52 protein-coding genes and 3 pseudogenes (1 of these 55 running past the window's edge) are annotated in these 56,861 nt (G+C 63.8%); 19 read left to right on the forward strand and 36 right to left on the reverse strand.

Annotated elements, in window-relative coordinates:
- Positions 1-368 precede the first annotated feature (368 nt).
- The 10 genes from XI08_RS24745 to XI08_RS24790 all read right to left on the reverse strand — a co-directional run bounded on the left by XI08_RS24745 (position 369) and on the right by XI08_RS24790 (position 10,642).
- Positions 369-1,346, reverse strand: coding sequence for a peptide ABC transporter ATP-binding protein (locus XI08_RS24745; RefSeq protein WP_271576355.1), 978 nt, complete (start codon positions 1,344-1,346; stop codon positions 369-371).
- The gene (locus XI08_RS24750) at positions 1,343-2,371 is read right to left on the reverse strand and encodes an ABC transporter ATP-binding protein (RefSeq protein WP_271576356.1); all 1,029 of its coding nucleotides are present in this window, start codon (positions 2,369-2,371) and stop codon (positions 1,343-1,345) included. The genes XI08_RS24745 and XI08_RS24750 overlap by 4 nt, the downstream gene beginning before the upstream one ends.
- Positions 2,372-2,386: 15 nt before the next feature.
- Complete coding sequence (locus tag XI08_RS24755) at positions 2,387-3,295, reverse strand: ABC transporter permease subunit (protein ID WP_271576357.1); 909 nt, start codon at positions 3,293-3,295, stop codon at positions 2,387-2,389.
- The gene (locus XI08_RS24760; RefSeq protein ID WP_271576358.1) at positions 3,292-4,302 is read right to left on the reverse strand and encodes an ABC transporter permease subunit; all 1,011 of its coding nucleotides are present in this window, start codon (positions 4,300-4,302) and stop codon (positions 3,292-3,294) included. The genes XI08_RS24755 and XI08_RS24760 overlap by 4 nt, the downstream gene beginning before the upstream one ends.
- 84 nt (positions 4,303-4,386) lie before the next feature.
- The gene (locus XI08_RS24765; RefSeq protein ID WP_271576359.1) at positions 4,387-5,988 is read right to left on the reverse strand and encodes an ABC transporter substrate-binding protein; all 1,602 of its coding nucleotides are present in this window, start codon (positions 5,986-5,988) and stop codon (positions 4,387-4,389) included.
- 619 nt (positions 5,989-6,607) lie between these two features.
- Complete coding sequence (locus XI08_RS24770) at positions 6,608-7,414, reverse strand: SDR family NAD(P)-dependent oxidoreductase (protein WP_271576360.1); 807 nt, start codon at positions 7,412-7,414, stop codon at positions 6,608-6,610.
- Positions 7,415-7,492: 78 nt separating this feature from the next.
- Positions 7,493-8,785, reverse strand: a complete 1,293-nt coding sequence (locus XI08_RS24775) for a TRAP transporter large permease (protein WP_271576361.1) — start codon at positions 8,783-8,785, stop codon at positions 7,493-7,495.
- Positions 8,776-9,324 carry a TRAP transporter small permease gene (locus tag XI08_RS24780; RefSeq protein ID WP_271576362.1) on the reverse strand — a complete coding sequence of 183 codons (549 nt, stop codon included), beginning with the start codon at positions 9,322-9,324 and terminating at the stop codon, positions 8,776-8,778. The genes XI08_RS24775 and XI08_RS24780 overlap by 10 nt, the downstream gene beginning before the upstream one ends.
- 64 nt (positions 9,325-9,388) lie before the next feature.
- Positions 9,389-10,360: a TRAP transporter substrate-binding protein gene (locus XI08_RS24785; RefSeq protein WP_271576363.1), complete on the reverse strand. Its 972-nt coding sequence runs from the start codon at positions 10,358-10,360 to the stop codon at positions 9,389-9,391.
- A gap of 21 nt (positions 10,361-10,381) precedes the next feature.
- The gene (locus XI08_RS24790; protein ID WP_271576364.1) at positions 10,382-10,642 is read right to left on the reverse strand and encodes a hypothetical protein; all 261 of its coding nucleotides are present in this window, start codon (positions 10,640-10,642) and stop codon (positions 10,382-10,384) included.
- Positions 10,643-10,897: 255 nt separating this feature from the next.
- On the opposite strand from XI08_RS24790, the pseudogene XI08_RS24795 reads away from it, so the two are divergent.
- Positions 10,898-11,482 (forward strand): annotated as a pseudogene (locus XI08_RS24795) (cyclase family protein); the annotation flags it as partial.
- Positions 11,483-11,492: 10 nt separating this feature from the next.
- Here XI08_RS24795 and XI08_RS24800 read toward each other — a convergent pair.
- Together XI08_RS24800 and XI08_RS24805 are read right to left on the reverse strand one after the other, a co-directional pair.
- Complete coding sequence (locus tag XI08_RS24800) at positions 11,493-12,221, reverse strand: Crp/Fnr family transcriptional regulator (RefSeq protein ID WP_027545945.1); 729 nt, start codon at positions 12,219-12,221, stop codon at positions 11,493-11,495.
- Between the two features lie 505 nt (positions 12,222-12,726).
- Positions 12,727-13,440 (reverse strand): helix-turn-helix domain-containing protein, encoded by a 714-nt coding sequence (locus tag XI08_RS24805; RefSeq protein ID WP_271576365.1) that lies wholly within the window; start codon positions 13,438-13,440, stop codon positions 12,727-12,729.
- 158 nt (positions 13,441-13,598) lie between these two features.
- Between XI08_RS24805 and XI08_RS24810 the strand changes: the two genes are divergently transcribed.
- Positions 13,599-13,916 (forward strand): c-type cytochrome, encoded by a 318-nt coding sequence (locus XI08_RS24810; RefSeq protein WP_027545943.1) that lies wholly within the window; start codon positions 13,599-13,601, stop codon positions 13,914-13,916.
- 6 nt (positions 13,917-13,922) lie between these two features.
- Here the strand turns inward: XI08_RS24810 and XI08_RS24815 are convergent, their stop codons facing one another.
- From XI08_RS24815 to XI08_RS24825, 3 genes are read right to left on the reverse strand one after another with little or no spacing between them, the layout of a single operon-like run.
- Positions 13,923-15,026, reverse strand: a complete 1,104-nt coding sequence (locus XI08_RS24815) for an ABC-type transport auxiliary lipoprotein family protein (protein ID WP_271576366.1) — start codon at positions 15,024-15,026, stop codon at positions 13,923-13,925.
- A 3-nt stretch (positions 15,027-15,029) separates the two neighbouring features.
- A complete protein-coding gene (locus tag XI08_RS24820; RefSeq protein ID WP_271576367.1) occupies positions 15,030-15,809 on the reverse strand; it encodes an ABC transporter ATP-binding protein in 780 nt (259 codons plus the stop codon).
- Positions 15,810-15,811: 2 nt separating this feature from the next.
- Positions 15,812-16,948 carry an ABC transporter permease gene (locus tag XI08_RS24825; protein WP_271576368.1) on the reverse strand — a complete coding sequence of 379 codons (1,137 nt, stop codon included), beginning with the start codon at positions 16,946-16,948 and terminating at the stop codon, positions 15,812-15,814.
- A 173-nt stretch (positions 16,949-17,121) separates the two neighbouring features.
- Between XI08_RS24825 and XI08_RS24830 the strand changes: the two genes are divergently transcribed.
- Together XI08_RS24830 and XI08_RS24835 are read left to right on the forward strand one after the other, a co-directional pair.
- On the forward strand, positions 17,122-17,397 hold the full coding sequence (locus XI08_RS24830) for a hypothetical protein (RefSeq protein WP_271576369.1): 276 nt from the start codon (positions 17,122-17,124) through the stop codon (positions 17,395-17,397).
- Positions 17,398-17,886, forward strand: a complete 489-nt coding sequence (locus tag XI08_RS24835; protein ID WP_271576370.1) for a phage holin family protein — start codon at positions 17,398-17,400, stop codon at positions 17,884-17,886.
- Positions 17,887-17,895: 9 nt separating this feature from the next.
- On the opposite strand, the gene XI08_RS24840 is transcribed toward XI08_RS24835, so the two are convergent.
- Positions 17,896-20,589, reverse strand: a complete 2,694-nt coding sequence (locus tag XI08_RS24840; protein ID WP_271576371.1) for a bifunctional acetate--CoA ligase family protein/GNAT family N-acetyltransferase — start codon at positions 20,587-20,589, stop codon at positions 17,896-17,898.
- A gap of 70 nt (positions 20,590-20,659) precedes the next feature.
- Positions 20,660-21,499 (reverse strand): universal stress protein, encoded by an 840-nt coding sequence (locus XI08_RS24845; protein WP_271576372.1) that lies wholly within the window; start codon positions 21,497-21,499, stop codon positions 20,660-20,662.
- 174 nt (positions 21,500-21,673) lie between these two features.
- On the opposite strand from XI08_RS24845, the gene XI08_RS24850 reads away from it, so the two are divergent.
- From XI08_RS24850 to XI08_RS24860, 3 genes are read left to right on the forward strand one after another with little or no spacing between them, the layout of a single operon-like run.
- Complete coding sequence (locus XI08_RS24850; protein ID WP_271576373.1) at positions 21,674-22,657, forward strand: zinc-dependent alcohol dehydrogenase family protein; 984 nt, start codon at positions 21,674-21,676, stop codon at positions 22,655-22,657.
- A 25-nt stretch (positions 22,658-22,682) separates the two neighbouring features.
- On the forward strand, positions 22,683-24,218 hold the full coding sequence (locus XI08_RS24855) for a bifunctional aminoglycoside phosphotransferase/ATP-binding protein (protein WP_271576374.1): 1,536 nt from the start codon (positions 22,683-22,685) through the stop codon (positions 24,216-24,218).
- 11 nt (positions 24,219-24,229) lie between these two features.
- On the forward strand, positions 24,230-25,204 hold the full coding sequence (locus XI08_RS24860) for a CHAD domain-containing protein (RefSeq protein ID WP_271576375.1): 975 nt from the start codon (positions 24,230-24,232) through the stop codon (positions 25,202-25,204).
- Here XI08_RS24860 and XI08_RS24865 read toward each other — a convergent pair.
- Positions 25,201-27,042, reverse strand: a complete 1,842-nt coding sequence (locus XI08_RS24865) for a PHA/PHB synthase family protein (protein WP_271576376.1) — start codon at positions 27,040-27,042, stop codon at positions 25,201-25,203. The genes XI08_RS24860 and XI08_RS24865 overlap by 4 nt on opposite strands.
- Before the next feature lie 211 nt (positions 27,043-27,253).
- On the opposite strand from XI08_RS24865, the gene XI08_RS24870 reads away from it, so the two are divergent.
- Positions 27,254-27,982 (forward strand): CBS domain-containing protein, encoded by a 729-nt coding sequence (locus XI08_RS24870; RefSeq protein WP_271576377.1) that lies wholly within the window; start codon positions 27,254-27,256, stop codon positions 27,980-27,982.
- A 28-nt stretch (positions 27,983-28,010) separates the two neighbouring features.
- Here the strand turns inward: XI08_RS24870 and XI08_RS24875 are convergent, their stop codons facing one another.
- The 3 genes from XI08_RS24875 to XI08_RS24885 all read right to left on the reverse strand — a co-directional run bounded on the left by XI08_RS24875 (position 28,011) and on the right by XI08_RS24885 (position 30,824).
- Positions 28,011-28,469: a RidA family protein gene (locus XI08_RS24875; protein ID WP_442869859.1), complete on the reverse strand. Its 459-nt coding sequence runs from the start codon at positions 28,467-28,469 to the stop codon at positions 28,011-28,013.
- Between the two features lie 22 nt (positions 28,470-28,491).
- Complete coding sequence (locus tag XI08_RS24880) at positions 28,492-30,183, reverse strand: benzoate-CoA ligase family protein (protein WP_271576379.1); 1,692 nt, start codon at positions 30,181-30,183, stop codon at positions 28,492-28,494.
- 149 nt (positions 30,184-30,332) lie between these two features.
- A complete protein-coding gene (locus tag XI08_RS24885) occupies positions 30,333-30,824 on the reverse strand; it encodes a MarR family winged helix-turn-helix transcriptional regulator (protein ID WP_027545928.1) in 492 nt (163 codons plus the stop codon).
- Between the two features lie 278 nt (positions 30,825-31,102).
- Between XI08_RS24885 and XI08_RS24890 the strand changes: the two genes are divergently transcribed.
- Positions 31,103-32,278, forward strand: coding sequence for an ABC transporter substrate-binding protein (locus XI08_RS24890; protein WP_271576380.1), 1,176 nt, complete (start codon positions 31,103-31,105; stop codon positions 32,276-32,278).
- 27 nt (positions 32,279-32,305) lie between these two features.
- Entirely contained in the window at positions 32,306-32,761 is a 456-nt protein-coding gene (locus XI08_RS24895) for a cupin domain-containing protein (protein WP_247422132.1), read from the forward strand.
- A gap of 95 nt (positions 32,762-32,856) precedes the next feature.
- Here the strand turns inward: XI08_RS24895 and XI08_RS24900 are convergent, their stop codons facing one another.
- The 3 genes from XI08_RS24900 to XI08_RS24910 form a co-directional block, all read right to left on the reverse strand.
- Complete coding sequence (locus XI08_RS24900; RefSeq protein WP_271576381.1) at positions 32,857-34,107, reverse strand: flavin-dependent oxidoreductase; 1,251 nt, start codon at positions 34,105-34,107, stop codon at positions 32,857-32,859.
- A gap of 187 nt (positions 34,108-34,294) precedes the next feature.
- Positions 34,295-35,131: an enoyl-CoA hydratase family protein gene (locus tag XI08_RS24905; RefSeq protein ID WP_092191002.1), complete on the reverse strand. Its 837-nt coding sequence runs from the start codon at positions 35,129-35,131 to the stop codon at positions 34,295-34,297.
- A gap of 43 nt (positions 35,132-35,174) precedes the next feature.
- Complete coding sequence (locus tag XI08_RS24910) at positions 35,175-35,936, reverse strand: SDR family NAD(P)-dependent oxidoreductase (RefSeq protein WP_027545923.1); 762 nt, start codon at positions 35,934-35,936, stop codon at positions 35,175-35,177.
- Positions 35,937-36,132: 196 nt separating this feature from the next.
- On the opposite strand from XI08_RS24910, the gene XI08_RS24915 reads away from it, so the two are divergent.
- Genes XI08_RS24915 through XI08_RS24935 form a run of 5 tightly spaced genes read left to right on the forward strand, consistent with a single transcriptional unit; the run spans position 36,133 to position 41,867 of the window.
- Positions 36,133-36,951, forward strand: coding sequence for an alpha/beta fold hydrolase (locus tag XI08_RS24915; protein ID WP_271576382.1), 819 nt, complete (start codon positions 36,133-36,135; stop codon positions 36,949-36,951).
- A 7-nt stretch (positions 36,952-36,958) separates the two neighbouring features.
- Positions 36,959-38,248, forward strand: coding sequence for an acyl-CoA dehydrogenase family protein (locus tag XI08_RS24920; RefSeq protein WP_271576383.1), 1,290 nt, complete (start codon positions 36,959-36,961; stop codon positions 38,246-38,248).
- Between the two features lie 2 nt (positions 38,249-38,250).
- Entirely contained in the window at positions 38,251-39,786 is a 1,536-nt protein-coding gene (locus tag XI08_RS24925; protein ID WP_271576384.1) for a class I adenylate-forming enzyme family protein, read from the forward strand.
- Positions 39,783-40,871: an NAD/NADP-dependent octopine/nopaline dehydrogenase family protein gene (locus tag XI08_RS24930; protein ID WP_271576385.1), complete on the forward strand. Its 1,089-nt coding sequence runs from the start codon at positions 39,783-39,785 to the stop codon at positions 40,869-40,871. Before XI08_RS24925 ends, XI08_RS24930 begins: the two co-directional genes overlap by 4 nt.
- Positions 40,872-40,874: 3 nt before the next feature.
- Complete coding sequence (locus XI08_RS24935) at positions 40,875-41,867, forward strand: 3-hydroxybutyryl-CoA dehydrogenase (RefSeq protein ID WP_271576386.1); 993 nt, start codon at positions 40,875-40,877, stop codon at positions 41,865-41,867.
- Here the strand turns inward: XI08_RS24935 and XI08_RS24940 are convergent.
- From XI08_RS24940 to XI08_RS24965, 6 genes are all read right to left on the reverse strand, one after another.
- Positions 41,864-42,910 carry a peptidase M29 gene (locus tag XI08_RS24940; RefSeq protein WP_271576387.1) on the reverse strand — a complete coding sequence of 349 codons (1,047 nt, stop codon included), beginning with the start codon at positions 42,908-42,910 and terminating at the stop codon, positions 41,864-41,866. The two genes, XI08_RS24935 and XI08_RS24940, sit on opposite strands and share 4 nt — an antisense overlap.
- Positions 42,911-42,947: 37 nt before the next feature.
- Positions 42,948-43,715: an ABC transporter permease gene (locus XI08_RS24945; RefSeq protein ID WP_271576388.1), complete on the reverse strand. Its 768-nt coding sequence runs from the start codon at positions 43,713-43,715 to the stop codon at positions 42,948-42,950.
- Complete coding sequence (locus XI08_RS24950) at positions 43,712-44,497, reverse strand: ABC transporter permease (RefSeq protein WP_027545915.1); 786 nt, start codon at positions 44,495-44,497, stop codon at positions 43,712-43,714. The genes XI08_RS24945 and XI08_RS24950 overlap by 4 nt, the downstream gene beginning before the upstream one ends.
- Positions 44,494-45,339, reverse strand: a complete 846-nt coding sequence (locus XI08_RS24955) for an ABC transporter ATP-binding protein (RefSeq protein WP_135174806.1) — start codon at positions 45,337-45,339, stop codon at positions 44,494-44,496. The genes XI08_RS24950 and XI08_RS24955 overlap by 4 nt, the downstream gene beginning before the upstream one ends.
- A 122-nt stretch (positions 45,340-45,461) precedes the next feature.
- Complete coding sequence (gene ilvD / locus XI08_RS24960) at positions 45,462-47,156, reverse strand: dihydroxy-acid dehydratase (RefSeq protein WP_271576389.1); 1,695 nt, start codon at positions 47,154-47,156, stop codon at positions 45,462-45,464.
- 79 nt (positions 47,157-47,235) lie between these two features.
- Complete coding sequence (locus XI08_RS24965; RefSeq protein ID WP_271576452.1) at positions 47,236-48,219, reverse strand: ABC transporter substrate-binding protein; 984 nt, start codon at positions 48,217-48,219, stop codon at positions 47,236-47,238.
- A 177-nt stretch (positions 48,220-48,396) separates the two neighbouring features.
- Between XI08_RS24965 and XI08_RS24970 the strand changes: the two genes are divergently transcribed.
- Positions 48,397-49,305 carry an NAD(P)-dependent oxidoreductase gene (locus XI08_RS24970; protein WP_271576390.1) on the forward strand — a complete coding sequence of 303 codons (909 nt, stop codon included), beginning with the start codon at positions 48,397-48,399 and terminating at the stop codon, positions 49,303-49,305.
- A gap of 25 nt (positions 49,306-49,330) precedes the next feature.
- Here XI08_RS24970 and XI08_RS24975 read toward each other — a convergent pair whose 3' ends face one another.
- The 4 genes and pseudogenes from XI08_RS24975 to XI08_RS24990 all read right to left on the reverse strand — a co-directional run.
- On the reverse strand, positions 49,331-49,894 hold the full coding sequence (locus tag XI08_RS24975; RefSeq protein WP_271576391.1) for a flavin reductase family protein: 564 nt from the start codon (positions 49,892-49,894) through the stop codon (positions 49,331-49,333).
- A 9-nt stretch (positions 49,895-49,903) separates the two neighbouring features.
- A complete protein-coding gene (locus XI08_RS24980; RefSeq protein ID WP_271576392.1) occupies positions 49,904-51,133 on the reverse strand; it encodes an acyl-CoA dehydrogenase family protein in 1,230 nt (409 codons plus the stop codon).
- 187 nt (positions 51,134-51,320) lie between these two features.
- On the reverse strand, positions 51,321-52,583 hold the full coding sequence (locus tag XI08_RS24985) for a CaiB/BaiF CoA transferase family protein (protein WP_271576453.1): 1,263 nt from the start codon (positions 52,581-52,583) through the stop codon (positions 51,321-51,323).
- A gap of 167 nt (positions 52,584-52,750) precedes the next feature.
- A pseudogene (locus tag XI08_RS24990) lies at positions 52,751-52,852 on the reverse strand (GNAT family N-acetyltransferase); the annotation flags it as partial.
- A 504-nt stretch (positions 52,853-53,356) separates the two neighbouring features.
- Between XI08_RS24990 and XI08_RS24995 the strand changes: the two are divergent.
- Entirely contained in the window at positions 53,357-55,063 is a 1,707-nt protein-coding gene (locus XI08_RS24995) for an FAD-dependent monooxygenase (RefSeq protein ID WP_271576393.1), read from the forward strand.
- 17 nt (positions 55,064-55,080) lie between these two features.
- Here the strand turns inward: XI08_RS24995 and XI08_RS46435 are convergent.
- Positions 55,081-55,164, reverse strand: a pseudogene (locus tag XI08_RS46435) (hypothetical protein); the annotation flags it as partial.
- 263 nt (positions 55,165-55,427) lie between these two features.
- Between XI08_RS46435 and XI08_RS25000 the strand changes: the two are divergent.
- Entirely contained in the window at positions 55,428-56,150 is a 723-nt protein-coding gene (locus XI08_RS25000) for a class I SAM-dependent methyltransferase (RefSeq protein ID WP_271576394.1), read from the forward strand.
- A gap of 262 nt (positions 56,151-56,412) precedes the next feature.
- On the opposite strand, the gene XI08_RS25005 is transcribed toward XI08_RS25000, so the two are convergent.
- A complete protein-coding gene (locus XI08_RS25005) occupies positions 56,413-56,619 on the reverse strand; it encodes a hypothetical protein (protein ID WP_135174814.1) in 207 nt (68 codons plus the stop codon).
- A 186-nt stretch (positions 56,620-56,805) separates the two neighbouring features.
- On the opposite strand from XI08_RS25005, the gene XI08_RS25010 reads away from it, so the two are divergent.
- On the forward strand, positions 56,806-56,861 hold the start of the coding sequence (locus XI08_RS25010) for a hypothetical protein (RefSeq protein WP_271576395.1). Its footprint extends 379 nt past the window's final position; the window shows 56 of its 435 coding nt (coding positions 1-56); its start codon is at positions 56,806-56,808; its stop codon lies beyond the right edge, outside the window.

Genomic DNA, 56,861 nt, shown 5'->3' on the forward strand with positions numbered 1-56,861 from the left:
GCCTCCCTTAAGTGGTGCTCAACACCTCCACTTTGGCACATCGATGCCGTCGGCGGGGCGTCCACCCCATCATAAACTTGCGCTGCACTTCGTATGAGGTCCGCTCTGCCTCTGACAGCGGCGCGTTGGCGCACCTCACCTCAGGTCCGAGATGGGCCAAACTCGGAAGTCAGGCTGTCCAGCTCCTACGTCTGCTTTATCCTCACGAACGGACATCGCCAGACGCATTCTTTGGGCATCCTGCTCGCCACGTCATAGCGGCGCAGCGCAACCGTCTTCGTTCTCTCGCACGAAGCAGCGTAGCTTGTCCGGCGTAGCGGCTTGCGAAGCCGGACGCTCAGTTCATCGCTTGGCACGGCCAATCGGCTCTAAGCCGCCTGTACTTCCAGGAAACGCTCGGCGTAGTGGCAGGCGACGAGGCGGCCGTCGAGCGGGCGCAAGAGCGGACGCTGCGTGCGGCAGAGATCCGTCACATAGGGACAGCGGGTCGAGAACACGCAGCCTTTCGGCGGATCGAGCGGCGAAGGCAACTCGCCCTTCGGAACGATGCGCTGGCGTTTGCGACCGAGGCCCGGCGTCGCGTCAAGCAAGGCCTGTGTATAGGGATGCAACGACCGCGCAAAGATGCGCTCTTTCGGCCCATGCTCCACTGCGATCCCCAGATACATGATCATCACGTCTTCGGCAATGTGACGCACCACGGCGAGATCGTGCGAGATGAAGAGATAAGCCAGCCCCAGTTCGCGCTGCAGATCGACCAGGAGGTTGAGAACCTGCGCCTGCACCGACATGTCGAGCGCGGACACAGGCTCATCGGCAACGAGCAGCTTCGGCCGCAGCATCAAGGCGCGCGCGATTGCGATGCGCTGACGCTGGCCACCCGAGAACATGTGCGGATAGCGGCCATATTGCTCCGGTCGCAGCCCGACCTTCGCCATCATGTCGAGCGCCTGCGCGCGCCGATCCTGCTTGGAGAGCCTGGTGTTGATGATCAGCGGCTCTTCCAGTATTGCGCCGATGCGCTTGCGCGGATTGAGCGACCCATAAGGGTTCTGAAACACGATCTGCACGGTGCGGCGCAAGGTCCTGACGGCGCTAGCCGGGGGATTGATCGCATCGACGCCGTCGAGCATCAGCGTGCCGGCGCTCGGTTTCTCGATCAGCGTCACGAGCCTTGCGAGCGTCGACTTGCCGCAACCGGATTCGCCGACGACCGCCAGCGTCTTGCCGGCTTCAAGCGCGAACGATACTCCGCCCACGGCCTGCAGATGCGCCGGTGGGCGAAACCAGCCCTGCTTGATTTCATAATTGCGCTTCAGATCGGTGGCGGTGACAAGCGCCGTCATGACACGCTTTCGCGCCTGAGGATCGACGCGCCGCCCCCATCGGCCGCGATGCGCTCATCCCGTGTCGGATCGCCGAGCGGATAATGACAGCGGATCAGACCGTCCATCCAGGGGCGCAGATCGGGACGCACCTTGTCGGCCAGCGGCGTTGCATGGATGCAACGTGGACTAAACAGGCACCCCGGTGGTCGATCATGGAGCCCCGGCACCACGCCAGGAATGGTGGCGAGCCGTCCGCCATCACTCGCCTCCGGGCGTGCCGCCAGCAACGCGGCTGTATAGGGATGCTGCGGCGACGCAAACAGGCTCTGCGTCGGGCGCTGTTCCATGATCTGTCCCGCATACATCACGGCGACTCGCTCAGTTGTGTCCGAAACCACACCCATGTTATGCGTGATGAGGATCAGCGCCATGCCACGATCGCGTTGCAGAGACAGCAGCAGATCGAGGATCTGCGCCTGGATGGTGACATCGAGCGCCGTCGTCGGCTCATCCGCGATCAGGAGCTTCGGATTGCAGGCGATCGCCATCGCAATCATGACGCGCTGGTTCATGCCGCCCGAGAGCTGGTGCGGGTAGGCCGACAGCCGGCTCTCCGGGGCCGGAATGCCGACTTGCTCCAAGAGCTCGATTACGCGGCGCCGCGCGGCCTTGCGATCCATCCCTTCATGGACGTGCAACGTCTCGGCCAACTGATAGCCGATCGTGAAAGAGGGATTGAGCGATGTCGTCGGCTCCTGGAAGATCATCGCGACGTCCTTGCCGGTGAGCGCGCACCGCTCGCGGTCGGACAAAGTCTGCAGATTCCGCCCCTCGAACAGCAGCTTGTCGGCTCGGACGCGCCCCGGATAGGGCACGAGTCCCATCAGGGCCAACATGCCGACGCTCTTGCCGGAGCCGGATTCGCCGACGATTCCCAGCACCTCGCCTTTTTCGAGCGTGATGTTGACGCCATCCACGGCGCGCACCATCCCGTTCTGGGATGGAAACTCAACCGATAGATTTTCAATCTCGAGCAGCGGCATCAGATCGACTTCAGGCTATCGCTTGAGCTTGGGATCGAGCGCGTCGCGCAGTCCGTCGCCCAGAAGGTTGAAGGCCAGCACGGTCACGAGGATCGCCAGGCCCGGAAGCGTGACGACCCACCAGGCCCGCAGCACGAATTCGCGCGCGTCCGCCAGCATGGTGCCCCATTCCGGCAGCGGCGGTTGCGCACCGAGACCAAGGAAGCCGAGCGCGGCCGCGTCGAGGATCGCGGTCGATATGCCGAGCGACGCCTGCACGATCAGGGGGGCTGCACAGTTCGGCAACACCTCCTTGAACATCAGCCGAAGCCGGCCGGCACCTGCGACCTTGGCCGCGACGACGTAATCCTTCGATACTTCGCTGATCACGGCGGCGCGCGCAATCCGCACATAGTGCGGCAGCAGCACGATCGCGACCGCCAGCATCGCATTCATCAGGCCTGGTCCCAGGATCGCAACGATCACGATCGCAAGCAAAAGGCTCGGCAGCGTCAGCGTGACGTCCATCAGCCGCATGATCGTGATCTCGATCACGCCGCGGAAAAAACCCGCGACCAGACCGAGAATCGTCCCGGCGACCACCGACAACGTCACCACCGCGATGCCGATCAGAAGCGACAGCCGCGCGCCATGGATGAGACGGGATAGAATATCGCGGCCGATCGCATCGGTACCAAGCGGATAGGCCATCGATCCGCCCTGCTGCCAGAACGGGGGCTTGAGAAAGACCGCATTGTTGGTGAGGATCGGAGAATGTGGCGCGACGACATCGGCAAGGAGCGCGAGCAGAACCAGAACGGCGATCACGGCGAGGCCCGCCACGGCGCCGAAATTCGCCTTGAAGTCGGACCAGAACTGCAACAGCGGATGCGGCGGCGCGCCCGGCTGCGCCACGACGGGAGTGTTGAGGACTTCGGCGGTCATCTTGTGTACCGGATGCGGGGATTGATCAGCCCATAGGCGACGTCAACCAGCAGATTGACGATCATGACGATCGCGCCGATCAAGAGCGTGCCGCCCTGCAGGACCGGATAGTCGCGGCGGTTGATGCCCTCGATCAGCCATTTGCCCACACCCGGCCAGGAGAAGATGGTCTCGGTGAGGATTGCGCCAGTAAAGAGAACACCGACCTGCAGCCCGATCACCGTCACCACCGGGATCAGCGCGTTACGCAACGCGTGGATCGCGATCACCCGCCAACGCGGCACCCCTTTGGCGCGGGCGGTGCGGATATAATCTTCGCCCAGCACTTCCAGCATGGCGGACCGCGTCATGCGGGCGATGACGGCAAGCGGCACCGTGCCGAGCACGATCATCGGAAGCACGAGATGCGACAGGGCCGAGCGAAACGCGCCGAAATCACCGGCCAGCAGTGCATCGATCGTCAGGAAACCGGTCACCGGTTCGATGTAGTATTGCACGGCGATCCGGCCCGACACCGGCGTCCATCCGAGCTGCACGGAAAAAAGCAGGATCAGCAACAATCCCCACCAGAAGATCGGCATCGAATATCCGGTGAGTGAGATGCCCATCACGCCGTGATCGAAGATGGAGTTGCGCCGGACCGCCGCGATGATCCCGGCTGGTAACCCGAGGCCTAACGCAAACAGGATCGCGCAGACCGATAGTTCGATCGTCGCCGGGAACAACGTCCCAAATTCGGAGATCACCGGCTCATGGGTGACGATCGAGCGGCCAAGGTCGCCATGCGCCAGCCGCGCCAGATAGAGGCCGTATTGCACCAGAACCGGCTGATCGAAGCCGTACTCCTTGAGCAGTTGCGCGTGCCGGGCCGGATCGATGCCGCGTTCGCCCGCCATCGTCTCGATGGGGTCGCCGGGGATCAGGCGGATCAGCACGAACACAAGCAGCGTAATCCCGATAAAGGTCGGAACCACGAGGCTAAGTCGGGTAAAGATGAACCGGAGCATGCCGTTCCCTGCCACCCTCCCCGGAAAGGAAAGGGTAAAGAAAAATGGGTGGAGTCTGCCAAGCCACTCCGGCCCTGTCTCCTGCTATTCCTTGACGTCGACGCCGTAGAAGTTGTGGCGTCCGAACGGCGACAGCTTGAAGTCGATCACCCTCTTGCTGACGGGCTTCAGCTGCACCGCGTGCGCGATGGTGAACCACGGCGCCTGCTCCTTGAAGATCACCTGCGCCTGCTCGTACAGCTTGGTCCGCTCGGCCTGATCGCTGACCGTCTTGGCTTTCACGACCAGGTCGTCGAATGGCTTGTAGCAGAATTTGGCGATGTTCGAACCCGACGCCGTTTGCGCCGAGGCGCAGCCCAGCAATGTGTGCAGGAAGTTGTCGGGGTCGCCGTTGTCGCCGGTCCAGCCGAACATGCCCATCTGATGCTCGCCAGTCTGCAAGCGCTTGCGGTATTCGCCCCATTCAAAGGACTTGATCTCGGCCTTGATGCCGATCTTGGCGAGGTCGGCCTGCATCAGTTCGGCAATGCGCTTGGCGTTCGGATTGTAGGGCCGCTGCACCGGCATCGCCCACAGATCGGTTTCGAGGCCGTTCGGGTATCCGGCGTCGGCCAGAAGCTTCTTGGCTTGCTCCGGATCAAAGGGATCGTCCTTGATGCTGTCGTTGTACGACCACATGGTGGGCGGGATCGGGTTCTTGGCCGCGATGCCGGTCGACAGATAGACAGCATCGATGATCGCCTTCCTGTCGATCGCCATGCTGATGGCCTTGCGCACGCGCACGTCGTCGAAGGGCTTCTTCTGTGTCTGGAACGCGAGATAACCGATGTTGAGGCCGGGCTGCTCCAGGATCGTGACGTTCGGATCCTTCTTGATCGCGTCGATGTCGGCCGGGTTCGGATAGGGCATCACGTCGCATTCGCCCTTCTGAAGTTTGGCCCAGCGAACGGATGCATCCGGCGTGATCGCATAGACGAGGTCGTCGATCTTGGCCTTGCCGCCCCAGAATTCAGGGAATGCCTTGTAACGAATCACGGCGTCCTTCTGGTATTGCACCAGATAGAATGGGCCGGTGCCGATCGGATCCTGGTCGATCTTCTCAGGCGTACCGGCCTTCAGCATGGCATCCGCATACTCCTTCGACTGGATGGCTGCGTAGGGCATCGCGAGATCGGCGAGGAAAGGCGCTTCCGGCTGGTTGAGCGTTATCTTGATGGTGTAGTCGTCGAGCTTCTCGACCGACTTCAACAATTTCGGCATGCCCATGTCGCCGAAATAGGAATGGTTCGGACTCGTCACCTTGAAATACGGATTGTCGTCCTTCCATTGCCGCTCGATTGAGAATAGGACGTCGTCGGCATTGAACTCCCGCGTCGGCTTGAACGACTTCGACGTCGCATGCCACTTCACGCCCTTGCGCAGGTTGAAAGTATAGGTGACGCCGTCAGGCGAGATCGTCCATTTTTCCGCGAGGCCCGGCACCACTTTCGTGCCGCCGCGCTCGAATTCGACAATGCGGTTGTAGATCGGCTCATTGCCGTCGAACGATGTGCCGGTAGTGTTGACGCCGGGATAGAAGTTCTCCGGGCTGCCTTCCGAGCAGTAAATCAAGGTTTTGGCGGACGCGGTCGAGGCCACCGCGAGCGCCGTAGCGCAGACGCCGGCGAGCAGGGTTGATCTGTTCACTGTCGGAACTCCTGGTGAATTCTCTCGGCGCCGTTGACGCAGGCTGCGCCAAAGACGTCAGAAACGAGATTGCGATTGTGTATTGGAGCTGTCAATGCGTCCTGGGGTGACGGGATGACGTTTCGAAGAAAAGTCATCCGACTCTGAAATCGTGCGGAGGTGGGGCAGCGGCGATTTTCTGCTTTAGTCCTGAAGGCGGACAAGAACCCGACCCGGTACGAAGTCGGTCGTGGGCCCAACAGCAGACCTTCAACAGTGGGCCGGTCGGCCATACATTCAAGTTGGTGCAACTGAGATGTCAGAATGACCTACGTTCCCCCGCCGCCCGAGCCCCCAATCGCCCTTCAGCAGGCGCACTCGGATGTGCGTTCCTTTTTCTCGCGACAATGGCGGCTGTATTTTGGATTGCAAAATGGCTCGGCCCAGTTCTGACACAGAGGGGCTGGAGCTGAAGTCCGGAGGCCAGTCGTCTTGTTCGGGGTCACTTGCAGGCATCCCGCGAGCAAGCCGCGAGGTCCGCTACGGGTCACAAGCCGCCGATCACGCTCAAGGTGGCAGACTTCCGCTTTGCGTTGGTAAGCCGACTTTATGAGTACACACCTAGGTGCCGACAGTCGTCCTATTTGTGCAATTGGGTGAGCCCGGTCGGCGGACCGTCGACCGCCGTCCAGCCGCCATCGACGAACAGCGTGCTGCCGCTGACATAGCTCGCGGCGTCGGAAGCGAGATAGGCCACCGCCGTTGCGACCTCGTCGGCGCTGCTCCAGCGGTTGAACACGGTGTGGCCGGCATAGAGATTGTAGATGTCGGGACGCTGCTTGAACGGGCCGGTGAGCGCGGTCTCGGCGATGCTCGGCGCAATCGCGTTGACGCGCACGCCGGCACGACCGACCTCGGAGGCAAAGCCCTTCACCAGCAGGCCGATCGCCGCCTTGGTCGAGCCATAGACGCCAAGGCCCGGTTCGATGGTCACCGCGCGCACCGAGGAGCAGGCGATGATGCTGCCGCCCTTCTGCTCGACCATGATGCGGCCGAAAGCCTGGAAGAACCAGACCGTGCCCTTGACGTTGAGATTAAGGACACGGTCGAGATCCTCCTCGGTGTAGTCGAGGATCGTCTTGCGGATGTTGAGCCCGGGCGTCGTCACGGCGATGTCGAGCCGCGGGAACTTCTGCATCACGGTTTTGGCCAGCGCGTTGACGTCCGCAGCATTCGCGGCGTCACATGCCGCCGCCTCGGCCCAGCCGCCCTTGTCGCGAATGCCGGCGGCGGTCGCTTCCGCTGCATCAATCGCACGATCGGCACAGACGACTCGAGCGCCGAGCCCGGCCAGCGCCTCGGCCGACGATTTCCCGATGCCCGAGGCGGCGCCGAGCACCACGGCCGTCTTGCCGGTGAGATCGAAGAGCTTGCGATAGTCGGTCACGGACAGATTCTCCCTGTTACTGTGACGCAAACTACGCAAGCCCGCTGCACCGGCCAAGTGCCGACGCGCGCACGGCAGCTATCCCTTGTATCCCATCAGCAGGCGCGGCAGCCACAGCGAGAAGGCGGGGACGTAAGTAACGAACATCAGCGCTGCGATCAGCGCGGCATAGAACGGCAGAATGGTGCGCATCACCGCGCCCACCGAGATGCCGCCGATCGCGCAGCCCACGAACTGCGTCGTTCCGACCGGCGGGGTGTTCAGCCCCAGGGCGCAGTTGATCAGCATCAGCATGCCGAACTGCACGGGGTCCATACCCGCCTTCATCGCGATCGGGAGGAAGATCGGGGTGCAGATCAGGATGGTCGCCGCCATGTCCATGAAGGTGCCAAGCACGAACAGGATGACGTTGATGAGCAGGAAAATCATCCAGGGCTGCGTGGACACCTTGCTCATCAAATCGCCGGCGAAATCGGCCACCTCGTAGAGCCCCATCAGATACTGGAACATGGTGGAGACGCCGATCAGCAGCAGCACCACGCCGGTCGTCTTCACCGCCTTGGCGGCGGCCCGCAGGAAGTTCGGCAAGGTCATGGTGCGGTAGATGAAGAACGTCAGCACGATCGTGTAGGTGACCGCGACGGCTGCGGATTCAGTAGCGGTGAAAACGCCGGAGAGGATGCCTGCCAAGATGATACCGACGATCAGAAGACCAGGCAGCGCGGCCGCGAACGAACGGAAGACCTCGGTCCAGCCAGGAAACTTGCCGGCCGGATAGCCGCGCTTCACCGCGACCGCGTAAGCGGCGACCAGCATGCACACCATCAGCACCAGCGCCGGCAGGAGGCCGGCGGCGATCAGCGCGCCGATCGACACCTTGCCGCCGGCGGCCAGGGCATAGATGATCATGTTGTGGCTGGTCGGCATCAAGGCCCCGACCAGCGAGGCGTGGGTGGTGACGTTGACGGCGTAGTCGGTGTCGAAACCTTCCTTTTTCATCATCGGGATCATCACCGCGCCCATCGCCGACACGTCGGCCACGGGCGAACCGGAGACGCCGCCGAACAGCGTGCAGGCGACCACGTTCGACATGCCGAGCCCACCGCGGATGTGTCCGACGAGATTCTTGGCGAGCTGCACGATCTTGTCGGCGACGCCGCCATGCAGCATCAGCTCACCGCTGAAGACGAAGAACGGAATGGCGAGGAACGAGAAGATGTTCATCCCCGACATCATCTGCTGGAAGATGACGGCAACCGGCAGGCCTTCGTAGAGGATGGTGCAGATCGCCGACAGGCCGATCGCGAAGGCGACCGGGACGCCGAGGATCAGGAAGCCGAAGAAGGAGGCGCCGAGGATGATCAGTTCCATGAGGGGACGACCTCTTCGCCGCGCAGGAGAGCAATGATGTGCTCGATTGAAAAGAACACGATCAGGACGCCGGAAGCGATCAGCGGCACGTAGCGGATCACCTCGGGAAGGCCGAGATTGGGAATCTTCACGGTGCCGACCGACGCCCCGAGGATCCAGCCGTTGTAGGCCATCGCAACGCCGAACACGGCGACCAGAACGTGGATCACGAGCTCGATCTTCTCGCGCACATTATCCGGAAGCATGACCAGCAGACTGTCCATGCCGATGTGTCCGGCATCGCGCACGCCGACGGCGGCGCCGATCAGCGTGACGTACAGGATCAGGACCAGCGCAAGGTTCTCCGTCCAGGTCGGGCTGGAATTGAGCACGTAACGTCCGAACACCTGGTAGAACACGATGGTGACGATGACGAGCAGACCGGTCACGGACAGATACATGCCCGCGCGCGCAACGGGGGCATTGATCCGCGACAGCAGGCCGGTGGACGGGCGTCCGGCGACCTCCTGCTCGTGGCTTGCGACGTGTGGGTCTGTCATTCCCGCCTCTCCTTGCGTGGGTCCGGTGTCACCTCGCGGCGACGCCGGACCCGGCGCCATGGCCTTACTTCGTGTCCTGGATGCGCTTGACGAGGCTCTGCAGCTTCTCGTCACCGGCGAACTTGGCGTAGACCGGCTTCATCGCGTCGACGAATTCCGCCTTGTTGGCGATCGTGACGACCTGGACGCCGGCAGCCTCGACGGTCTTGCGGGACGCCTGCTCACGCTCGTCCCAGAGCTTGCGCATGACGGGCACCGATTCCTTGGCCGCCTTGCGGATCATCGCCTGATCCTCCTTGCTCAGCGTATCCCAGACCTTCTTCGACATCACGAGAACTTCGGGCGCCAGCGAGTGCTCGGTGACGTTGTAGAACTTGGCGGCCTCGAAGTGACGCGAGGACTCGTAGGACGGCCAGTTGTTCTCGGCAGCGTCCACGAGGCCGGTCTTGAGCGCGGTATAGACCTCGCCATACGGCATCGGCGTCGGGTTGGCCCCGAGGCTCTGGATCATGCCGACCCACAAGTCGGATTGCTGGACGCGGATCTTCAGGCCCTTGAGGTCGGCGAGCGACTTGACCGGGGCCTTGACGGTGTAAATGGAGCGGGCGCCGCTGTCATAGTAGGCAAGGCCGACCAGGCCCGCGGGCTCCATCGCTGCCAGGATCTCATCACCGATCGGCCCGTCAAGGACCGTGCGCATGTGCTGCGTGTCCCGGAAGATGAAGGGCAGGCACAACGCGATGGTCTCAGGCACGAAGTTGTTCAACGGCGATGCGTTGATTCGCATCATGTCGAGCGCGCCGATCTTGAGCTGCTCGATGGTATCCTTCTCGGAGCCCAGGGCTCCATTGGGAAACACCTTCACGCCGAGCTTGCCGCCGCTCGCCGTCGCGAGCTGCTTGCCCATGAACTTGACGGCCTCGACGGTCGGATAATCGGCGGGATGGATGTCGGCGGAGCGGAAATCGCGTGCGACCGCCAAGGGCGCTGAGACCGCCAGCACAGCGGCTGCGATGATACCGGTGAGTGTCTTCATCTGGGCTTCCTCCTGAGTTGATTATGTCGTTGTCGGGCAAATGCTGCGCGCCGCCTTGGGTCGCTCCACTTCAGGTGTAAAGTCAAGCGTTACAAACGCACCACCTTGGTAGGATTGCGCGGCGGAGTCGAGCGGATTCGGCTGCTTCATGATTGCCGGCGCGGAAGATGCGGCCGTCATCGCGCTCCCCCGGGCGGGGGCCTGCGCGGCAAGTGCTCCCTGCCATCGCGCCTCGCCATTGGCCGATGCCGGATGCGAGCGAACGATGCTCGTCGTGTCCATGGATGTTCCTCTCGGTTTGTGCTCGACCGCTATTGATTGCGGCTTGGAGGTTCGGACGAGACGGTCGCCCTTCCCGGTGAACGCGCGGCGTCGGCGCGATGTCGCCAATATCGTCCCTAGGGCGGGCGGCATTCTGAGTCCAAGCCAAATCCGGCATCGATCGATGCAGGACTTGCATCGATCGATGCCGTACTGCCTCGGGGAGGCAATCGGCAGGCACTCCCGATTTCCGGAATAGCTGGAGCGTCCTCCGGGTCGACGCATAACGGCACCCATCTCGATGCGCCCTGGCACTTCCACCCGACCATGAATCGCGGCGAGCGGTCATGGACGATCGACGAGGTGCCGCTGGAATGGTGTCTTCAGCCCGGCGTGAAGCTCGACTTCCGGCACCTGCCGGATGGTTACGTCGTGACCGCCGACGACGTCGAAAAGGAGCTCAAGCGCATCGGCCACACGCTCTCGCCGCTGGAGATCGTCGTCGTCAACACCAGCGCGGGCGCCAAATTCGGCCAGGCCGACTACGTCAACTCCGGTTGCGGCATGGGTTACGAGGCCACCATGTATCTGCTCGAGCGCGGCGTGCGGCTGACCGGCACCGATGGCTGGAGCTGGGACGCGCCGTTCGTCTACACCGCGAAGAAATATGCCGAAACAAGCGACGCCGGCCTGATCTGGGAAGGTCACAAGGCGGGACGGCACATCGGCTATTGCCATCTCGAGAAGCTGCACAATCTCGATCAATTGCCCCCGGCCGGGTTCACGGTCTCATGCTTCCCGGTGAAGATCGAACGCGCCTCCGCGGGCTGGACCCGCGCGGTCGCCATCATCGACGGTTAAGCGAACGCAATCACTCGCCGCCGAGGCCGCTTTCGGCGAGCTCGCGCAGCGCATCGATGTCGAGCACGACGATGGCGCCATGCTCGAGGCGGACCCAGTTGCGTCCGGCCCAGGCGCGCAATTGCTTGTTGATGCTCTCGCGTGTCATCCCCACCATCTCGCTAATCTCCTGCTGGGTGATGGCGAGCGTGCCGCTGCCGGAGTCGAACTTGCGCTCCTCGGTGAGACCGAGCAGCGCGCTTGCGAGCCGGCCCGGCAGATTCTGGAGGATGACCTGCTCGACCTGCTGGCTGGTCCAGCGCAGGCGCGCGCAGAGCAGCTCGATGAACTTCATCGCCAGCGCGGGCTGGCTCTTCACGAAGGGAAGGAAGTCCCGGCGGTCGATGATGTAGAGCTCGCAGTTGGTGTTGGCGGTCGCGTCCGCCGAACGCGGCGCGCCGTCGAGAACCGCGATCTCGCCAAAGATTTCTCCGGGGCCGATGAGATTGAGAATGGCGTTCCGCCCGTCGGGCGAGGAAGAGGATATCTTTACCGTGCCCGCGATCACCGCGAACAAATTGTTGCCGGGATCGCCCTTGGCGGCGATCGTCGCACCGCGCTTCACGGTGGTGTGCTTGGCGTAGCGGCAGAGCTGATCGAGCGCGTCCGGCTCCAGATCCGCGAAGATCGGGTGCTTGCGCAGGACCGATAATTTGTTGCCCGCCGCTTGTCGGGGGTCGCCGGTCTTGTCCTGAGGCACGCCGCTGGGCTCCTAAGACTGCGAGGCACTGGAGTTCCTGCGTAGTCAGTGTTGCCCCGCATTTCAACCGGAAAGCATGCGCGCGGTTTGAAGCAAATGCGGCGAAAATGCTGCCGCCCGGCTCGAAGCCGGCATCCGAAGGATGCGCCAATGCGTCCCGGTGGATGCAGAGTTGCAGGCACCGCACGCCGTGATTGCGTTAAGACGCTGCCGAACGGCCAGGGGCCGGCCGGGCGAGCGTCGGCGGTTAACCGCGTCAGACGAGACTTATGATCAGGAGCTTCAGCGCCTGGAATCAGGGTCAAGCCGGCCCGCGCTGGTTTGTCGGCCCGCCCACGCCAGAGCTGCGGCGAAAGTGACGAAGATCGCCACGACAACAATGGTCATCAGCAACGCGTCAGTAGGCATCATGCTCCCCCAGGGTTGTTTGAGGGGCATTATTTGCGGCCGGCGCCCGGGCGTCATTGATCGGGATCAAAAATCCGAGAGCGCTGTGGAAAGCCTGTCAGGCCGCGGCCAAGGCCTCGACGCGCGCCGGGTCGACCAGGCTGATACCGCCATGAATGATGGCGATCGCTCCGTGGCGTTCAAGCTTGGTGAAGGTGCGACTGACGGTCTCGATGGTCAGGCCGAGATAATCGGCGATGTCCTGGCGGCTCATCGGAAGTGGAACCGTGTCGGACGCCCCCCTGAGCGCGAGTAGCCGCTCACGCCAACCAAGCAGAAAAGCCGCAACCTTCTCGTCCGCCGAGCGTCGGCCGAGCAACACCATATGGTCGCGTGCCTGGCTCAACTCGCGAATGGCCAACTCGTTGATCCGCCTGAGCAGTTGCGGCCGCTCCTCGATAAAGCGCCCGAAGGGTGCCTTCGCGAACTGGCACACGGTCACCGCGCCGATTGCATCGGCAGAAAAATTGTGGCGGCCGGACAGATTCATCCCCAGGAAATCGCCGGGCAAGGCGAAGCCGACGATTTGCCGCCGGCCATCAGGGAGCAGCTTGTACAGCCGCATGACGCCTTCGAGAACGTTGTAGAACGAGGTCGTGATGTCCTCCTCAGAGAACACAGTCTCGCCTGAGGAAAAATGGACACGGCGTCCGAGATGCTCGAATTCCCTGAGCTCGGCTGCATCCAGCGACGAACAAACCGCCGATGCGCGGACGGCACAATCGCTACAGAAATGCCCGTTCGGCTCAATAGTGACCACGGAAGGCTTCATCCACCGCTCCTAGCGTCGATCCAACTCCGCCCCTCGGCCGAGTCCGCCACGCGCATTTGCATTTTACTGCGCTGTCACAAACGCGATTGACCCAGATCAATCCTGGCGGGCCTCCTCTCTCTATTCTGCCTCGAGAGTTCGACGGGATCCCGCCTTCCATGTTTCAGCACGCGCTCCGCCAGGGCCTGATTGGCCTCTTTCTGATCACGCCTGCGCTGGCGGCGCCGACCGCCGAACAGCGCGGCAAGGCCTTTGCCCGGGCCAATTGCGCGCGCTGCCACGCGATCGACCGCGTCTCCGAGAGCCCGCTCAAGGTCGCCCCGCCGCTGCGCACGCTGCACCGGAATTATCCGATCGCGACCCTTGGCGAGGCGCTCGCCGAAGGCATCTACACGGGCCACGCCGACATGCCCGCCTTCGAGCTCAGTCCGGACCAGATCCACGACCTCCTGTCCTACCTGAAGACGCTGGAATAGGCGGCCTCACACCGCCTGCACGCTCCAGCCGATCAGCTCCTTCGCGATGCGGGAAAAAGCCGCGTCGAACGCTGCGACCGCAGCGGCCGGTTCGACCTTGTCGAGCTTTTCGCTGGTCTCGACGAGGCGAGAGGCGACCACCTTGCCGTTCTTGTCGACGATCCGCGCCGATAGTCCGATCTCGACCCTTGTCTCGCCGTCCGTAGCAATCCGGAAGCGCCTGATGTCGATCAGCAGCTGGTAGTCCGCCTGCCCGAGATCGCTCGTGCGCAACGGCGCATGGGCGATGTCGTAATTCTCGAAACTGTCGATCAGCCGCGCCTGCACCAGCTTTGGAATGCTGTCGGCCCAGAGGAAATCGGCAAAGCCTGGATTATCCCCGCTAGGCGCAAACAGCATGCGCTGGGTCTGGAGCATCGCGACCGCGGTCGGCTCGGGAATGGCCAGCGACGCAGAAAGCGTCTTGCCGGCCGGTCCGAGATTCTGCGGCGTGCGCAGGTCATAGGTGACCTTTTGCGCGGGCGCGCCGCCGCCGGTCATCTTCTCGAGACCCGCCAGGATGCCGTCGAGCTTGCCGGTGTTGCGTGCGAGCCCGTCCGAGAATGTCTTGAAATTCGCGATGGTGTCCTTCAGCGGGCCGGAATTGTCTTCCAGCACCGAATCCACCCGTCGCAGCGCATCGCGCGCCGCCTGCGTCATGCTCTGGCCGGCGCCGACCTCGGCGATCAGGCTCAGGGGCTCGCCGGACTTGGCGACGATCATGCCGCCCTCCAGCGTCACCACCGGCACGCCGGTCAGCCCCTGGAAATCGAGCCCGACCTTGGTGTCGGTGCGCACCGGCGTGGCCGAAGCAACGGAGATCGTCGCATTGACGAAGCGTGGATTGTCCGGCGCGAGTCCGAGCTGGGTCACCTCGCCGACACGGATGCCGTTGAACAGAACGCCGGCGCCGACCAGAAGCCCCGGTACCGGTCCCTGGAATTGCACCTGGTAGTTCGTGCGCGGCCCAATGCCGCCGGTGTTGTTCAGCCAATAGACGAAGCCGAACACCGCGAGGATCGCGGCCAGCACGAAGGTGCCGATCAGCACGTAGGGAGCGCGGGTTTCCATGTCTCATCTCATCTCGTGTTGCAGCATCTGCGAGCGCTTGCCGTGGAAATAGGCGCGCACCCAGGGATGCTCGGATTGCAGCAGGTCGCGCATCGGGCCAATCGCAACGATCTTGCCGTCGGCGAGCGCGGCGACGCGGTCGCAGACCGTCGTGAGGCTCGCGAGGTCATGGGTGACCATGAACACGGTCAGCCCCAGGGTCTTTTGCAGCGTCCCGATCAGCGCATCGAAATCGCCGGCGGCGATCGGATCGAGGCCGGAGGTCGGCTCGTCCAGGAACAGGATCGGCGGATCGAGCGCGAGCGCGCGCGCCAGCGCCACGCGCTTGGTCATGCCGCCAGACAGCTCCGCGGGATATTTGTCGGCGTCCTGCGCCCGCAGCCCGACCATTTCGAGCTTGGCGATCGCGATCTCGTCCATCAGCTCCTGCGACAGGACGAGATTTTCGCGCAGCGGAAACTGGACGTTCTGGCGGACCGTCAGCGAGGAGAACAGCGCGCCCTGCTGGAACAGGATGCCCCATGTCGCGGCCGCGCCTTGCGTGCCGCGGTTCTGCGTGCCGCCGATCTCGTGCCCCATGACCTCGATGGCGCCGCTCCGGCGCGGGATGAGGCCAATGATGGTCCGCATCAAGACTGACTTGCCGCCGCCGGACGCCCCCACCAGACCGAGGATCTCGCCCTTGCGGACGTCGAGCGAGAGATAGTCGAGCACCGTCTGGCGGCCAAATCCGACCACGAGGTCGCGGACGCGGATCGCGAACTGTTCCTGCGCTTCGCCCATCGTCACATCCCGATCGAGGCAAAGAAGATCGCGAACAGACCGTCGAGCACGATCACCAAGAAGATCGACTTCACCACCGACGTCGTCGTCTGCCGTCCCAACGACTCGGCGCTGCCCTTGACGCGCAAGCCCTCGCTACAGGCGACGATCCCGATCACCAGCGCCATGAACGGCGCCTTCAGGATGCCCACCTCGAAATGAGTGACGGAAATGGCCTCGTGCAGCCGTGCGATGTAGATCGCCGGCCCCATGTCGCCATAGAACTGCGCGACCAGGCCGCCGCCGTAGAGCGCGGCAATCGATCCGATGAAGGCGAGGATCGGCAGCGCGATGACCAAAGCCGCAACGCGCGGCAGGATCAGGACGTCGACGGGATCGAGCCCCATGGTCGACAGCGCATCGATCTCCTCGCGCATCTTCATCGAACCGAGCTCGGCGGTGTAGGCGCTCCCCGACCGGCCGGCGACCATGATTGCGACGATCAGAACTCCGAGCTCGCGCAGCACGAGGATGCCGACCATGTCGACGGTGTAGGACTCCGCGCCGAACCGGCGGAAATGGAAGAATCCCTGCTGGGCGATGATGGCGCCGATCAGGAAGGTGATCAGCGCGACGATGGGAATCGCCTGCCACCCGATGCGGTAGAGCTGATAGACCAGCGACGTCAGCCGCAGCGACCGCGGCCGGCGCAGCACACCGATCACGGCCATGAACAATGCGCCGAGCATTTGCAGGAAGATCGTGATGTCTTCCCGCGCGCCGACCGTGGCCTTGCCGAGATCGCCGAGCCTGAGCAGAACCGGATTGGGCTTGGCCGTCGGCGCCGGCGTGTGGCGGTTGACCTCACGCACCTCGTCCATCAGGCCGCTGAAATGATCGGCGACACCGACGAATTCGGCCGACCTGCCTGCCGATGCGGCTCTGCGCGACAGCTTCTCCAGGACCCAGGCGCCGAGCGTATCCAGCGCGCTGACGCCCGACATGTCCAGGGTCACAACTCTCGACCGATCGACATCGGCTCCGACCGAATGGGAGAGAGTCTCCAGCGTCGTCACATTCGCCGCGGTCCAGGACCCTTCCGGGCGCAATTTCAGCACTTCGCCAGACGGCGTTGCCAGCAACAGCGGTTCGGAGTTCACGCTTCCACCTCATCGGGACGATCGGTCCCCATTCAGCCGCCAGTTCTAGGCCAGCATGTGGCGGGCGGGTTGACCTGTCTCAAGGGCAGGCCCCTTGCCCCCCTTGACGCAAATCAAGCGCGGTCACGCCGGCGGGTCTTAGGTTCGCTCCATTCAATGGAGACATCAAATCCATGTTCGACAGCGACAGGATCAGCGAGGAACTGCGGACGTTGAAGGTGGACGTCACCCGCCTGCTCAGCACGGCCGGCGAGGAGATGTTCGAGAGTTCGAAGGATCGTGCCGAGGCTCTGGCCGATCAGATCAAGGCCGCGCTGGCCGAGCTCGGCGAAACCGTCAGCGACGAGCAGGAGCAGCTTCAGGGCCTCATTGCGGAGCGCCCGATGACATCGCTCGCCTCCGCCTTCGCGCTCGGCGTGGTCGTCGGCTTCATGCTGAGGAGACACTAGGTGAATACCGAGAACGTCGTCAAACATCTGCGCGTCCTGTGGCGGACTGACAGGATCATTGCGGACATCCGGCTGCGGCATCTGCTGGTGGGCCTCGGCCTGCGCGCCTTTGCGGCATTGATCGCGGCGTTCGGGCTCCTCATGCTGGAGCTGTCGGCCTATTTCGCGCTGGTCCAGATCTGGAGCGCCATTGCGGCGGCGGCCATCCTCGGCGCCGTCAATTTTGCCATCGCGGCGGTTCTCTTCGTCATCGCCGGCCGTGCGCCGTCCGGCCGCGACATCGATCTCGCCAATGAGATTCACGGCGCATCCATCGAGGCCCTTCAGCTCGAGGCGCGCGCGCTCCAGGCCCAGGTGTCGGGCGCGGTGCATCATCCGCTGAGCACGATCGTGCCGGTGCTGGTGCCGCTGATCGCGATCATCGTCAAGAGCCTGCGGAAAACGGCCAAGGAGCCGGCCGCTGCAACGTCGGCCGAGGCGCGCTCCTGACCAGCACGCTCAGAGCTTCAGCCGGACGTCGCAGATATCGGGCTCGGTCGGATCAGGCTTGACCTCGAAACCGAGCTGCCGGCACATTTCGAGCATCACGGTGTTTTCCTGAAGCACGTCGCCCGATATGGCCTTCAGCCCTTCGGATCTCGCGTAGTCGATGATCAGTTGCATCAGCGCCCATCCAAGCCCCCTGCCCTTGAGATCGGACCGCAGCAGGATCGCGTATTCGCCACTCTCGTAGATCGAGTCCGAATGGAGCCGGACCACGCCGACCATCTCGCCGGTGGCCTCGTCGAATGCGATGAAGGCCATCGCGCGCGCGTAGTCGAGCTGGGTCAGGCGTGCGATGAATTCATGGGTGAACTCCTTCATCGGCGCGAAGAAGCGCAGGCGAAGGTCATGAGGCGTCACATGGCGCAGGAACCCGTGGATGGTCGGCTCGTCCTCGGGGCGCAACGGCCGCACGAAGATGCGCCAATCGTCCTTGAGCTTGAGGTGGCGCTCCCACTGTGACGGATAGGCGCGAACGGCGAAATTGGCGGGGCCTGAGCCGGCGAATTTCCGCTGCGACGGCCCCACCGCGACACGGGCGTCGACTGCCGTCACGCCGGTTTCGTCCGCGAGCAGCGGATTGATGTCGAACTCGCGAATCTCAGGGATATCGGCCGCCATCTGGGCGAGCTTGACCAGCACCATCGCGACGGCGTCCTGCTTGACGGCCGGCACGTCCCGGTAGGCGCGCAGCAGCCGCGAGACCCGCGTACGGTCGATCAAGTCGCGGGCGAGTTGCAGATCGAGCGGCGGCAGCGCCAGCGCCCTGTCATTGATGATCTCCACCGCCGTTCCGCCCCGGCCGAAGACGACGACGGTGCCGAAGGTGGGATCGTCGGCAAGACCGAGGATCAGCTCGCGCGCCTTCGCCTTGACGACCATCGCCTGGACGATGACGCCGCCGATGCGGGCCTCGGGCCGCAGCTTCCTTGCCCGGGCGAGAATGTCGGAGGCAGCCGCACGCACCGCCTCCGGCGTCGTCAGGTTGAGCACGACGCCGCCGACATCTGATTTGTGCACGATGTCGCGCGACAAGATCTTCAGCACGACGGTGGCACCTTGCGCGAACATCTCGTTCGCGTACGCCACGGCCTCTTCGACATCGGCCGCGGCATAGGTCGGCACCATCGCGATGTCGTAGGCTTCGAGCAAGCGCTTGATCTCGACAGGCTCGAGCCATTTGCGGTCATCGGCGATGGCTGCAGCCACGATCTGCCTGGCGGCCCGGGCGTCAGGCACGAACGTGTCGGGCATCGCAGGGGGAACCTGGCTCAATTCCTCGACCACTTCGCGATGCCGGACCAGATGCATGAAACCGCGCACCGCATCGTCCTCGGTCGGATAGTTCGGAATGCGCCCGCCGGAGAGCGTCTGAATGATCGGCTGATCGGCCCCGACCCAGGCGGCAAGCACCGGCTTTGCCCAACTGCGGTGCTGCTCGCGATATTTGCCGACGAGCTCCGTCACGGTCGTCGCGATGTCGGAAGCCGAGGCGATCGCTGTCTGCACATTGAGGACGAGAACGGCGTCATTGTCAGGGTCGGCGAGCAGCACCTCGAGCGCCGCCGCATAGCGCGATGCATCGGCATCGCCGATGATATCGACGGGATTTGCGCCGGACCAGGTCGGCGGCAGCACGTCATCGAGTTTCTTGCGGGCATCCGCCGAGATGGACGCGGGAATTCCGCCAAGCTCGACCAGTCGATCGACGGCGAGGACACCGATGCCGCCGCCATTGGTCAAAATGGCGAGGCGCTTTCCGGTCGGCGATTCGACGCGGCCGAGCGTCTCGGCGCAGTCGAACAGCTCGCGCAGATCGGAGACCCGCAGGACGCCCGCGCGGCGGAACGCCGCGTCATAGACGGCGTCGGCGCCCGCGAGCGCGCCCGTATGCGTAGCGGCCGCTTTCGCACCCTGCGCCATGCGGCCGGACTTCACCACGACAACCGGCTTGACGCGCGCCGCAGCGCGTGCCGCCGACATGAATTTACGCGCGTCCTTGATGGCCTCGATATAGAGCAGGATCGCACGGGTCTTGTGATCCATCGCGAAGTAATCGAGCAGGTCGGCAATATCGACGTCGATCTGGTCGCCGATCGAGACGATGCCGGAGAACCCGACGCCGCGCTGCGCGGCCCAGTCCACCATGCCGGCAGCGATCGCGCCGGATTGCGAAATCAGCGCGAGACTTCCTGCTCCCGGCATGTGCGCGGCAAAACTGGCGTTGAGGCTCACGCCGGGCATCATGATGCCGAGGCAGTTCGGTCCGATCAGCCGCATGCCGTATTTGCGGGCTGCGGCGACCGCGGCCTCGTGCAGCGATCCCGGTCCATGACCTAGTCCGGCCGAGACGATCAGCGCGCCCGCCGAACCGCGCCGCCCGGCCTGGTCGATGATGCCGGGAACCTCCCGGGCCGGCGCGGTGATGACCACGAGCTCGGGCACGAATTCCAGCCTGTCGAGGCTCGCCACTGAGGCAACGCCGCCGATCTCGGCATGGCGCGGATTGACGAGGCCAAACTGTCCCTTGAATTCAGCCTTGCGAATGTTCTCCAGAACGGCGCGCCCCACGGAAACCGGACGGGCGCTCGCTCCGACAAGCGCAACCGAACGCGGCGACAGCAGATTCTTCAGGCGATAGGTTGACATGAAAGCAAATGCGCCCCGTCGGTGGCGGTTCCGATGGTTGAAAGATCGGGCCGGAAAGCTGGCGGCGAGCCTAGTGCGAGATCATAACCCAGCACGGTGGCTGGCCAATGACGGTCTTTGTCACACCACCCCAGACGATCTCGTTCAGGCGCGAATGATGATAGGCGCCCATCACGATCGCATTGATGGCGTTGGAATTTGCCCAACTTCCGAGCACCTTTCCGATCGAGCTGCCGCCGCCCGTCGTCGTCTCGAACGAGGCACGGACACCGTGTTCCCCCAAATGATCGACGAGGGCGGTTCCGGATTGCACGATCGCGTCGGTCTTGTCGTCGGCTACGGTCACGACGCGGACCGAGGCCGCAGCCTGAAGGATCGGCAGCGCGTCGCCGACCGCCCGCGCCGCGCGCGCGGAGTGATCCCAGGCGATCATGACGTTCTCGAATTTCGGTCGCAGCGTGTCCACGTGCTGTTCCGGACACAGCAACAGCGGTCGCCCGGATTCGAACAGGAGCGTCTCGATAATGTGCTCCGTTCGGCTGTCATGCGGCTTCACGGGGATCAGGGTGAGATCGCTGAAACGCGCATGTTCAGCCAGGATCGACGCAATCTGGTCCGCCGGCACCTTGTCCGACCGGCCTTGGGCCCGAACGTTGGCGCGAGACGCCGCATCGGTAAAGGCATTCAGAAGATGCTGCATATCGCCGGCTCCAGAGGCCCCCTTTGCCTCGGCAGCATCGGGAGCATCGGGAAGCAGCACTTTCGGTCGCACGAAAGCATCTTCCTCGAGCGCAAGCGCGGTGATCCTGGCGCCGAGGTCGGCGGCGACGGCCACGCATTTCTCGATCGCAGCGAGAGCCGGTCCGCGCGGCTGGCCGACAAGCGGCAGAAAAACGTCTTTCAGGGGCATCGGGATTCTCCTTGGCCGCCAGCATAGGCCGGCTTCCGTCAAGACCATTGATCCTCGTCAAGCCAGGGGGAACCGTCCAGACGGGCAAGGGCGGGCATTGACGGAAGTCAAGGACTGGCCCCGCGGCGCCATTCTATGGATAGTTCGACCGGAGCGGTTCCCCCGGAGAGACTGATGCGTGCGATGGTGTTGGCTGCCCCGCGAGCACGGCTGCGGATGGAGGAGCGCCCCGATCCAATCCCCGGCGAAGGTCAGATCCGCGTGCGAGTCGGCGCCTGCGGTGTCTGCCGGACGGATCTTCACGTCGTCGACGCCGAACTGCCCGACATCCGCTATCCCATCGTACCCGGCCATGAAATCGTCGGCCGCATCGATCTCATCGGCTCCAATGTCGCAACGCATGCGCGGGGTGACCGGGTCGGCATTCCCTGGCTCGGGTTCACCTGCGGAAGCTGCCGGTTTTGCCGGGAGGGTATGGAGAACCTCTGCGACCGCCCGCTTTTCACCGGCTATACGCGCGACGGCGGCTATGCAACGCACGCCGTCGCCGACGCGCGCTACGCCTTTCCGCTCGGCGAAGCCGGCGACGATGGGGCCATCGCCCCCCTGCTGTGCGCGGGCCTGATCGGCTGGCGTTCGCTGGTCCTTGCCGGCCAGGCAGAGAGGCTCGGCATCTACGGCTTCGGCGCCGCCGGCCATATCATCGCGCAGGTCGCGGTCTGGCAGGGGCGATCGGTCCACGCGTTTACCCGGCGCGGCGACGTGGCCGCACAGGATCTCGCCCGCCGGCTCGGCGCCGTCTGGGCCGGCGCCTCGGACGAAATGCCCGACACACCGCTCGACGCCGCCATCATCTACGCTCCCGCCGGCGAGCTCGTGCCGGCCGCGTTGCGCGCCGTTCGCAAGGGTGGCCGCGTGGTCTGCGCCGGCATCCATATGAGCGACATTCCGAGCTTTCCGTACGACCTGCTCTGGCAGGAACGACAGCTGATCTCCGTTGCCAATCTCACCCGACAGGACGGTCTCGATTTTCTCAGGATCGCTCCGCAGGCGGGCGTGCGCACCGAGACGACCGCATTCCCGCTCGATCAGGCCAACGAAGTCCTGGACATGCTGCGGAATGGACAAATTCTCGGCGCCGCCGTGCTCAGGCCCTGACCGCATCCCGGAAATACCAGCTTCGATGACAGACGAAACGGCTGCCCAGGAACGAATATTCACAGCGCTTTGCGCGCATCCCGGCGTGACACGGATCGATACGCACGCCGCGTCGGTCTTTCTCGACGGCAGCCGCGCGCTGAAGATCAAGCGAGCCGTCCGTTTTCCTTTCCTCGACTATTCGACGCTCGAGAAGCGCAAGATGGCCTGCGAGGAGGAGATCAGGATCAACCGGCCGCTGGCGCCACAGATCTATCACCGCGTCGTGGCGATCACCGAAGAGCCGGACGGATCGCTGAAGGTCGACGGCAGCGGCCGGCCGGTCGAGTATGCGGTCGACATGTCCCGCTTCGACGAAAGCCGGACGCTGGATCATCTGGCGAAGGCTGGCCCGCTGGATGCAAACCTGGCCTCGGCTGCCGCCGATGCCGTCGTGGCGTCGCACGCGATAGCACCTCGCGCCGACGGCAAGGCATGGGTTGCCTCCATCCCCGGCCTCGTCGATGGAAACAGCAACGGCCTGCGGAAGGACAACCATCTCGAAGCTGACGAGATCGAGCAGCTCGACCAGGCCTCGCACGCAATGTTGTTGCGCCTGCGGCCGCTGCTCGAAGAACGCGGCCGTCAGGGATTCGTGCGCCGCTGCCACGGCGACCTGCATCTTGCGAATATCGTGTCGATCGACGACCGGCCAGTGCTGTTCGACGCCATCGAGTTCGATGCGCAAATCGCAACTGTCGACGTGCTTTACGACCTCGCTTTCACGCTGATGGACCTGCTGCACCACGATCAACAATTTGCTGCCAATATCGTCCTGAACCGATATCTCGACGCGACGCCACCCGAAAATCTCGATGCGCTCTCAGCCCTGCCGCTGTTCATGTCCATTCGCGCGGCAATCCGTGCCCAGGTGGCGCTGGCACGGTTGACGCGGCCCGATGCCGACCGGACAGGAATTCTTCACGAAGCACGCCGTTACTTCGATCTCGCCCGGGCTCTGATCCACCCGCCCGCCCCGCGCCTGATTGCGGTTGGGGGACTATCGGGCACCGGCAAGTCCGCCCTCGCCCGCGCGCTGGCGCCCCACGTCGCGCCGCAACCGGGCGCCGTCGTGCTGCGCAGCGACGTCATTCGCAAGCAGCTGTTTCGGGTGGAATACACCCACCGGCTGCCGCCGTCCACGTACCGGCCCGAGGTCACCGCACGCGTCTATGAGGTGCTGGTGCAGCGCGCCCGACAGGTGCTGGCGCAAGGCCATTCCGCAATCGTCGACGCGGTCTTTGCAAGCGAGTCCGAACGGGACCAATTGGCCGCCATGGCCAGCCAATGCAACGTGCCGCTGCGTGGACTATTCCTCGCCGCCGACCTCGCGACCCGTCAGGCGCGCATCGGCGACCGCCATGGCGATGCCTCCGATGCCACGCAAGAGGTTGCTGCGCAGCAAGAGCGCTATAATATCGGCCATGTCGGTTGGGCGACCATCGATGCCTCCGGGACACAAGAGCAGACGCTCCAGCGTTGCCGGGACGCGATCGCAACGCAAATAAGGCAATCTGATTGACGCGGGCAAGGATGTCGCGACCCACCACGAGTTCGACCGCGGCCGCGCGCGCCAAGCCGGCGACGCGGCGCAATGCCCTGCCCGGCCGCCTCAGCCCCGGCATGGCCTGCGATACGGCGTTCCGCATCATCGCCCGCCGCCACCTCGATGCCGTCCTCGCCCAGCACGAAGGCACTTGCCGCGGCGATCCCGACGCGCTGCACCAGATCCGTATCGCGCTGACGCATCTGCGCACCGCCGTCCGCTTCTTCTCGCCGATGGTGGACGACACGCATCGGCCGCACGTCTGGGCCGAGCTGAAATGGCTGAACGGCCAGCTCGGCCTGGTGCGGGACCTCGATGTGGCGATCGAGCGGGTCGTCGCCGAGAGTGGCGACGAGCTCGCCGTGATTGCCGAGCTCCAGCACTGGGACGAGAAACGCGCCGAGAGCCACCGCCTGCTCGCACGGGCACTGCAATCCGCCCGCTACAGGCGCCTGGTCGAGGAGACCTCGGCCTGGATCGAGAGCGGGCCCTGGTCGACCCGGCGCAGCAAGGAAGCCTTCAGGTTGCGCCGCTGCTCGCTCGCCGACCACGCGACGGCGCGGCTGACCGAGTGGGAAGAGACGCTGCTCAGGAAGGCCCGCAAGCTGCGCAAGCTCGATGTCGAGAAACGACACAGGCTGCGGCTTCTCAACAAGCGGCTGACCTATTCGATCGAGTCGCTCACGGACCTGTTCGGTGACGACACCCTGACGAAGCAGAAGTCCATCCTCAAGCAATTGCGAAAGGCGCAAAGGTCCCTCGGACAATTGAACGACGATGCCCGCGGGCAAGCGCTGGCAGCGTCGCTGAACGGCGCCGGCCCCGAGGCCGGCATTCGATTCCTCGACCGCAAGCGGGAAAAGAGGCTGCTGCGGACCGCCTCTACGGCCTACCGGAAACTGGACAAGGCCAAGCCCTTCCGCTCGTCAGACCTTGCGCCGAACGCAGAGCCTAAGGATTAGGTGTGGACGTAGTCTCCCGGCGCGTCGGGCAGGCCGTCAACGCCCCCGACACCGATCGACGGTGGATCGCAAGGCGCGCCTGAGCGCGCCGCCAGCCATTTTGCCCATTCCGGCCACCACGATCCCTCAACATGCGGCGCCAGCTTCAGCCACTCGTCCGGACCGACGTAAGGCGCATCCGCAGCCTTGGTCATGACCTGATAGTTGTGCCAGGGCTCGTCGGGAGGCGCGACGACGCCGGCATTATGACCGCCGCTGGTCAACAGGAACGTCACGTCCGCATCAGCCTGATAGTGGATCTTGTAGACGGATCGCCACGGCGCCACGTGGTCTGCGAGCGTGCCCACCACGAACATCGGCGCGTGAATGTCGGAGAGCGAGACGCTCCTGCCTTCGACGCGATAACGGCCTTCGGCCAGATCGTTGTCGAGGAACAGCTTGCGCAAATACTCCGAGTGCATGCGATACGGCAGCCGCGTGGCATCGGCGTTCCAGGCCATCAGATCGCTCGGCTGCGAGCTCTCGCCCATCAGGTAGTCGCGCGACAGCCGCGACCAGATCAGCTCGTTGGAGCGCAGCAGCTGGAACGCACCCGCCATCTGTGTCGTGTCGAGATAGCCGCGCTGCCACATCATGTCTTCGAGGAAGGCGACCTGGCTCTCGTTGATGAAGAGCGTCAATTCGCCGGCCTCGGTGAAGTCGGTCTGGGCGGCAAGGAGCGTGATGGTGCCGAGACGGCGATCGCCGTCCCGCGCCATGGCGGCGGCGGCGATCGACAGCAACGTGCCGCCCAGACAGTAGCCGAGCGCATGAGTCTTCCGATCGGGTATGATCCGGCCGATCGTGTCCAGCGCGGCCATCACTCCCAGCTTGCGATAGTCGTCGAAGGCAACATCCCTGTCCTTCGCATCCGGATTGCGCCAGGAGATCGCGAACACGGTGAAGCCCTGACCGGTCAGATACGTGACCAGGGAATTCTGCGGCGACAGGTCGAGGATGTAGTACTTCATGATCCAGGCCGGCACGATCAGGATCGGCTCGGGTCGCACCTGCGCGGTCGTCGGATGGTACTGGATCAGCTCGATCAGATCGTTGCGGTAGACGACCTTCCCGGGCGAAGCCGCCACCGTCCTGCCGACGACGAACTGCTCGTCACCCGCCGGCTTCGAGATGGAGAGCAGGCGCATCAGATCGCTGCACCAGTTCTGCCAGCCGAACACAAAATTCTCGCCGCCGCTCCGGAACGCTTTCTCCAGAACCTGCGGATTGGTGGCCGCGAAATTCGACGGCGCCAGCATGTCGAGCATCTGGCGCACCGAGAACTCGACGACGGCTTCATTTGCATGCGACACGCCACGCACGCCGGTCGTGGCATCGTGCCACCATCGCTCCGTGAGCAGGAACGCCTGCGCAAACAGATTGAACGGCGCGACTTCCCATTGCGGGTCCTTGAAGCGACGATCGCGTCCCTGCGGCTCAATCACGGACCACGGCTTTTGCGACGTCGCGTGCGCGACGGCTTGCAGGAACCGGCCGGTATCGCGAAGACCGCTGCGGAACATCTGCATCTGGCGCTCCGGCGCCGCGGCAAGATGCGCACTCCAATCGAGCCAGGCGAGCGACAAGGCCACCGGCGAAATCCCGCCCGTGAACCGCGCCAGCATCGCATGAAACGCGCGGTCGAAGGGGTATGGCTCCGATGCAGGCAGGGAATTGGCGACGACCGGCTTCTCAGGGGTCGTTTCGAGGATCGTCGTAGAGGCTTCGGCAGCCGGATTGGCGGAGAGAGCCTGCGCCGGCGGCTCTTCGGCCCGTGGAAATATCTTGACGACGCTCATGGCTGAGTGGTCCTGCGGGCCTTTGTTCTAGGTCGGCGGCAGGATATGGCGACGCTTCCGATGCGCGTTGAGCTGCATCAAATTCCGGTACGGATCACAATTGCTCACTCAGGGGAGAAATGGCCCGGATCGCTTGACCTGGGTCAAACCACGCGCCGACGGCCGAATTAGGTTTTGCGCATCGAAATTCGACAAGCCAGCGGAGTCCTCCATGCGCGCCCATCAGATCATGACCCGGTCGGTCATCTCGGTCACCCCCGACACCAGCATCGTCGAGGCCGCAAACATCATGCTGAAGCGGCACGTCAGCGGCCTTACCGTGGTCGATGAGACCGGCAAGCTGGTCGGCGTCGTCTCGGAAGGAGATTTCATCCGTCGCAGCGAAATCGGCACCGGGCGCAAGCGGGGGCGCTGGTTACGGTTCATCCTCGGTCCGGGCAAATCGGCCAGCGACTTCGTCCATGAGCATGGCCGCAAGGTCTCTGAGGTGATGACCGCCTCGCCCGTGACCATCACCGAGGACACGGCGCTCGCGGAGATCGTCGACCTCATGGAACGAAACAACGTGAAGCGTCTGCCGGTGGTGCGCGGCGATATGGTGGTCGGGATCGTGTCCCGCGCCAATCTGTTGCAGGCTGTCGCGGGGCTCGCCCGCGAGGTGCCGGATCCGACGGCCGATGACGATCACATTCGCACCCGCATCATCGATACCATGGAGAAGAACGATTGGTGCCCGTTCGGACTCAACGTCATCGTTCGCGACGGCATCGTTCACCTCAGTGGCGTCATCACCGAAGAACGCGCGCGGCAGGCCGCGGTCGTCGCGGCGCAGAACGTCGAGGGCGTGAAGAAGGTGCACGACCATTTGTGCTGGGTCGACACCATGTCCGGCGTCTATCTGAACTCACCCGAGGACGACGATCTCGCCAAAGCGAGCTAACAAGGCAAGCTGAAGGAGCAAACGCGACTCAGCGGGGAATGACGGCGGTGGCCTCGATCTCGACGCGCGCCGCCTTCTCGACCAGCCGCACCACCTGAAGCAGCGCCATCGCCGGATAGTGCGCACCGAAGATGGCACGGTAGGCCTTGCCGAGTTCCTTCAGGTTGGCGAGGTATTCGTCCATGTCGACGACGTACCAGGTCAGGCGCACGAGGTGCTCAGGGCGTGCACCGGCCTCAGTCAGAATCGCGGCAATGTTGCTCAGGGCCTGGCGGACCTGCGCGACAAAGCCGTCCGCGAGACGCTCCTCGGCATCCCAGCCGATCACGCCGCCGGTGACGACGATCCGCCCCTCAGCGGCCATGCCGTTGGCGTAGCCTTTCGGCACCGGCCAGCCGGACGGCTGGAGGATCTGCGCCACCGAGCGCGGGTCATTCTCATCGGCGGTCGACAGCACCGCGAGCTGCGGGCCTTTCGGCGTTGTCACGGACAAATGCTCCGTCCTTCCCTCATTCTGCCGCAACGCCCGACGACGTCGCCGCAGCCTGAGCCAGTTGCCGCAGGGCAAAACGCTTCAACTTGCCGGTCTCGGTCTTCGGCAACTGCGTCACAAACTCGATCGCGCGCGGGTACTTGTAGGGCGCGATCTCGCGTTTGACATATTCCTGCAACTCGGCCGCAAGTTGAGCATCCGGCGTTACGCCGGGCGCGGCGATGATATAAGCCTTCACGATCATTCCGCGCGCCTCGTCCGGTGCGCCAACCACACCGCACTCGGCGACGGAGGGATGCGTCAGCAGCACCGCCTCGACATCGGTGCCTGCGATGTTGTAGCCGGCCGACACGATCATGTCGTCGGAGCGCGACTGGTACCAGAAATAGCCGTCGTCATCCATCAGGTAGGTGTCGCCGGTGATGTTCCAGCCATTCTGGACATATTTGCGCTGCCGCTCGTCCGCGAGATAGCGGCACCCGGTCGGACCGCGAACCACGAGGCGGCCCATCGTCCCAGGCGGCACGTCATTGCCTGCGTCGTCGACGATCTTCGCCTCATAGCCCGGCACCGGCTTGCCGGTCGCGCCCGGGCGGATCTCGTCCTCGGTCGCGCTGATGAAGATGTGCAGCATCTCGGTCGAACCGATGCCGTCCATCAGCTTGATGCCCGTGGCCTTCAGCCAGGCATCGAATGTCGGCTTGGGCAGTGTCTCGCCGGCGGAGACGCACTTGCGAAGCGAGGAAATGTCCCGGCCCGGAAGCTTGCCGATCATCGCGCGATACGCGGTCGGCGCGGTGAAACAGACCGTGGTCTTGTACTGCTCGATCGCCGTCAGGATGTCGTCCGGCGTCGTCTTCTCCAGCACGACGAAGGAGGCGCCGATATGCATCGGGAATAGCACGCCGCCGAAGCCGAACGTGAAGGCGAGCGGTGCGGAGCCGACGAAACGATCCTTCTGCTCGGCACGCAGGATGTTGCGCGCGTAGCCGTCGCAGACGGCCAGCATGTCGCGGTGGAAATGCATGGTGCCCTTGGGATCGCCGGTCGTGCCCGACGTGAAGGCGATCAGGCAGATGTCGTCGGAGGCGGTATCGACAGCCTTGAACTCCGGGCTTGCGTCGGCGATCAGCGCCTCGAGTGAATCGGCCGCGCCGTTGCCCCAATAGACGGCCTGCTTGAGACCGGGCGCTGCGGCTTTCGCCTTGTCCATCTCGTCGGCGAGCTTTCCATCGCAGAGCGCCAGCGTGATCTCCGCCTTCTGGATCGGATAGGACAGCTCCTTGGCGCGCAGCAGCGGCATTGTCGCGACGCAGATGCCGCCAGCCTTGATTACCGCAAGATAGGTCGCGACCATCATCGGATTGTTGGCGGAGCGCAGCAGCACGCGCCCGCCGGTCACGAGGCCAAGCTTGCCGACCAGCACATTGGCGATACGATTCACCAGCGCTTGCAGCTCGCGATAGGTATAGCTGACAGCGGGGCTGATGACGCAAGGCGCGTCGCCATAGCCCTCTTCGACCCAGCGATCGAGGAAATAGCTGACGCAGTTCAATCGTGGCGGATATTGCAGCTCGGGCCGTGTGAAGACGAAGTCAGGCCAGAGCTCGCGCGGCGGCAGATGTTGCCGTGCGAACGTATCGACATGGGCCGTCGCAGCATTGCCGTCAGACGAGCCCGACATTTGAACCTTGGCGGCGTTGGCCATCGCACGCTCCTTTGCGCATGGAAGCACCCGGCAGCACTAACTGAGAAACATTTTAGGCTTAAAACAATTTGGCGCAATAGCGGATTTTGGGCATCCCATGCATTTTCCTGCGGCAAAGTGGGATTGGCGGGCGGATCGGCCCGCGGGACCTACGCCCGGCGTCGACCGGCCGACCTCTGCGCCGACGCCTTGGTCTTGGCGAGGAGCCGCATCAGCTCGCGCACATCCTTCGGCGTCAGGTCGGCGAAGAGATCGGCGATCCAGGTCTCGTGTTCCGCCGCCATCCGGCGAAACTCGGCGCGCCCGAGCTTTGTCAGGCGGATCACCTGGACGCGGCGGTCGGTCTCCGACGTGCGCCGGTCGAGATGGCCGGATTCCACCAGACGCTCGACGAGGCCGGTGACGTTGCCGTTGGAGACCATCATGCGTTTGGAGACATCGGACAGCGTCATGCCGTCAGGCGCCTTGTCGAGCTGTGCCATCAGATCGAAACGGGGCAGCGTGACGTCGAATCGCTGCCGCAGCCGGCCGCGGACCTCGCCCTCGATCAGGGTCGTGCAGGTAAGCATACGCAACCACAGCCGAAGCTCTTCGGCGTGGTCCTCCGGCGTCTCGACGGCCTTGGTCTCGGAATCAAGCATCTGATGCAGTCATTGACGGCAGGCATTGGCGCCGGCACGGATTCCCCAACGTTTTGAGCTTCAAATAAATTGAAGCCGGCCGCAAGTCCAAAGCTGCAGCAATCGACCTCACGTCGATTTCTTTAGGCTTCAAATAATTGGCGCGCCGCTTGCATGCTCGCTGCCTCGCGAGATGGCGGCGTCTTGAGCTTTGCTTGCCGCGGCAGCCATCATCGGCTTAAGCTTGTATTGGAGTACGCGGCTTGCAGCGCAGGCCCTGATGTCACGGGGGACAGATCATGAAGACGCAAACAACCTTGGCCGCAGCCGCCTTGCTGCTCGGCACCGCAATGAGCTCCGCCCTCGCCCAGGAGAAGATCAAGCTCGGTGTGATCGTGACCCTGTCGGGACCCGCCGCCGCGCTCGGCCAGCAGGTTCGCGACGGCTTTGCGCTCGCGGTGAAGGATCTCGGCAGCAAGATGGGCGGCCGCGATGTCGAGGTCGTGGTGGTCGACGACGAGCTCAAGCCGGACGCAGCGGTGACCAAGGTCAAGGGCCTTCTGGAACGCGACAAGGTCGACTTCGTGGTCGGGCCGATCTTCTCCAACATTCTCCAGGCGATCCACCGGCCCGTGACGGAATCGAAGGTGTTCCTGATCAGCCCCAATGCCGGCCCGTCGACTTTTGCCGGCAAGGACTGCAACCCGTTCTTCTATGTGACCTCGTATCAGAACGATCAGGTTCACGAGATCCTCGGCAAGGTCGCGCAGGATCGCGGCTACAAGCGCATGTACCTGATGGTGCCGAACTATCAGGCCGGCAAGGATTCGGTCGCCGGCTTCAAGCTCGACTACAAGGGCGAGATCGTCGAGGAATCCTACATGCCGCTGAACACGCTGGACTTCCAGCCGGAGCTTTCCAAGATTTCCTCGCAGAAGCCCGATGCGCTGTTCACGTTCATGCCGGGCGGTCTCGGGGTCAATCTCGTGAAGCAGTACAGGCAGGCCGGCCTTGCCGACAGCATTCCGGTGCTCTCGGCTTTCACGGTGGATGAATCGACCTTGCCGGCGCAGCAGGACGCGGCCGTCGGCATGTTCGGCGGTGCGAACTGGGCGCCCAATCTCGACAACCCCCAGAACAAGAAGTTCGTCGCTTCGTATGAGGCCGCCTACAGCGGCGTGCCCGGCACCTACGCCTTCCAGGCCTATGACGCCGCGATGCTGATCGACAGCGCCATCAAGGCGGTGAAGGGCGACCTCTCGAACAAGGATGCCGTCGCGGCCGCACTGAAGAAGGCCGACTTCACGTCGTTGCGCGGCGCCTTCAAATTCAACACCAACGGCTATCCGATCCAGGATTTCTATCTCACCAAGGTCGCCAAGCGTCCGGACGGCAAGTTCCAGACCGAGATCGTCCAGAAGGTCTTTGAGAATTACGGCGACCGCTATGCCAAGGACTGCAAGGCGGCAAACTAAGCCGCATCGCGTTACGGGAGGACTGCAATGAAGAGCGAAATAACCGGCATCACGCGGGCCAACGAGGGCATCCAGGGCATTTCCTGGAACATCCTCGGCCAGACCTATGTGCCGAAGAGCTACACCGAGAACAGCTTCTCCTGGCACGCAACGCTGCCGCCGGGCACGTTCGTGCCGCCGCACATTCATCCCGACCAGGATGAGTATCTCTACATGCTGGAGGGCAAGCTCGATTTCATGCTCGGCAATTCGGAGGCACAGGCGACCGCGGGCGACCTGATCCGCCTCGGCATGGGCGTGCCGCACGGCATCTTCAACAAGTCGGAGCAGACCGCAAAAGTGCTGTTCTGGGTCTCACCGAGCCGCAAGCTGTTCGACCTGTTCTGGGGCCTTCACAACATGAAGGAACAGAAGCCGGAGGACGTGGTGGCGATGGCCGCCGAGTTCAACATCCACTTCCTGCCGCCGCCTCCCGGCGGCTAGCTACATGCCCCCGGAAAAGCTGAGGCGTTCTTCCGGAAGGGTCGTGCCCAATCAAGAAACCAAAGGGCGATGATGGTTCATCGCCCTTTTGCGCGTCAGGCGCGCACCGCTGCGAGCCCGGGCACCGCGGCGAAGCCGGCCTTGGTGGCATAGCCGCGCACGATCGCCTCGCGCTGGGAATAGCTGAGGACATTGTCGACATTGTCGAAGCCGTCGGGGGCAAGCTGCTCGACGGCGTCGATGACCCCTTCGGGGCCGCCGCGCCGGTTGGAGCGGACGATATCGGCGGTCATCGGCAGGCGCTTCTTCTCATATTCGACCAGCGCCTGACGCGGATGCTCGGCGCGCAGCAGCGCGTCGGCAAGGCAGCGCGCATCGAGGATCGCCTGCGAGGCGCCGTTCGAGCCGACCGGATACATGGGATGCGCGGCATCGCCGAGCAGTGTGACGCGTCCCGACGACCAATAGGGCAAGGGATCGCGGTCGCAGGTCGGATATTCGTAGAACTCGGGCGTTGCCGAGATCAGGCTTTTCACATCGATATAGGGCACCGAGAAGCGCGCCACATGCGGCATCAGCTCCTCGCGCCGGCCCGGACGCGACCAGTCTTCTTTCCGCGGCGGCGGTGCGTTGCCCTCGCCGACCTTCACCAGCACCGCCCAGTTTGTGAGACGGCTCGCGGGGCTCGAGCCCTCCGCGATGGGGTAGATCACGACCTTGGCGTTGAGCCCACCGGCCACGATCATGGATTTGCCGGTGAGGAACAGCGGCCAGTCGCGCGCGCCGCGCCACAGCATCAGGCCGTTCCAGCACGGCGGTCCTTCGTTCGGGAACAGCGTGTCGCGCACCCGCGAATGGATACCATCGGCACCGATCAGGATATCGCCGCGCGCTGTGTGGATGTGTGCGCCTGAGCGATCGAAGAAGTAAGCCGTAACGCCGCCTTCGTCCTGCGTGAACGCACCGAGACGGCAGCCGGTGTGGATTGCCTCCGCCCCGAGCCGCTCCTCGACGGCGCGATGGATGACGCCCTGAAGGCGGCCACGGTGGATCGAGAATTGCGGCACGTCGTGACCCGCGTCGATGCCGCGGGCTTCGCGCCAGACCTCCTGACCATGGCGGTTGAGGTAGTAGAGCTGATCGGTGCGGATCGCGACGTCGTCAAGCTTTTGCAACAGACCAAGGCCGGCCAGCTCACGCATCGCGTGCGGCAACGTGTTGATGCCGACACCAAGCTCGCGAATGGTGTCGGCCTGCTCGAAGACCTCGCAAGCGATGCCGCGCGAGCGCAGCATCAATGCCGTGGTGAGACCTCCGATACCGCCACCAACGATAATCGCCTTCATCGCCCTTACTCCACTCGAAATACGCCAGGCAATGCGGTTAACGTCGCATGGGCGGTCACTCCGCCGCAAGCGGCTTTGTCGCCTTCGCCTTGAGCTCGGCCGGGGTCTTGGGCTTAGCCTTAATTCTCAGCTCGCAATTTCGCGCAAGTCCTCATTGCCGGCCTCGCCACGGGCAAAAGCAACTGCCTTAGTCACCCCTGAAGACCGGCTTGACCTTGTTGGCGAAGGCCTGGAAGGCACGCTCGAAATCCGCCGTGGTCATGCACAGGGCCTGAGCAACGGCCTCCGCCTCAATCGCCTCCTCCACCGACATCGCCCATTCCATCGCCAGCATCCGCTTGGTCATGGTGTTGGCGAAGGTCGGCCCTTCGGCGATCTGCTTTGCCAGCAATTGCGCCTGGGGCAGCACCTGCTCCGGCGTGACGAGACGGCTGAAGAAGCCCCAGCGCTCGCCCTCCTCCGCGGTCATGAACCGGCCGGTATAGAGCAGTTCGGAGGCGCGGGACTGGCCGATGATGCGCGGTAGGATCGCGCAGGCGCCCATGTCGCAGCCGGCAAGGCCCACCTTGTTGAACAGGAACGCGACCTTGGCCCCGCTCGCGGCAAGGCGCATGTCCGACGCCATGGCGACAATCGCACCAGCCCCCGCGCAGATGCCCTCGACCGCGGCCACGATCGGCTGCGGGCACGCCCGCATCGCCTTGACGAGGTCTCCCGTCATGCGGGTAAAGGCAGTGAGCCCCTTGGTATCCATCTTCACCAGCGGGCCGATGATCTCGAACACATCGCCGCCGGACGAAAAATTGCCGCCGGCGCCGGTGACGACGATGGTCTTGACCGCATCGTCGAACGCGCAGGCGCGGAAGAAATCCGTGAGCTCACGGTAGCTCTCGAAGGTCAGCGGGTTCTTCCGCTCGGGACGATTGAGCGTCACCGTGGCAACGCCGTCGACCACGGCCAGCAGGAAATGCTGCGGCGAATAGTCCGCAAGCGGCAGGGTGACGGGATTGGCTGGTCTGCTCATGCGATCTCCTTAGCTTCCTTGTTCCGGGCCTGCGTCGCGCACGCTAGATCTCACCGCCGGCCACGGCAATCGCCTGCCCCGTGATCGCGCCGGCACCCTCGCCGCACAACCAAAGCACGGCGTCGGCCACCTCCTGAGGCGAGATCAGTCGCCCCTGCGGGTTGTGCTTGGCGAGCTCGGCGATCGCCTGCTCGCGGGTTCGCCCTGTTTTCTTCATGATGTTTTCGATGCTGCCAGCGACCAGATCGGTGTCCGTGAAACCGGGACACACCGCATTCACGGTTACGTTGCTGCCGGCCATCTCGAGGGCGAGCGAACGCACGAGGCCAACCACGGCGTGCTTGGCGGCGACATATGCGCTGACATAGGCATAGCCCTTGAGCCCGGCAGTCGACGCGACCGCGACGATGCGGCCATAGGGGCGATCCTTCATCCCCGGCAGTACGGCGCGGACGGCGTGGACCACGCCCATGAAATTGACGTCCATCATGCGCGCAAACAGCGCGCTGTCCGATTTTGAGAACGGCGCGGACTCCGCACTGCCCGCGTTGGCGATCAGAATGTCGATTGGCTTTCGCGCATGCGCCTCCGCGATGGCTGCTTTCAGCGCAGCTTCATCAGAGACATCGGCGATAGCTGCAAAATGCGCAGCTCCCGCACCGACCGCCTCGTCCAGAACTGCAGCATTCCGGCCAAGCACCGTCACGGTGGCGCCAGCGCCGACGAGGGACGCTGCAATCGCGCGGCCGATTCCACGGCCGCCACCGGTTACCAGTGCGTGCGGCGAGTGCGGCAATCCGGACATGCGCTGGCTCCTTGGGATCTGCTGATCGTGTCTCCGATATATTTTAACCTTCAAACTTTTGCAACGACAGCGCCGGTCGAGGTCGCGAAAGCCCACGCGGGACAGACCGGCCCGAAAATTGCTTTAAGTATAAAATTATCTCTTCCCATCGACGATAGGCCTGTTAGCATCGCCGGGCCCAGCAAGAGGATATCGCGTGCCGCAACCTGCGCCGATGATAACAAAGGACGGACGCTTCGCCTATGAAGCCGCCGGCGATCCGGGCGCGATACCCTTGATTTTCCTGCATGGCATTGGCGGCGCGGCGCGCGCCTGGCGGCACCAGCTTGCCACATTCGGCAACCGCTTCCGCGCGATCGCATGGGACATGCCGGGCTATGGCGGATCGGCGCCGCTTGCCAGCGTCAGCATCGCTGCCCTGGCCGATGCGCTCCAGCAATTCATCGAGCAGCTCGGCGCAATAAGGCCCATTCTGGTCGGACATTCGATCGGCGGCATGATCGTCCAGAAATGGCTGGTGCAATCGCCGAAACTGGCGCGCGCGGTCGTGCTGGCACAGACCAGCCCGGCATTCGGCAAGGCCGACGGCGACTGGCAGAAATCGTTCATCGCAGCACGGCTCGGGCCGCTCGACCGCGGTGAAACGATGAAGTCGCTGGCGCCTTCGCTGGTGAAGGAGCTGGTCGGCGACGATCCTGATCCAAAGGGGATGGAACTTGCGCGTGAATGCATGGGAAGCGTGCCCGAAGCGAGCTATCGCGCCACGATGCTGGCCTTGATCGGGTTCGATCAGCGCAGCACGCTCAAGGATATTTCCGTGCCGACGCTGCTGCTGTCCGGCTCCAAGGACAACAACGCACCGGCGCCGATGATGGCGAAGACGGCGACCTACATTCCCTCGGCTCAATATATTGAGCTGGCCGGCGTCGGCCATCTCGCGAACCTTGAACGTCCCGAGGCCTTTGACGAGGCGCTCGGCAAGTTCGTGGACTCCGTCGTTGCAAACCACAGGTGACTGCGCAATGACCATGCAAGTCAGCAAGACGATCGGCGCGAGTGACGAGGTCGAGCTGGATGCACCGATCTTCGATCCCGTCGCGTTCCGCCTGAGCGACGAACAGGCCGGCATCATCGCGCGCGCCCGCGAGATCGGCCAAAGCGTGTTCGCCGGGCGCGCTGCGACCTACGATCGCGAGGCGATCTTTCCGACCGAGAATTATCGCGACCTCCATCGCGTCGGCCTGCTCGGCATCGCCGTCCCCAAGAAGCACGGCGGACTCGGTGCGAACTACCAGACTTATGCGTTGGCCGCAGCCGAGATCGGCCGCTATTGCGGCGCGACCGCGCTGACCTGGAACATGCATGTCTGCTCCACCCTGTGGTCGGGCCCCCTCGCGGACGACCTCGACATGGACGCGGAGACCCGCGCCGCGCACGAGCGGCGGCGCGCGGTCCACTACAAGCGCATCGTCGAGGACGGCGCGATCTACTCGCAGCCCTTCTCCGAGGGCGGTGCGGCGGCCGCGGGCGGCGTCGCCTTCGGAACGCAGGCAAAGCCCGTGAAGGGCGGCTGGATCGTCAACGGCAAGAAGATCTTTGCATCGCTGTCGGGTCACGCCGACTATTACGGCGTGCTCTGCACCGAAATCGAGGAAGGCGGGAAGGCCTCGCGCCGCAACACGCTTTACCTCGCAATTCCGGCGAAGTCGCAGGGCGTCTCCGTTGTCGGCGATTGGGATCCGCTCGGCATGCGCGGAACGGTTTCGCGGACGCTGCTGTTCCAGGACGTGTTCGTCCCGGAGGATTCCGCGCTGATGCCGCGCGGCGTCTATTTCCAGGCCGCGATGCGCTGGCCGCACATGTTCCTGACGCTGTCGCCGACCTATATGGGCCTCGCGCAAGCGGCCTATGATTTCACCCTGCGCTATTTGCGCGGCGAGGTGCCGGGCATGCCGCCGGTCAAGCGGCGGATGTACCCGACCAAGCAGATCGCGGTCGCCCAGATGCAGATCAAGCTCGAGCAGATCAAGTCGATCTGGTTCCAGGCCGTCACAGAGGCGCGCGCCAATCCGAGCAAGGAGCAGGTGCTGCGCGCCTATGCCGCGCAATATTCGGTGATGGAGGGGGCCAATGAGCTCGCCGCGCTCGCGATCCGCACCTGCGGCGGCCAGGCGATGCTTCGCTCGCTCCCGCTGGAGCGGATCTATCGCGACAGCCGCTGCGGCTCGCTGATGCTGCCCTGGACCGCCGAGCTTTGCCTCGACCGTATCGGGCGCGAGGCGCTGTATGAGGCCGGTGAAACGGACGACTGACGGTGGACCTCTGTAGTCTGATCGACCGCAATGCGGCGTTCGCGCCAGACAAGACGGCCATTGCCTTCGAGGGGGAGCGGCTGAGCTACGCGGCGTTTGCCGCGCGTATCGAGCAGACCGCCACGGCCTTGAAGCAGGAGCTCGGCGTCGGCCGGGGCGATCGCGTTGCGATCCTCAGTCTGAACCGGCCGGACTATCTGGTTCTGCTTTATGCCTGCGCGCGGCTCGGGGCGATGCTGGTGCCCTTGAACTGGCGGCTTGCCGTCGCCGAACAGCTCTTCATTCTCACCGATGCGGGCGCCAAGGTGCTGGTACTCGAGCAGGCGTTTGGGGGAGTTCTGTCCGAGCTTGGGCGGACAGCGCCGGGGACATCCGTTGTCGGCTTCGACTTTGCGCCGCCGCGCGGCACGACTTTCGAAAGCCTGCTGGCGCATAGCGATGGCACCAGCCGAAATCCGCACACCGACCTCTCCTGCCCGCTCCTCATCGTCTACACGTCAGGGACCACCGGCCGGCCGAAAGGCGCGGTGCTGCGCCAGGAAGCGCTGTTCTGGAACGGCGTCATGAGCCAGCACATGCACAACATGACGTCCGAAGATCACGTGCTGACGGTGCTGCCGCTCTTCCACGTCGGCGGTCTCAATATCCAGACCACGCCGGCGCTTCAGCTTGGCGCGACCGTCACGATCCACGCCCGCTTCGCGCCGGATACGGCGCTCGCAACGATCGCGCACGATCGACCCACGCTGACGGTGATGGTGCCGGCGATCATCCAGGCCGTCAGCGAGCATCCCGCCTGGACCACGACCGATCTCTCATCGCTCAAGGCCCTGGCCACCGGCTCGACCATCGTGCCGCCGCACCTGATCGACCGCTTTGTCGCACGCGGTGTACCGGTGCTTCAGGTCTATGGCTCGACGGAAACCTGCCCCATCGCGATCTATACGCGGCTTGGCGGCGATCTCTCACGTGAGGGATCAACCGGACTTGCGGGCCTGTGCTGCGAAGCGCAGGTGATTGATCAGACCGGCCGTGAGGTACCGGCGGGCACACCAGGGGAGATCGCGGTGCGCGGCCCCAACGTGTTCTTCGAATATTGGGGTAATGCGGACGCAACCCACGATGCGCTGCAGGATGGCTGGTATCGCACCGGCGATATCGGCCTGTGCGACGCTGACGGCTATTTCTGGGTCCGCGACCGCAAGAAGAACTTGATCATTTCCGGCGGAGAGAATGTCTACCCGGCCGAAGTCGAGCGCGTCCTGCTGGAACACCCCGATGTCAGCGAATGCGCCGTGATCGGCAGGCCGGACCCGCGCTGGGACGAGGTACCGATCGCCTATGTGATCCGGCGATCCGGCTGTCGGCTCGAGGCGGAGGAACTGAGAGCGCATCTCCAGTCGCAGCTTGCGCGGTACAAGGTTCCGCGCGACATCGTCTTCGTCACCGACCTGCCGCGTACGGCGCTGGGCAAGGTCCAGCATTTCCTGCTGAAGCAGCTTGATGCGCAGTCGCGCGCACGAGGAGAGGCATCTTGAAGATTGCAGTTCTGGGTGGGGGAAACGGCTCTTTCGCGGCCGCGGGCGATTTTGCGCTGTCGGGACATGAGGTCCGGCTTTGGCGTCGCGACGCGGATCAGGTCGCCGCGCATCGCGCCGAGGGCTCGCGCATCCTGGTGAAGGACCATAACGGCCGCCACGACATGAAGCTGGCACTGGTGACGACCGACATCGCCCAAGCCGTGAACGGTGTCGAACTGATCCTGTGCCCTGCCCCCGCCTTCGCTCAGCCGGATATCGCGCGTTTGCTTGCTCCGCACCTGCGGGACGGCCAAGTCGTGTTTCTGCCGCCCGCGACATTCGGCTCGATGATCTTCGCGAAGGCCGCGCAGGACGCCGGCAACCAGGCCAAGGCGAGCTTTGCCGAAACCGGCACGCTGCCCTGGCTCACCCGCAAGCACGGGCCGTTCGAGGTCGCGATCACGATCCGCGCGAAGCGGCTGCCGGTTGGCGTCTTTCCGCTCGACCGGGCGCCACAGGCACTCGAAGTGATCGGACGCGCTTTCCCCGACGCAATCGAGCCCTGCGGAGATGCGCTGTCCGGCGCGCTGATGAATGCAGGTCCCATCATCCATCCGCCACTGATCGTGATGAACGCCGGCCCGATCGAACATTTCGAGCGATGGGACATCCACAAGGAAGGAACGCAAGCCTCGATCCGCCGGGTGACCGACGCGCTCGACGCCGAGCGGATCGCGGTACGCGAGGCGCTCGGCTACGGTGCACCGCATTTCCCGCTCGCTCACCACTACGCGAAGGAGGGCGAAATCTGGATGTATGGGCGCGGCTCGCATGACCGGCTGACGGACTCCGGCGACTGGCGCGAGCGCATCGTGCTGGCCGAGCACCGTTACATGCGCGAGGATTTGCGGCTTGGGTTGTCGCTTCTGGTGTCCGTCGCCGGCGTTGCGGGCGTGGCTACGCCGCTGGCCAAGGCTTTTCTCGCCATCGGTGGCGCGATCTGCGGTGAGGATTTTGCCGAAGGCGGCCGAACGCTCGATACGCTTGGTCTTGGCAGCCTCAGCAAGGCTGAATTGCAGACGCTGCTTCGCAATGGATTCTGATCGATGACCAATCGCGCCAACATCGCCTGTCTCGGGGCCGGCCGCATGGGGCGCGGCATCGCCGTCGCGTTCGCCTATGCTGGGCACAGGGTCACGATGATCGACATCAAGCCCCGTTCCGCCGAGGACTTCGCCAAGCTGGAAACGGATGCGCTCGGCGAAGTCAGGAAGACATTTGCGAGCCTCTCGAGCCTGGGACTGCTGGCCGAGGCAGATGTCGATCCGCTCATCGCGCGTGTCTCGGTGGCGGCGGCTAGCCAGAGCGGCGCAGTGCTTGCCGATTCCGGTATCGTTTTTGAGGGTGTCCCTGAAGTCGTCGAGCTCAAGCGGGAGGTGCTGGGGGCGGCCTCAAGACAGGTAAAGCCGGACACGATCATTGCATCGACCACGTCGACCATCCTCGTCGACGATCTCTCAGGCGCGATCGTGAACCCACGCCGCTTCCTCAACGTGCACTGGCTCAACCCGGCCTATCTGATCCCGCTGGTCGAGGTTTCGCCCGGAAAAGCCACTGATCCCGCCGTCATCGACGCGGTCAAGGCGCTGCTTGAAGGCATCGGCAAGGTTCCGGTGGTCTGCGCGGCGACTCCCGGCTTCATCGTCCCGCGCATCCAGGCGCTGGCCATGAACGAGGCCGCACGCATGGTCGAGGAAGGCGTCGCCAGCGCGGAGGAGATCGACAAGGCGATCCGCTACGGCTTCGGCTTCCGCTACGCCGTGCTGGGACTGCTCGAGTTCATCGACTGGGGCGGTGGCGATATCCTCTACTACGCGAGCCGTTACCTCGAAGGCGCACTCGGCAGCGACCGCTATCGCGCGCCGGACGTCATCTCGCGCAACATGCACGAAGGCCGGATCGGCCTGCGAACGGGCGCAGGCTTTCTTGATTATTCCGGACTCGATGTCGACGCCTATCGCGCAAAGCGGCTTCAGGCCATGGTCGACCTGCTCCGGCATTTCGAGCTGGCTCGCCCGCCAGTACTCGATCGCGACTAGCCGAAGACGTCCTGAAGCACGCCTTCCCGCACAACCGCGACGCCGTCCAGCTCGATGGTGGTTCCCATCATCGGCAGGTCGAAATGGCCCGCCGTGTAGCGGCCGGCGAATTCGTTCGCACCGGTCGAGAACAGGAAATTGCCGGAGACCGCACGTATCTCGGTGCCGTTGGTGTCGCGCTGGTCGTACATCGACAGCGCTTCATAGCGCGCGGCCGGATTCATGCCGAAACCGACATGCGAGACCGCATAGGCCTCGCGATCGCCCCAGGCGGCGAGATAGGCGCGCATCATCGCGGCATCCGTGCCCTCGCCTTCCAGCTCGACGACGTAATCGTCCTTCAACGTCATCTTCACGAGGGATGTCAGGTAGCGCTTGAAGGTCAGGTTGATGTCGCCGGGCGCCATCACCAGCGTGCCGTTGATCGTTCCGCTCTTGGGAAAGCTGACGACGATGCCACCCGGCCAATGCGCCAGCGTGCCGGGCTTGTCGGTCCAGCCCCATACGCCAACCGTTGATGCACCGACCATGTCCACGTCGAGCGCCGTGCCGGCTTTTGAGGTGACCCACATCCGCTTGGTCCCGCGCAGCATCTTCGCCGCCGCGCGAACGCGTTTCTCGAGTGCGGGGTCCGGCACCATCCGCTCCAGCGCCTCCGGGTGCTCGTTGGAGATCACCAGAATTCGCGCGCCTGCCTTGAGGATCTCGGGCGTCTCCACCGCGTGCATCAGGCCCTCGATGGTGCAATCCACCACAAAGCCGGCCTGCTGAAGTGCGCTGATCACCGGGCCGAGCCGCTGGATCGCCTCGCTCGCCCCTGTCGAACGAACCGGAACGATATTGCGGTTGCGCGGCGTCGGCATCACCACATGAAATGGCCGCGCGCCCATCCGCAGCAGCGCGAGCTCCGCCAGATGCACATTCAGCGCACGAGATTGCGTTTCCGAGAGGATCGCCGCGGTATCACCGGCCTTGACGGCGCATCGTTCGAAAATCTCGCAAAATGCGTCGATCCATTTTGCCTCGATGCGATCAGCCAGCATGGTTCACTCCCGGTATCGTGTTTCTTGTTCCGTCAGATCACGCTTCGGGAAAGCCCCGTAGGAGGTACGATCGCACGGCGCCCAGCAGCGCATTCAGGATCAAACCCAGCAGCGAGATCGTGATCAGCGGCACGAACATGTCGACGGCCTGGAACGTCCGGGCCGCCGTGACGAGGGCATGGCCCAGCCCGTCCGTCGACGTGATCATCTCGGCCAGAAACACCACGATGCAGGAAATGACAAGGCCGATCCGGCACCCGGTCAGGATCGACGGCATCGCCGCCGGCAGCACCACCTTGAAGAGGATTTCATAGCGCGGCGTTCCCGCCGCCATGGCCGACCAGATCAATTTCTGCTCGACGGTCGAGGCACCATAGTAGCTGGATAGAAGAATGGGAAACAGCGCATCCGCAGCCACCAGCGTGATCTTCGATCCGTGGCCGAAGCCGAGCAGGAGCAGGAGCGCCGGATAGAGCGCAACCTTTGGCAACGGAGCCAATACGCGCACGATCGGCCGAACCACGGCATTGATCGCGGGACTGGCGGCAGCGGCGATGCCGATGCTGACGCCGAGCACGACCGCAATCGCGAAGCCGGCAAACAACCGGATCAGGGTTGCCACGATCTCCTGCTGAAATGTCCAGGTCACGAGCTGCTGGAGCAACCGGCTGAAGACGAATCCGGGCGGCGGCAGCAGGACCGCAGGCGCAAAGCCGAATGACACCAGGCCTTGCCAAACCGCGATCACCAGCACGATTGGCGCAACTCCGAGAAAGACATTTGATGGGACAATGCGCGGCGTCATGAGAAGCTCAACGGCATGTCGAACTGAGGTTCGGACCAGCGCACGAGCCTGGCGCGGACCCGCTCGAAGATCGCGTCGAGGCAGATGCCCATCGCCCCCACGATGATGATCATCGCGAAGACCGTGTCGTATTGGCCCATGTCGAGCGCATTGAACAGGATGTTGCCGGCGCCGGACTGACGGGCGATCATCTCGCTGGTGATCATCGTGATCAGCGCCAGCACCAAACCCGTGCGGCAGCCGGTCAGGACCTCCGGCAGCGCCGCCGGCAATACGATCCGGACCAAGCGTTGCAGGGGCGAGAGCCCCATGGCCGCGCCTGACCACAACATCTTCTCTTCGACCGCCCTGGCACCCTCGAAGCTATGATAGATCACGGGCAGGCTGACGCCGAGGAAGATCACCAGCGTCTTCGCGATATCGCCGACCCCCAGCCACAGCATGATGATCGGCATCAGGGCCGCCTTTGGCACCGGGTAGATCACCATCAGAAGCGGATTGAAGAAGGCCGCAACCGCACGGCTGCGTCCCATCAGCAGGCCGAGAGGAATCGAAACAAGCACTGCAACACCGAACCCGATTGCCATGCGGCGGAGCGAGGCCAGGATGTTGATCAGCGACTCCTTGTCGCCGAGAATATCCGGGATCGCCCGGATCGCCTCGATCGCCGTCGGGAAGCTGTCGTTCTTCAGCGCCAGCGAGGCAACCTGCCATATCGCCAGCAGCCCGATGCAGGCGAACACCGGGGCAGCACGCCTGGCGGAGGTAGCCAGCAATGTCATGACGGCGATCCGGTCTCGTCGACCTCGTCGAACATGCGCTCGATGTCGACGACGTACTTCTGGTAGCGCGGATCGAGCAACAGCTCGTTGCGGCGACGCGGCCGCGGCAGATCGATATCGATCACCTGCCGAATGCGGCCGGGCGATTTCGACATCATCACGACCTTGTCCGACAGGAAGACGGCCTCATCGACCGAATGGGTGACGAACAGCACCGTCTTGCGGTCGCGCTCCCAAATGTTCAGGAGATCGTTCTGCAAGCGTGTCCGGGTGTGAGCGTCCAGCGCGCCGAACGGTTCGTCCATCAACAGGACTTCGGGATGGTACGCGAGCGTTCGGGCCAGTGCCACGCGCTGCTTCATGCCGCCCGACAGCTCCTTGGGATAGAAGTTCTCGTAGCCTTTGAGGCCGACCATCTCGATCAGCGCCCGGCTCTGCGCTTCGGCCTCTGGCGTCCGCACGCCCTGCTGACGCGGCCCGTACATCACATTGCCCAGCACGGTTTTCCAGGGGAAGAGCGCAAACTCCTGGAATACTGGTCCGCGATCCGGACCGGGTCCTGTGATCGCCTGTCCCTTGATCTTCGCCGCGCCACTGGTCGGGCTGACGAAGCCCCCGACGATGTAGAGCAGTGTCGACTTGCCACAACCCGACGGACCAAGGATGGAGACAAAGGCGCCCTCGTCGATCGTCAGCGAGATGTCCGATAGTGCCAAATGATCCTTGCGCGCCGAGGTCTGAAAAACCTGCGAGACGCGGTCGATCTCGATGATCGCAGATGCCGGCTTTTGCGACGTCACCGGTCTCACCCATTCGCTCGATCTCGAAGGCACTACCTTCATCCCGTCTCTCACTTCACTCGCGCACGAACGCGCAACTTGTCTGCTGAATGTCCTCCATCAGCGGAAGGAGCTTAGCAAGAAACTTGCCAGACAGGTGGCCGTTCTCGCACAGGTACGCCGCGTCATTCGAACCAGGGCCATTCTGCCGGCCCCTCATGGGTAACCGCTCCCCCCGGCGCCTGGCCAACCAGTCGCGCATATTTTGCGAGCGCGCCTGCGCGGTGACGCGGCGGGCGTGGCTCCCAATCACGTCGGCGCGCCGCGAGCTCCTGCTCGTCGACCAGCATATCCATCCGCCGGTTTGCAGCATCAATCCGGATCGTGTCGCCGTCGCGAACAAGGGCCAACGGACCGCCAACGAATGCTTCGGGGGACACGTAGCCGATGCACATGCCGCGGGTCGCGCCGGAGAACCGTCCGTCGGTGATCAGGGCCACCTTTTCGCCCATGCCCTGTCCGTAGATCAGCGCGGTGACGCCGAGCATCTCGCGCATACCGGGGCCGCCGACCGGCCCCTCGTTGCGGATCACCAGGACCTCACCTGCCTTGTAGCTGCGGTCGCGAACCGCTGCGACACAGGCCTCCTCGTCTTCGAAAACGCGCGCGACGCCCTCGAAGAACTGGCTCTTCAAACCTGCGACCTTGATGACCGCACCGTCCGGACAGAGGTTGCCCTTCAGCACCGCCACACCGCCATCCGGCATGATCGGCGCACTTGCCGCATAGACGACCTCACCGTCCGGCGCGTTGGCCCTGCCATATTCTTCGGCAAGCGTGCGGCCAGTGATGGTGATGCAGCTACCATCGATGTGACCACTTTGAATCAGCTCCTGGATCACCACGGCGGCGCCACCCACATCGTAGACATCCTTGGCCGTATATTTGCCCCCGGGCCGCAGGTTTCCGATCAGCGGCGTCCTGGCAAAGACCTCGCCGACATCATCGATCGTGAACGCGATGCCGGCCTCGTTCGCGATCGCCGGCAGATGCAGCGCGGCGTTGGTCGAACCGCCCGTAGCGGCGACGATCGCTGCGCCGTTCTCCAGTGATTTCCGCGTCACGATGTCGCGAGGCAGCGGCCCGCCGCGTTCCAGCATTTCCATGATCAGCCGCCCGGCGCGTCGCGATATCTGCGCGCGCTCGGCGTAGACACCGGGCACCATCGAGACGTTGGGAATGGTGAGCCCCATCGCCTCCGACACCATTCCCATGGTGTTCGCGGTAAACTGGCCGGCGCAGGCACCGATCGTAGGCAGGCAGGCGCGCTCGATCCGCTCCAGCGTGGCGCCGTCGATCTCTCCGGTCATGAAGCTGCCGACAGCCTCGTAGGAGTCGAGCACTGTCAGCGTTCGCCCGTCCACGCGCCCCGGCAGGGAACTGCCGCCGTAGATGAAAATGGACGGCACGTTGCAACGGACCATGCCCATCATTACGCCGGGAAGCGTCTTGTCGCATCCGCCGTATCCGATCAGCGCGTCATAGGCGAGACCATGAACGACAGCCTCGATCGAGTCGGCGATCAGCTCGCGAGAAAAGAGAGAGAACTTCATTCCCTCGTGATTCATGCTGATCCCGTCGGAGACCGACACGGTCGAGAATTCGCGCGGCGTGCCGCCGGCCTCCTCGATGCCCGTCTTGGCTGCGGCCACCTGGAAGTCGTGGGTCATGTTGCAGGGCGTCTGCTCGCCCTTCATGCTGACAACGCCCACCATCGGCTTGGCAATTGCCGCATCGTCCAGTCCCATCGCGCGCATGAATGCGCGGTGGGGGGCCCGGTCGAGGCCGTCGGTCGTTATCCGTGATCGCAACTTCTTCATACTTGCATCATCTTCGTGCGATGTCCCGCACGCGGCGGGACATCGCTATGCATCACTCAAAAAAAGGCGGCGCGAACACTTATTGCAACGGTGCGACGATCGTCGGATGTTTGAACTGTGCGACATCCAGCTTCGGCAGCATTCCAGTCTCTGCGTAGATGTCCAGCATCTTCTGGATCGCCGGGAAGTTCGGCGCCGCACCAGGATCACGACCAAAGTCGTTGTCCTTGAGCAGGTAGGTCTCGAGCACCGGAACAGGCGCCTTCAGCACCTCGGACACGACCTTGAGGGTCTCTTCGCGGTTCGCCAGCGCCTTCTTCATGCCCGAAGTGATGTCGCGGACATAGGCTTTGACCAACTCCGGGTTCTTGTCGACGAAATCGGCGCGGCAGGCTTCCAGGATGTGCACGATGTTCGGCATCGCTTGGGACAGCGAGAACAGTTTCCTTGTGCCGCCCTTCGCTTCTGCGCGTGCGGCAAACGGCTGGTTCATGTTGACCGCGTCGACGCGGCCCTGGCGCAATGTGTCCTCGGAGACGGCAAAGCCGACCTCGACCAGCTTGATATCCTTGGCCGGATCGACGCCATTCTGTTTCAGGAGCAGATTGAAAGGCCCTTGCGTGCCGCCGCCGATCACGGAAATACCGACGGTTTTGCCCTTGAGATCGGCAATGGTCTTGATCGGCGAGTCATCCATGACAGCCCAGTAGACCGAGAAACCGCCAGGCTTCTCGAAGACGTGCTGAGCCACGATGTAGGCCTTGAGATTGCCGCCGACCACACCGTTGGAGAGCGACAGCGGCGCCTGCGTCGCGCAATCCAGTGCGCCTGCCGCCAATGCCTGTGTCATCGGCGCCGTACCTTGAAATTGGGTCCATTCAATGTTGTAGGTCTTGCCGAGGTTGGGGAATTCAGCCGGCCTGCGCATCATCCAGTATTTGGATTCCTCGGCCGGGATGGTCCATCCGACGCGGATCGTCTGCTGCGCCCGTGAGGGGCTTGCGCCCGCAATCAAGGCCGCCACCGCCCCCGTTGCCAGCATCAACCTCGAAACCGTTCGCATCGCGCCCACTCCGTTGCTCCGGCGCCGACCGGCGCCACCCAACCCGACCGGTGCAAATGTTTCATGGTTCAAACAATCAGGCAAGCCACGCAAGCTGTCCGGTTTCGCGGCGGGACGCGCCATGTATGGTAAAGCGGCGGTCGCGCGCCGTCGTGCTGCGACAGGAGGAGGCAACCTATGGCTGATGCGAGCAAGGCAAACCCGCAAGGCGTCGAGCGGTTCGGCTATCTCGGCCTTGGACTCATGGGAACGCCCATGACCCGGCGCCTGCTCAAGGCCGGCTATCAGGTCAGTGTCTGGAACCGATCAGAAGGCAAGGTCGCTCCACTCGTCGAAGCCGGCGCAAGGCATGGAGCCAGCCCCCGCGACATTATGGCAGGCTCGGACATCGTCTTCATGTGCGTGACGGACGCCGCGGCCGTGGAAGAGGTGATTTTCGGAGCCGAAGGTCTTTCAATGGCTCCCGGCGCAGGCAAGCTCGTCGTCGACTTCTCGTCGATCCATCCCGACGCCGCGCGCGACCTCGCAACACGACTGAAAGCTGCGAACGGCGCGGGCTGGATCGATGCACCGGTGTCCGGCGGCACCAAGGGCGCCGAGGAAGGCACGCTTGCCATCATGGCCGGCGGGGATGCTGCCGACATCGAGAGAGTGCGGCCCTATGTGCTGGCTATGGCCCTTAGGTTCACTCACATGGGCCCCACCGGCGCCGGCCAGACTGCAAAACTCTGTAACCAGGTGATCGTCGGATGCGCGATGGCCGTTCTCGCGGAAGCAACACGCCTTGCCGTGAACGCCGGAATCGACGCCAATCGGCTGCCCGAAGCGCTCACGGGCGGATTTGCGGATTCGATCCCACTTCAGCTGTTCGTGCCGAGGATGGTCCAGGGCATTCACTCACCCCCGCTCGGCCATATCGCCACGATGCTCAAGGACCTCGATACGGTTGCCGATGTCGCGCAGGCGACGTCGACACCGGTGCCAATGGCTACGCTTGCGGGACAGCTCTTCAGACTGGCCAAAGCCGCGCGAGGCGCGGATGCCGACGCACTGGAGATCTACAAGCTTTCAGCGGCAGAGCATTGAGCCACCGGGCGCGACCTGAAACGCGTTACGGTGTCTTCTTGCGTTCATCGTCGGCCAGGAACCGGCCATACGTCCCGCGTGCAAACAGCAACGCATCCTTGGCATTGTAGGCATAGGCTTCGACCGCACCCAGAAAGATCACGTGATCGCCGCCATAATAGCGATTGACGGAGCGGCATTGAAAATTGGCGACGCTCTCGGCAAGTACGGGAGCGTCGCCGAGCCCCGGCGTCCAGTCGATGCCAGCGAATTTATCGTCGGACGATTTCGCGAACCTGTTTGCGAGCGCCTGCTGCGAAGCGGAGAGCACATGAACGGCAAAATGGCTTGCGTTCTGAAACACGGCAAGGCTCGAAGAGTAAACTCCGAGGCTCCAGAGAACGAGTGGCGGATTCAAGGAGACCGATGCAAAGGAATTGCAGGTGATGCCACAGGGCTTTCCATCAGGAGCCGCGGCGGTGATGATCGTTACGCCTGTTCCGTAAGTGCCGAGCGCGGTGCGAAACTCGCGGGGGTCAATCGACGAGCTGTCGCTTGCGAGTTCGTTGGCTGGATCGGGAACGGTCGGCTGCTTCGGCAGATCACTCATCGGCCGGCCTCACAGCGTAAGGTTCTCGGACGGCAGGCCCAGTGCCACGCGTCCATAATTGGTCCCAGCCGCATCGAAATTGAATGCGAGATGCGAGTTGATGGCGTGCGCATCGCGGAACTGCCGCTGCAACACGCCCGCCGTGAAGAGGCCGCGCGCCCCGCTCGCCGCAAATAGCATTGAGACCGCGTCGGTACATAGATTGACCGAGAACGCACCGTCACGTCGGTACCTGGTCTTGGTCGCTATGTCCGGAATATGGCCGCGTCGTGCGTCCTCCATGGCATCGATACAGGCCGAACGCATGGTCCGACGCGCAGCATCGATCTTGGCCGAGGCCTCCGCGATCTTGATCTGCGTGCTTTGGAAGTCGCTCAGCTTGGCGCGGTTGTAGGTGGAAATGCGATGACGGACGACCTCGATATAGTCGTTCAGGCACGCCTGCGCATTGCCCAGCGCGACGCCGGACAGGACGTAAGGAAACAGCGAGAACACGGGTAGCGCATACAACGGATTGGGATTGACCTTGCTTCCAGGCGCCCGGCCGCCGGCAAGCTCTCCGACGGCAACCGTCATATGGTCGGCCACGAAGGCCTCCCTGACTTCCACGTCGCAAGACCCCGTACCGCGCAATCCGGCGACATTCCAGGTGTCGAGTACCTTGTAGTCGTGTTTCGGAAGCAAAAAGATCCGATACTCGATGCCGTCTGCTTCATCATCAGAGGAAACCACGCTTGCAAGCATGTTCCATTCGCAGGACGCAACGCCCGAGGAAAATGGCCAGCTTCCGTGCAGTTGGTATCCGCCCTCGACCCTCGTGGCGCGGCCCGCAGGAAAGATGAATGAGGATGCGATCAGCGCATCCGGATCACGGCCCCAGACCAGATCCTGCGCCTTTTTCTCGAACATGCCGAGCATCCAGTGATGGCTCGCCAGATTGGCGAGATTCCAGGCGGCGGACGCGTCCGCTTGTCCGAGCAGATCGGCGCAATCAATCAGGGCGACATAGTCGAGCTCGGCACCGCCAATGCGCTTGGGCTGGAGCATCCGGAACAGGCCGGCGTCGTGCAGATCCCGTTCAGTCTCGGGCGGAAGGAAGCGCAGCTCTTCGGTTCGGGCTGCCCGCTCTCGCAGTCGTGGCACGAGCGCTCGAGCCTTCGCGATCATTGCCGCATAGGCGCGTTCGCCGGATTCCGGCCCCGCAGGCTGGCCCACGCTCGGTTCTTGACCAGGCGCCATTCGCATCCCTCGCTTTCCCACATTTATGCGGCGGGAACCTCGCCAAATCAAGCCGATGCAATGCTAGCACCGCGTCTTCGCCCTGACCCCGGGCTGCTTGAAAAGGATGCGACGCCGCAAACGGCCGCATCGCGAAGCAGAGGTCGGCGCGCCGCAATGCCCGCCCCTCAAGGTTAACCACCCGGGCTCAAACCGAGGGCTTGCCTGATCCAAAGACGCCCCTTTGGGTGAGCTCCGCGATCCGGCGCTGGTCGTAACCTAGCGTGTCACGCAAGACGTTCTCGGTATGCTCGCCCAACAGGGGCGCTGCAACGGGATCGATCGCGCCGGTCAGGCTCATGGTAATCGGGGTTTCGATGTTGGGGACCCAGGCCGCCGTAGGATGCGGAATCCGGCTCAACCGATGGCGGTCGCGGGCCTCGGGTGCGTTAAAGCCCTCTTCGACGGTGCGGAGATAGCCAACCGGAATATTGGCCAGCTTCATTTTCGCCATCCAGTTCTCAAGAGTATCGCTTGCAAAGACCTCCGCAATGGCCGCCCGCAAGAGCTCCTTGTTCTCGGAGCGTGCTTTGCGCGTCGCAAATTGCGGATCGGTGATGAGATCGGGCCGGTTCAGCACCTCGACGACCAGCCGGCGATAGAGCCGGTCGTTGGCGCAGGCCATGTAAAGCGGTCCATCGGAGGCCTCGTAGACGCCGACAGTGGGAGACCCGCTCGGCGAATTGCCGAACCGTCCGGGGTTCTCACCGTTGATCAGATAGGCCATGCCGTAGAAGCTCGTCATCGCCATGGCGATGTCGAACAGGGCCACCTCGACGTGCTGGCCACGGCCCAGCCGATCGCGCGCCAGCAGGGCCAGAAGGATTGCGTTACAGGCCGTCATTCCCGTCGCGATATCCACGATGGGCGGGCCGGTGCGGACTGGAGGACCGTCGGCAAATCCGTTGAGCGACATGAAGCCGCTTTCCGCCTGCGTGATCGGATCAAAGCCGGGACGCGAAGCGAACGGCCCGGTCCGCCCGTAGGCGGAAATCGAGCAATAGACCAGCCGAGGATTGAGCGGCGCGACCGCTTCGTAGTCGAGGCCGAATTTCTTCATGACCCCGCTCGAGAAATTCTCGACGACCACGTCGGCGTTGCGGATCAGATCCAGCGCGATCTCGCGGGCTTCGGGCACGGCGAGATCGAGCGCGATACCGCGCTTGTTGCGGTTCAGGCTGAGATAAGCGGCGCTCTCGCCGCCGGTTTCGGCGTGTTCATACGCGCGCGTGTCGTCGCCGCCGTCCGGGTTCTCGATCTTGATGACACGCGCGCCGAAATCGGCGAGCGTCTGTGTGCAGGCCGGGCCGGCAACCACGCGGGTGAAATCGACGACCAGCAGACCATCGAGCGGCGTAGGCCCTCCCGTGACTCGCGACGAACGTTCCGGCAATTGAGGCTTGGTGGACATCGATGGTGCTCCCTTACATCGGCTTATGGTCGCCGAATTTCCTGCAGGAGCAAACTTAAAGCCCGGCGCCACCAACTCCGCAAGTGCTTCAGCCACATCGTCTGAAAACGCACAAAGGGCCACGAACGCCGCGTTCCGCATCACGGGAAACAGCCGCGCCCCCAAACTCAGCGCAGCCGTTTTCGACAGTAAAGCGTATGCGACCAGGCCCAGGGTATCTCGGGCTCATAGAGCCGATAGCCAGCCTGGATGAAATTATTGGCAGAGACGCGGAGACCGCAGCGGCGCGAGCAACTGGCCCAGCGCCGCGGGCCGGCACGTTCGCGCGTGCACGGCCAGCGATGGTTCGGACGACGGCGCGCCGATCAGCGCTCCATGTTTGACGAGTGCGTGGCGGCAATGCGTTGCCGCCGTCCTATTCGGCAATCGAGAACGAAAAAACCCGCCGCGGATGCTCTCCGTGCGGGTCAGTCAAACTCGCCTCGACGATGTCATTCTGCCGACGTTTTGCCCGACGAATTAAATCCTGTGTTGAACGAAACTGGCGTCACACTAAGCCGACATGAAAAAACCGCCGCAGATTGCTCCGCACGGGCTGAACCAAACTCGTTTCGATGACGGCATTCCGCCAGCGTCTTGCCCGATCTGCCAATCGAGCGCGAAAGAGGACAACGTTCCTCCCAGCTTGATATGTGGTGTGCAAGGGGCTTGCTTCAAGTCCCCGACCTTCGCGTAGAACCCCCGACCCAGCAACAAGTCAGGGGGATCACGACATGCCCGTACTGCTTCCGACATCCCGCTCGCGCGGCCGGTCCGAGCGAACCCGCGCCGGGAACCCCGCGCCGACCGATCATGCCGTGGTGATCGCCGGGGGCGGCCCAACCGGCCTGATGCTGGCCGCCGAGCTCGCGCTCGCGGATGTCGACGTCGCCATCGTCGAGCGGCGCGCGGATCAGAACCTCGTCGGCACGCGCGCCGGCGGGTTGCACGCGCGCACCATCGAGGTCCTCGATCAGCGCGGCGTCGCGGATCGCTTCCTGCGCGAGGGGCAAGTCACACAGCTCGCCGGCTTCGCCTGGACCAGGCTCGACATCAGCGGCCTCCCCACCCGCCACGCTTACGGACTGGCGCTGCGGCAGAGCCACATCGAGCGCATCCTGGCCGAATGGGTCGAGGAGCTCGCGGTCCCGATCTATCGGAACTTCGAGGTGACGGGCTTCGTTCAGGACGAGATCGGCGTCGACGTCGCGCTAGCAGGCGGCGAGACGTTGCGGGCGAACTATCTGATCGGCTGCGACGGCGGCCGCAGCCTGGTGCGCAAGACCGCCGGCATCAACTTCGTCGGTTCCGGTCCGACGCTCAGCAACCTCATGGCCGAGGTCGAGATGAGCGAGGAGCCGGCCTGGGGCCTGCGTCACGACGCGATCGGCTTTCACGGCCTCAGCAAGACGGAAAGCGGGCGCGTGCTGGTCGTCGTGACGGAAGCAACGCTCGCGCGCAGCGGCGAGCCCACGCCATCCGATCTCAGCGAGGCCCTCGTCGCCGTCTACGGCACCGACTTCGGCCTGCAAAATCCCGACTGGATCTCCCGTTTCACCGATGCGGCACGGCAGGCAGTATCCTATCGCAGGGGACGTGTGCTGCTCGCCGGCGATGCCGCGCATATCCATCACTCCGTGGGTGGACAGGGCCTCAACACCGGCCTGCAGGACGCCGTCAATCTCGGCTGGAAGCTGGCACAGGTCGTCAACGGCACATCGCCCGACAGCCTGCTCGACAGCTACCATGCCGAACGCCATCCCGTCGCCGCGCGCGTGCTGCGCAACACCATGGCGCAAATCGCCCTGCTCCGCCGCGGCGACGACGGCCTCAAGGCCGCGCGCGAGTTGGTGTCCGACCTGCTCGGCATGGACGAGCCGCGCCAGCGCTTTGGCGCGATGATGAGCGGCCTCGACATTCGCTACGATCTCGGCGAGGGCCATCCGCTGCTCGGCCGCCGCATGCCCGATCTCGACCTCGTCACACCAGGCGGTTCGCAAAGACTGTTCACCCTGCTGCACGGCGCGCGTCCCCTGCTGCTCAATTTTGACAAGCCGGGCTGCATCGTCATCGCACCCTGGGCGGACCGCATCAGTGTCGTCGACGCCAGCTACGCGGGCCCCTGGGAGCTTCCGGCGATCGGCCCGGTCGCAGCGCCAAAAGCCGTATTGGTGCGGCCCGACGGGCACGTGGCGTGGGCGGGCGACGCGACCCAGCGCGGCCTTGCGGACGCGCTGACACTATGGTTTGGGCCGGTGTCGCGACATAGCAAACCGGCGCGCAGACGACCGCGGCGCCGGTATCGGCTTTTTCTCGACCAGTCTCACGACGTCGGCTCGGGACATCACCATGTCGAAGCTCGGATCGCTCTTGCGCCCGTGCGGCCGCGTATACTCCTTGTGTTGTGGCCGGCGACCATCACGACGCCAATGCCGAGGTGATCGACGATTGCGGAGCAGACGCGCATATAGGCTTGCATGTGCACGTCACGCCTCGGCTCGAGGCCCGTGGTATCGCCGGTGTTCTCGGCCTCGACACCGATGAAGTGCGAATTGCCGTCGGTGACGCCTTGTCAGGCCCCGGCGCCGGCGTGCCAGCCCTTGCCCGCCCCGACCATGCAGAGGGCCGCAGGTGTGATGGCAGAGCACGCCCTGCACCGCGCCCTTGTCATCATGGCCGCGGGTCTGCCAGCCGGGATGCTCGAGTACTTCAAGCCCGGCGTCACGCAACACGCCGGGCAGCCAGGTTAGGCTGCAGGTCATCTCAGTTCTCCATTGTTTGAGAAATCCACCTCATACGGCGGATTTGCTCGCCTTAGTTGCGAGTGATAAACGCTGCATCCGACTGGGAGCGGCGAATGGAACTGAGCTTTTTGACAAGCAAAAATATCGCGGAAGGCATCGAGGGCATGCTGTCGCCGTTCTCGATGGCGGCCATGGACTCCGTACTTGCTTTCCAAGCAACCGCGGGCATCCACGGCGACATGACCGAACTGGCGTCTTTCGGAGGAAATCAGCCGCCATACTGGCGGGCCGCCTTGCGACGGAAGAGCAACTGCATCTCTTCGACATCGAGGACTATTTCGATCGTCCCGCGCTCGAGGGTCTCGGCGCGCGCCTATCATTCAACGTGGGTAGCACTCTCGACCTCAGACGACGCCGTTTTGCCCGCGGGGGCACCCGCTTCTGTCATATTGATGCGAGCCACCAATTTGAGCCGACGCTCCACGAGCTGGCGCTCGCGGACTATATGCTTTCACCGCAGGGGGTCGTTTGCCTCGACGACTATACCAACTTGAACTACTCGCAGATCTTGGCCGCGACGTTCAAATACCTTTTCACCAGGCGCACCGATCTGACGATGTTCATGGTGACCAATGAAAAGGCCTACCTGTGGCGTCGGAAGATGTTTCCCATCTACGCCGAGTTCGTCCTCCATCGAGCCATATCCGAGATGGCTAAGCGTGGCATCGATGACGTCTGCATCGCCAGGACTGACGACACGCCAAGCTACGGCTGTCGCAGTTGACCGCGCCATCGGGTAGCCGGCCGCAATAGAACGCCTACCATGGGCCGGGCGCGAGCCAGACCGCCCAAGGATGTGCAGAAGCTTGGAACTTTCGGATTCCACCGCGGATTGGTTCGTCACGGACTATGTCGCCGATTAGCGCGCTGGGATCCGGCTCCGGTGCCCATGCGCCCCCATCGTGTACCGCAGCCGTTTAGCAGCTCTGCCCCCCGATCGGTCAGCAATGTGATCGGATGCCGAGCCGTTTCGCCAAACCAAACGCCTACACTATGCCCCCGAAATCAACCCCGTCTTTGGCAAGCTTCTCCGCTTCTTCGGCGGACGCGGCTGGTTTGGTGTCGAGATAAGAATGCTCGGAAGCTGGCAGGACAGTGCGGATATTCCGCCCATCGGCCCGCTTTATGCGAGCGACCCAGCGCTTTGGCCCCCGCTCAAATCGCTCGATATGGTACTCTTTGTACGTGATCATTTTAAACCTCAGACGCAACTAAACCCTTGGCGCTGTTTTATCCGGCACCACGCGCTCGCACAATGGCTCGCACGCAGCAGCGGGTGTCACGGTGCGACGTTCGCGATGATCGGATCCTGGCGGAGCCACCGTTGCCGCACCGCGTTAGTTCTTGTATAGGCACTGCTGTCTACTCTCGGTGTGCCAATGCGTTTCGTTCCCCTTCTGTTTTTGCTCCTGTCCGGCTGTTCTTCAATGTGGAC

This window comes from Bradyrhizobium sp. CCBAU 11361 (genome assembly GCF_028128935.1).
Taxonomy (GTDB): Bacteria; Pseudomonadota; Alphaproteobacteria; order Rhizobiales; family Xanthobacteraceae; genus Bradyrhizobium; species Bradyrhizobium niftali.

Excerpts from the sequence above, each read along its gene's own strand:
- XI08_RS24885 (WP_027545928.1), bottom strand. The coding sequence starts at position 30,824 with ATGCTTGATTCCGAGACCAAGGCCGTCGAGACGCCGGAGGACCACGCC.
- XI08_RS24890 (WP_271576380.1), top strand. The coding sequence starts at position 31,103 with ATGAAGACGCAAACAACCTTGGCCGCAGCCGCCTTGCTGCTCGGCACC.
- XI08_RS24845 (WP_271576372.1), bottom strand. The coding sequence starts at position 21,499 with ATGCCCCTGAAAGACGTTTTTCTGCCGCTTGTCGGCCAGCCGCGCGGA.
- XI08_RS24970 (WP_271576390.1), top strand. The coding sequence starts at position 48,397 with ATGGCTGATGCGAGCAAGGCAAACCCGCAAGGCGTCGAGCGGTTCGGC.
- XI08_RS24865 (WP_271576376.1), bottom strand. The coding sequence starts at position 27,042 with ATGAGCGTCGTCAAGATATTTCCACGGGCCGAAGAGCCGCCGGCGCAG.
- XI08_RS24755 (WP_271576357.1), bottom strand. The coding sequence starts at position 3,295 with ATGACCGCCGAAGTCCTCAACACTCCCGTCGTGGCGCAGCCGGGCGCG.
- XI08_RS24980 (WP_271576392.1), bottom strand. The coding sequence starts at position 51,133 with ATGGCGCCTGGTCAAGAACCGAGCGTGGGCCAGCCTGCGGGGCCGGAA.
- XI08_RS24780 (WP_271576362.1), bottom strand. The coding sequence starts at position 9,324 with ATGACAGACCCACACGTCGCAAGCCACGAGCAGGAGGTCGCCGGACGC.
- XI08_RS24830 (WP_271576369.1), top strand. The coding sequence starts at position 17,122 with ATGTTCGACAGCGACAGGATCAGCGAGGAACTGCGGACGTTGAAGGTG.
- XI08_RS24995 (WP_271576393.1), top strand. The coding sequence starts at position 53,357 with ATGCCCGTACTGCTTCCGACATCCCGCTCGCGCGGCCGGTCCGAGCGA.
- XI08_RS24880 (WP_271576379.1), bottom strand. The coding sequence starts at position 30,183 with ATGGCCAACGCCGCCAAGGTTCAAATGTCGGGCTCGTCTGACGGCAAT.
- XI08_RS24985 (WP_271576453.1), bottom strand. The coding sequence starts at position 52,583 with ATGTCCACCAAGCCTCAATTGCCGGAACGTTCGTCGCGAGTCACGGGA.
- XI08_RS24860 (WP_271576375.1), top strand. The coding sequence starts at position 24,230 with ATGTCGCGACCCACCACGAGTTCGACCGCGGCCGCGCGCGCCAAGCCG.
- XI08_RS24855 (WP_271576374.1), top strand. The coding sequence starts at position 22,683 with ATGACAGACGAAACGGCTGCCCAGGAACGAATATTCACAGCGCTTTGC.
- XI08_RS24945 (WP_271576388.1), bottom strand. The coding sequence starts at position 43,715 with ATGACGCCGCGCATTGTCCCATCAAATGTCTTTCTCGGAGTTGCGCCA.
- XI08_RS24955 (WP_135174806.1), bottom strand. The coding sequence starts at position 45,339 with ATGAAGGTAGTGCCTTCGAGATCGAGCGAATGGGTGAGACCGGTGACG.
- ilvD (WP_271576389.1), bottom strand. The coding sequence starts at position 47,156 with ATGAAGAAGTTGCGATCACGGATAACGACCGACGGCCTCGACCGGGCC.
- XI08_RS24905 (WP_092191002.1), bottom strand. The coding sequence starts at position 35,131 with ATGAGCAGACCAGCCAATCCCGTCACCCTGCCGCTTGCGGACTATTCG.
- XI08_RS24840 (WP_271576371.1), bottom strand. The coding sequence starts at position 20,589 with ATGTCAACCTATCGCCTGAAGAATCTGCTGTCGCCGCGTTCGGTTGCG.
- XI08_RS24815 (WP_271576366.1), bottom strand. The coding sequence starts at position 15,026 with ATGGAAACCCGCGCTCCCTACGTGCTGATCGGCACCTTCGTGCTGGCC.
- XI08_RS24935 (WP_271576386.1), top strand. The coding sequence starts at position 40,875 with ATGACCAATCGCGCCAACATCGCCTGTCTCGGGGCCGGCCGCATGGGG.
- XI08_RS24760 (WP_271576358.1), bottom strand. The coding sequence starts at position 4,302 with ATGCTCCGGTTCATCTTTACCCGACTTAGCCTCGTGGTTCCGACCTTT.
- XI08_RS24810 (WP_027545943.1), top strand. The coding sequence starts at position 13,599 with ATGTTTCAGCACGCGCTCCGCCAGGGCCTGATTGGCCTCTTTCTGATC.
- XI08_RS25005 (WP_135174814.1), bottom strand. The coding sequence starts at position 56,619 with ATGATCACGTACAAAGAGTACCATATCGAGCGATTTGAGCGGGGGCCA.
- XI08_RS24920 (WP_271576383.1), top strand. The coding sequence starts at position 36,959 with ATGACCATGCAAGTCAGCAAGACGATCGGCGCGAGTGACGAGGTCGAG.
- XI08_RS24775 (WP_271576361.1), bottom strand. The coding sequence starts at position 8,785 with ATGGAACTGATCATCCTCGGCGCCTCCTTCTTCGGCTTCCTGATCCTC.
- XI08_RS24850 (WP_271576373.1), top strand. The coding sequence starts at position 21,674 with ATGCGTGCGATGGTGTTGGCTGCCCCGCGAGCACGGCTGCGGATGGAG.
- XI08_RS24805 (WP_271576365.1), bottom strand. The coding sequence starts at position 13,440 with ATGAAGCCTTCCGTGGTCACTATTGAGCCGAACGGGCATTTCTGTAGC.
- XI08_RS24870 (WP_271576377.1), top strand. The coding sequence starts at position 27,254 with ATGCGCGCCCATCAGATCATGACCCGGTCGGTCATCTCGGTCACCCCC.
- XI08_RS24940 (WP_271576387.1), bottom strand. The coding sequence starts at position 42,910 with ATGCTGGCTGATCGCATCGAGGCAAAATGGATCGACGCATTTTGCGAG.
- XI08_RS24965 (WP_271576452.1), bottom strand. The coding sequence starts at position 48,219 with ATGCGAACGGTTTCGAGGTTGATGCTGGCAACGGGGGCGGTGGCGGCC.
- XI08_RS24975 (WP_271576391.1), bottom strand. The coding sequence starts at position 49,894 with ATGAGTGATCTGCCGAAGCAGCCGACCGTTCCCGATCCAGCCAACGAA.
- XI08_RS24950 (WP_027545915.1), bottom strand. The coding sequence starts at position 44,497 with ATGACATTGCTGGCTACCTCCGCCAGGCGTGCTGCCCCGGTGTTCGCC.
- XI08_RS24820 (WP_271576367.1), bottom strand. The coding sequence starts at position 15,809 with ATGGGCGAAGCGCAGGAACAGTTCGCGATCCGCGTCCGCGACCTCGTG.
- XI08_RS24900 (WP_271576381.1), bottom strand. The coding sequence starts at position 34,107 with ATGAAGGCGATTATCGTTGGTGGCGGTATCGGAGGTCTCACCACGGCA.
- XI08_RS24790 (WP_271576364.1), bottom strand. The coding sequence starts at position 10,642 with ATGGACACGACGAGCATCGTTCGCTCGCATCCGGCATCGGCCAATGGC.
- XI08_RS24745 (WP_271576355.1), bottom strand. The coding sequence starts at position 1,346 with ATGACGGCGCTTGTCACCGCCACCGATCTGAAGCGCAATTATGAAATC.
- XI08_RS24785 (WP_271576363.1), bottom strand. The coding sequence starts at position 10,360 with ATGAAGACACTCACCGGTATCATCGCAGCCGCTGTGCTGGCGGTCTCA.
- XI08_RS24910 (WP_027545923.1), bottom strand. The coding sequence starts at position 35,936 with ATGTCCGGATTGCCGCACTCGCCGCACGCACTGGTAACCGGTGGCGGC.
- XI08_RS24750 (WP_271576356.1), bottom strand. The coding sequence starts at position 2,371 with ATGCCGCTGCTCGAGATTGAAAATCTATCGGTTGAGTTTCCATCCCAG.
- XI08_RS24895 (WP_247422132.1), top strand. The coding sequence starts at position 32,306 with ATGAAGAGCGAAATAACCGGCATCACGCGGGCCAACGAGGGCATCCAG.